Origin of the sequence: Desulfobulbus alkaliphilus (assembly GCF_016918545.1) — a bacterium.
Taxonomy (GTDB): Bacteria; Desulfobacterota; Desulfobulbia; order Desulfobulbales; family Desulfobulbaceae; genus Desulfobulbus; species Desulfobulbus alkaliphilus.
Genome location: NZ_JAFFQC010000013.1, coordinates 57,672 through 112,018, shown reverse-complemented (window position 1 = coordinate 112,018; position 54,347 = coordinate 57,672). Strand labels below are relative to the sequence as shown.

The 54,347-nt window shown below is 53.9% G+C and carries 49 protein-coding genes (1 of these 49 only partly in view); 21 read left to right on the top strand and 28 right to left on the bottom strand.

What is annotated here, in order from left to right; genetic code table 11:
• Window positions 1-310: UvrD-helicase domain-containing protein (locus JWG43_RS08940; protein ID WP_205242570.1), on the bottom strand; the 310-nt coding region annotated here is incomplete at its 3' end.
• Window positions 311-610: 300 nt separating this feature from the next.
• Between JWG43_RS08940 and JWG43_RS08935 the strand changes: the two genes are divergently transcribed.
• Entirely contained in the window at window positions 611-1,009 is a 399-nt protein-coding gene (locus tag JWG43_RS08935) for a pancreas/duodenum homeobox protein 1 (RefSeq protein WP_205242569.1), read from the top strand.
• Window positions 1,010-1,342: 333 nt separating this feature from the next.
• Here the strand turns inward: JWG43_RS08935 and JWG43_RS08930 are convergent, their stop codons facing one another.
• Window positions 1,343-2,347: a GGDEF domain-containing protein gene (locus JWG43_RS08930; RefSeq protein WP_205242568.1), complete on the bottom strand. Its 1,005-nt coding sequence runs from the start codon at window positions 2,345-2,347 to the stop codon at window positions 1,343-1,345.
• A gap of 516 nt (window positions 2,348-2,863) precedes the next feature.
• Here JWG43_RS08930 and JWG43_RS08925 point away from each other — a divergent pair.
• The 4 genes from JWG43_RS08925 to JWG43_RS08910 all read left to right on the top strand — a co-directional run bounded on the left by JWG43_RS08925 (window position 2,864) and on the right by JWG43_RS08910 (window position 5,291).
• The gene (locus JWG43_RS08925) at window positions 2,864-3,937 is read left to right on the top strand and encodes a glycoside hydrolase family 3 N-terminal domain-containing protein (RefSeq protein WP_205242567.1); all 1,074 of its coding nucleotides are present in this window, start codon (window positions 2,864-2,866) and stop codon (window positions 3,935-3,937) included.
• Window positions 3,907-4,332: an NINE protein gene (locus tag JWG43_RS08920; protein ID WP_205242566.1), complete on the top strand. Its 426-nt coding sequence runs from the start codon at window positions 3,907-3,909 to the stop codon at window positions 4,330-4,332. The genes JWG43_RS08925 and JWG43_RS08920 overlap by 31 nt, the downstream gene beginning before the upstream one ends.
• Before the next feature lie 177 nt (window positions 4,333-4,509).
• Window positions 4,510-4,773 carry an HP0495 family protein gene (locus JWG43_RS08915; RefSeq protein ID WP_205242565.1) on the top strand — a complete coding sequence of 88 codons (264 nt, stop codon included), beginning with the start codon at window positions 4,510-4,512 and terminating at the stop codon, window positions 4,771-4,773.
• Window positions 4,770-5,291, top strand: a complete 522-nt coding sequence (locus JWG43_RS08910) for a hypothetical protein (RefSeq protein ID WP_240193481.1) — start codon at window positions 4,770-4,772, stop codon at window positions 5,289-5,291. Before JWG43_RS08915 ends, JWG43_RS08910 begins: the two co-directional genes overlap by 4 nt.
• On the opposite strand, the gene JWG43_RS08905 is transcribed toward JWG43_RS08910, so the two are convergent.
• From JWG43_RS08905 to JWG43_RS08890, 4 genes are all read right to left on the bottom strand, one after another.
• Window positions 5,242-5,541, bottom strand: a complete 300-nt coding sequence (locus JWG43_RS08905) for a Smr/MutS family protein (protein ID WP_205242564.1) — start codon at window positions 5,539-5,541, stop codon at window positions 5,242-5,244. The two genes, JWG43_RS08910 and JWG43_RS08905, sit on opposite strands and share 50 nt — an antisense overlap.
• A gap of 211 nt (window positions 5,542-5,752) precedes the next feature.
• Entirely contained in the window at window positions 5,753-6,949 is a 1,197-nt protein-coding gene (gene lpxB, locus JWG43_RS08900; RefSeq protein WP_205242563.1) for a lipid-A-disaccharide synthase, read from the bottom strand.
• Between the two features lie 17 nt (window positions 6,950-6,966).
• Window positions 6,967-7,974 (bottom strand): Gfo/Idh/MocA family protein, encoded by a 1,008-nt coding sequence (locus tag JWG43_RS08895; protein ID WP_205242562.1) that lies wholly within the window; start codon window positions 7,972-7,974, stop codon window positions 6,967-6,969.
• A 201-nt stretch (window positions 7,975-8,175) separates the two neighbouring features.
• The gene (locus JWG43_RS08890) at window positions 8,176-9,297 is read right to left on the bottom strand and encodes a branched-chain amino acid ABC transporter substrate-binding protein (protein WP_205242561.1); all 1,122 of its coding nucleotides are present in this window, start codon (window positions 9,295-9,297) and stop codon (window positions 8,176-8,178) included.
• A 365-nt stretch (window positions 9,298-9,662) separates the two neighbouring features.
• Here JWG43_RS08890 and lpxK point away from each other — a divergent pair, with 365 nt between their 5' ends.
• The 4 genes from lpxK (at window position 9,663) to JWG43_RS08870 (ending at window position 14,068) form a co-directional block, all read left to right on the top strand.
• Window positions 9,663-10,784 carry a tetraacyldisaccharide 4'-kinase gene (lpxK, locus tag JWG43_RS08885; RefSeq protein ID WP_240193480.1) on the top strand — a complete coding sequence of 374 codons (1,122 nt, stop codon included), beginning with the start codon at window positions 9,663-9,665 and terminating at the stop codon, window positions 10,782-10,784.
• Between the two features lie 262 nt (window positions 10,785-11,046).
• A complete protein-coding gene (lpxC, locus tag JWG43_RS08880; protein WP_240193479.1) occupies window positions 11,047-12,039 on the top strand; it encodes a UDP-3-O-acyl-N-acetylglucosamine deacetylase in 993 nt (330 codons plus the stop codon).
• A gap of 357 nt (window positions 12,040-12,396) precedes the next feature.
• Complete coding sequence (gene proC, locus JWG43_RS08875; RefSeq protein ID WP_205242560.1) at window positions 12,397-13,218, top strand: pyrroline-5-carboxylate reductase; 822 nt, start codon at window positions 12,397-12,399, stop codon at window positions 13,216-13,218.
• Entirely contained in the window at window positions 13,208-14,068 is an 861-nt protein-coding gene (locus JWG43_RS08870) for an NAD(+)/NADH kinase (RefSeq protein ID WP_205242559.1), read from the top strand. Before proC ends, JWG43_RS08870 begins: the two co-directional genes overlap by 11 nt.
• Before the next feature lie 11 nt (window positions 14,069-14,079).
• On the opposite strand, the gene JWG43_RS08865 is transcribed toward JWG43_RS08870, so the two are convergent.
• Window positions 14,080-15,468 (bottom strand): sigma-54-dependent transcriptional regulator, encoded by a 1,389-nt coding sequence (locus JWG43_RS08865; RefSeq protein WP_205242558.1) that lies wholly within the window; start codon window positions 15,466-15,468, stop codon window positions 14,080-14,082.
• Between the two features lie 256 nt (window positions 15,469-15,724).
• Window positions 15,725-16,588: a PHP domain-containing protein gene (locus JWG43_RS08860; protein WP_205242557.1), complete on the bottom strand. Its 864-nt coding sequence runs from the start codon at window positions 16,586-16,588 to the stop codon at window positions 15,725-15,727.
• 669 nt (window positions 16,589-17,257) lie between these two features.
• On the opposite strand from JWG43_RS08860, the gene JWG43_RS08855 reads away from it, so the two are divergent.
• The 3 genes from JWG43_RS08855 (at window position 17,258) to JWG43_RS08845 (ending at window position 21,248) form a co-directional block, all read left to right on the top strand.
• The gene (locus tag JWG43_RS08855; RefSeq protein ID WP_205242556.1) at window positions 17,258-18,070 is read left to right on the top strand and encodes a CbbQ/NirQ/NorQ/GpvN family protein; all 813 of its coding nucleotides are present in this window, start codon (window positions 17,258-17,260) and stop codon (window positions 18,068-18,070) included.
• A gap of 44 nt (window positions 18,071-18,114) precedes the next feature.
• On the top strand, window positions 18,115-20,346 hold the full coding sequence (locus JWG43_RS20045; protein WP_205242555.1) for a VWA domain-containing protein: 2,232 nt from the start codon (window positions 18,115-18,117) through the stop codon (window positions 20,344-20,346).
• Between the two features lie 119 nt (window positions 20,347-20,465).
• The gene (locus JWG43_RS08845; RefSeq protein ID WP_205242554.1) at window positions 20,466-21,248 is read left to right on the top strand and encodes a tetratricopeptide repeat protein; all 783 of its coding nucleotides are present in this window, start codon (window positions 20,466-20,468) and stop codon (window positions 21,246-21,248) included.
• Between the two features lie 393 nt (window positions 21,249-21,641).
• Here the strand turns inward: JWG43_RS08845 and dusB are convergent, their stop codons facing one another.
• The 15 genes from dusB to JWG43_RS08770 all read right to left on the bottom strand — a co-directional run bounded on the left by dusB (window position 21,642) and on the right by JWG43_RS08770 (window position 38,175).
• Window positions 21,642-22,607: a tRNA dihydrouridine synthase DusB gene (dusB, locus tag JWG43_RS08840; protein WP_205242553.1), complete on the bottom strand. Its 966-nt coding sequence runs from the start codon at window positions 22,605-22,607 to the stop codon at window positions 21,642-21,644.
• A gap of 237 nt (window positions 22,608-22,844) precedes the next feature.
• Window positions 22,845-23,384, bottom strand: a complete 540-nt coding sequence (gene lptE, locus JWG43_RS08835; protein WP_205242552.1) for an LPS assembly lipoprotein LptE — start codon at window positions 23,382-23,384, stop codon at window positions 22,845-22,847.
• 275 nt (window positions 23,385-23,659) lie between these two features.
• Window positions 23,660-26,137, bottom strand: a complete 2,478-nt coding sequence (gene leuS, locus JWG43_RS08830) for a leucine--tRNA ligase (protein ID WP_205242551.1) — start codon at window positions 26,135-26,137, stop codon at window positions 23,660-23,662.
• A 47-nt stretch (window positions 26,138-26,184) separates the two neighbouring features.
• Entirely contained in the window at window positions 26,185-27,558 is a 1,374-nt protein-coding gene (gene dnaB, locus JWG43_RS08825; RefSeq protein ID WP_240193478.1) for a replicative DNA helicase, read from the bottom strand.
• A gap of 331 nt (window positions 27,559-27,889) precedes the next feature.
• Window positions 27,890-28,351 (bottom strand): 50S ribosomal protein L9, encoded by a 462-nt coding sequence (rplI, locus tag JWG43_RS08820; RefSeq protein ID WP_205242549.1) that lies wholly within the window; start codon window positions 28,349-28,351, stop codon window positions 27,890-27,892.
• 131 nt (window positions 28,352-28,482) lie between these two features.
• Window positions 28,483-29,445, bottom strand: a complete 963-nt coding sequence (locus JWG43_RS08815) for a DUF2232 domain-containing protein (RefSeq protein WP_205242548.1) — start codon at window positions 29,443-29,445, stop codon at window positions 28,483-28,485.
• 14 nt (window positions 29,446-29,459) lie between these two features.
• Window positions 29,460-29,699, bottom strand: coding sequence for a 30S ribosomal protein S18 (rpsR, locus tag JWG43_RS08810; protein WP_205242547.1), 240 nt, complete (start codon window positions 29,697-29,699; stop codon window positions 29,460-29,462).
• A 41-nt stretch (window positions 29,700-29,740) separates the two neighbouring features.
• Window positions 29,741-30,187, bottom strand: coding sequence for a 30S ribosomal protein S6 (gene rpsF, locus JWG43_RS08805; protein WP_205242546.1), 447 nt, complete (start codon window positions 30,185-30,187; stop codon window positions 29,741-29,743).
• 262 nt (window positions 30,188-30,449) lie between these two features.
• Window positions 30,450-30,872 carry a MazG nucleotide pyrophosphohydrolase domain-containing protein gene (locus JWG43_RS08800; protein WP_205242545.1) on the bottom strand — a complete coding sequence of 141 codons (423 nt, stop codon included), beginning with the start codon at window positions 30,870-30,872 and terminating at the stop codon, window positions 30,450-30,452.
• 5 nt (window positions 30,873-30,877) lie between these two features.
• Window positions 30,878-31,447: a response regulator gene (locus JWG43_RS08795; RefSeq protein WP_205242544.1), complete on the bottom strand. Its 570-nt coding sequence runs from the start codon at window positions 31,445-31,447 to the stop codon at window positions 30,878-30,880.
• Window positions 31,448-31,500: 53 nt separating this feature from the next.
• Entirely contained in the window at window positions 31,501-32,337 is an 837-nt protein-coding gene (locus JWG43_RS08790; protein ID WP_205242543.1) for a CheR family methyltransferase, read from the bottom strand.
• A 25-nt stretch (window positions 32,338-32,362) separates the two neighbouring features.
• Window positions 32,363-33,502: a protein-glutamate methylesterase/protein-glutamine glutaminase gene (locus JWG43_RS08785; RefSeq protein ID WP_205242542.1), complete on the bottom strand. Its 1,140-nt coding sequence runs from the start codon at window positions 33,500-33,502 to the stop codon at window positions 32,363-32,365.
• A 92-nt stretch (window positions 33,503-33,594) separates the two neighbouring features.
• Complete coding sequence (locus tag JWG43_RS08780; protein WP_205242541.1) at window positions 33,595-34,044, bottom strand: chemotaxis protein CheW; 450 nt, start codon at window positions 34,042-34,044, stop codon at window positions 33,595-33,597.
• A gap of 264 nt (window positions 34,045-34,308) precedes the next feature.
• Window positions 34,309-37,221 carry a hybrid sensor histidine kinase/response regulator gene (locus JWG43_RS08775; protein WP_205242540.1) on the bottom strand — a complete coding sequence of 971 codons (2,913 nt, stop codon included), beginning with the start codon at window positions 37,219-37,221 and terminating at the stop codon, window positions 34,309-34,311.
• A gap of 513 nt (window positions 37,222-37,734) precedes the next feature.
• Window positions 37,735-38,175, bottom strand: coding sequence for an FKBP-type peptidyl-prolyl cis-trans isomerase (locus tag JWG43_RS08770; RefSeq protein WP_205242539.1), 441 nt, complete (start codon window positions 38,173-38,175; stop codon window positions 37,735-37,737).
• Between the two features lie 352 nt (window positions 38,176-38,527).
• Here JWG43_RS08770 and hisI point away from each other — a divergent pair, with 352 nt between their 5' ends.
• The 3 genes from hisI (at window position 38,528) to yihA (ending at window position 40,549) form a co-directional block, all read left to right on the top strand.
• Entirely contained in the window at window positions 38,528-38,914 is a 387-nt protein-coding gene (gene hisI, locus JWG43_RS08765) for a phosphoribosyl-AMP cyclohydrolase (RefSeq protein ID WP_205242538.1), read from the top strand.
• A gap of 104 nt (window positions 38,915-39,018) precedes the next feature.
• Window positions 39,019-39,894 carry an ATP phosphoribosyltransferase gene (gene hisG / locus JWG43_RS08760; protein ID WP_205242537.1) on the top strand — a complete coding sequence of 292 codons (876 nt, stop codon included), beginning with the start codon at window positions 39,019-39,021 and terminating at the stop codon, window positions 39,892-39,894.
• A 52-nt stretch (window positions 39,895-39,946) separates the two neighbouring features.
• A complete protein-coding gene (gene yihA / locus JWG43_RS08755; RefSeq protein WP_205242536.1) occupies window positions 39,947-40,549 on the top strand; it encodes a ribosome biogenesis GTP-binding protein YihA/YsxC in 603 nt (200 codons plus the stop codon).
• 240 nt (window positions 40,550-40,789) lie between these two features.
• Here the strand turns inward: yihA and lepA are convergent, their stop codons facing one another.
• Window positions 40,790-42,583 (bottom strand): translation elongation factor 4, encoded by a 1,794-nt coding sequence (lepA, locus tag JWG43_RS08750; protein ID WP_205242535.1) that lies wholly within the window; start codon window positions 42,581-42,583, stop codon window positions 40,790-40,792.
• A gap of 430 nt (window positions 42,584-43,013) precedes the next feature.
• On the opposite strand from lepA, the gene JWG43_RS08745 reads away from it, so the two are divergent.
• The 3 genes from JWG43_RS08745 to greA all read left to right on the top strand — a co-directional run bounded on the left by JWG43_RS08745 (window position 43,014) and on the right by greA (window position 45,971).
• Window positions 43,014-44,003, top strand: a complete 990-nt coding sequence (locus JWG43_RS08745; protein WP_205242534.1) for a sigma-70 family RNA polymerase sigma factor — start codon at window positions 43,014-43,016, stop codon at window positions 44,001-44,003.
• 45 nt (window positions 44,004-44,048) lie between these two features.
• Window positions 44,049-45,236 (top strand): DegT/DnrJ/EryC1/StrS family aminotransferase, encoded by a 1,188-nt coding sequence (locus JWG43_RS08740; RefSeq protein WP_205242533.1) that lies wholly within the window; start codon window positions 44,049-44,051, stop codon window positions 45,234-45,236.
• Between the two features lie 249 nt (window positions 45,237-45,485).
• Window positions 45,486-45,971 carry a transcription elongation factor GreA gene (greA, locus tag JWG43_RS08735; RefSeq protein WP_205242532.1) on the top strand — a complete coding sequence of 162 codons (486 nt, stop codon included), beginning with the start codon at window positions 45,486-45,488 and terminating at the stop codon, window positions 45,969-45,971.
• A 283-nt stretch (window positions 45,972-46,254) separates the two neighbouring features.
• On the opposite strand, the gene JWG43_RS08730 is transcribed toward greA, so the two are convergent.
• Complete coding sequence (locus JWG43_RS08730; RefSeq protein WP_205242531.1) at window positions 46,255-46,860, bottom strand: TetR/AcrR family transcriptional regulator; 606 nt, start codon at window positions 46,858-46,860, stop codon at window positions 46,255-46,257.
• A gap of 674 nt (window positions 46,861-47,534) precedes the next feature.
• Between JWG43_RS08730 and purD the strand changes: the two genes are divergently transcribed.
• The 3 genes from purD to JWG43_RS08715 all read left to right on the top strand — a co-directional run bounded on the left by purD (window position 47,535) and on the right by JWG43_RS08715 (window position 50,382).
• Window positions 47,535-49,307, top strand: a complete 1,773-nt coding sequence (purD, locus tag JWG43_RS08725; RefSeq protein ID WP_205242530.1) for a phosphoribosylamine--glycine ligase — start codon at window positions 47,535-47,537, stop codon at window positions 49,305-49,307.
• Window positions 49,304-49,945: an L-threonylcarbamoyladenylate synthase gene (locus tag JWG43_RS08720; protein ID WP_205242529.1), complete on the top strand. Its 642-nt coding sequence runs from the start codon at window positions 49,304-49,306 to the stop codon at window positions 49,943-49,945. The genes purD and JWG43_RS08720 overlap by 4 nt, the downstream gene beginning before the upstream one ends.
• Window positions 49,946-50,058: 113 nt before the next feature.
• Window positions 50,059-50,382, top strand: a complete 324-nt coding sequence (locus JWG43_RS08715) for an Hpt domain-containing protein (protein ID WP_205242528.1) — start codon at window positions 50,059-50,061, stop codon at window positions 50,380-50,382.
• Window positions 50,383-50,776: 394 nt separating this feature from the next.
• Here JWG43_RS08715 and JWG43_RS08710 read toward each other — a convergent pair whose 3' ends face one another.
• From JWG43_RS08710 to hrpA, 3 genes are all read right to left on the bottom strand, one after another.
• Window positions 50,777-51,541 carry a rhodanese-like domain-containing protein gene (locus tag JWG43_RS08710; protein ID WP_205242527.1) on the bottom strand — a complete coding sequence of 255 codons (765 nt, stop codon included), beginning with the start codon at window positions 51,539-51,541 and terminating at the stop codon, window positions 50,777-50,779.
• Between the two features lie 3 nt (window positions 51,542-51,544).
• On the bottom strand, window positions 51,545-52,120 hold the full coding sequence (locus tag JWG43_RS20040; RefSeq protein WP_205242526.1) for a rhodanese-like domain-containing protein: 576 nt from the start codon (window positions 52,118-52,120) through the stop codon (window positions 51,545-51,547).
• Window positions 52,121-52,269: 149 nt separating this feature from the next.
• A protein-coding gene (gene hrpA, locus JWG43_RS08700) for an ATP-dependent RNA helicase HrpA (RefSeq protein ID WP_205242525.1) crosses the window boundary here: on the bottom strand, window positions 52,270-54,347 show its 3' portion. Its footprint extends 1,666 nt past the window's final position; only the last 2,078 of its 3,744 coding nucleotides appear in the window; its start codon lies off the right edge, out of view — the gene reads right to left on this strand; it ends in the stop codon at window positions 52,270-52,272.

Below are 54,347 nucleotides of genomic sequence, written 5' to 3'. Positions count from 1 at the left end.
TTGGAAATGTGTAATAGAGACAGCCCATCACCCGCCCGCAGGACCGGTCGGTCAGTTGGCTTGCACGGTGCAGCATTTCCTGCGCTGCCCGTCGGGTAAAGGTCAGCAGGAGGATGGATTCCGGTGCCACGCCCTGACCAATAAGATACGCCATCCGGTGGACCAGAGTCCGGGTTTTACCGCTGCCGGCTCCGGCGATCACCAGGATGGGGCCGTCACCGTGGGTCACCGCGGCGCTCTGGGCCGGGTTCAATGCCTCTTGAACATTCAAGGGCTGCTGGACAGGTGGAGGATGAACAGGGACTTGCATCCTGAAAATTCTACCATAGAGAAATCCGCGGTGCAATCAATGTTGACAGCGGGGACCAAGACTGGGTAAAGTCGCCCTTCACACAATACTTGATGCCAGACGGTGAGCGGCGATAATTTCATTCTGATCCGCATATATCCCGCGGGTCCATGTCCGACAAAGTGGCAGCAGGCGGGTTCTCTTATCTGTACTCCCTGCTGCGAATTCATTCCGCTTAGTCGAGCATGGAAATATCGCGCTTGTACAGGTATGGGAAAGACCATGGAAAATTCTTTTAACTGATAGTGCCAGGAAATTGTGATGAACACTCCGGAACAGATATTTACCGAAAAAACAATGCGGGATTTGTTTCCGCCCGAACGGACAGATGATTTTTTTGAGGCGCTCTTTGGTGATGCTTCTGAAGGTGCCTATGATATTTCCTTGAGTTTCGAGAGGTATGATGAGGCCGCCGGCCTGCTGACCCTGCACCTGAACCTGCACGAACGTCCGGGGCGCTGTCTCGCCTGCAATCTCACCTACGGACTGCCGGAGGTGTTTTCCCGCCACCCGTTGATCAACATCAAGGGGATCGTGGCGGAAGTGGAGAAGCTGCTGGGCGGCGAGGTGGTTTGCGAGAGTTGGCGGCTGGATCATACCATCCAGAAGGACCGGTCGATGCATTGCATCCCGCTGCGTATTCAGCTTCGTCCCCATTGATGACGCAGCCGTCTGGTCGTTTTTCAAGAGCGGTCAGCGCGGCATCGCCATCAGAATGTTCGTCACGGGAACCTGAAATAATGTTGCCGTCCTGGATCCGTGAGCGTTCGTCCGTGCGTCAGCTTTATTGTCTGTGGCCATTCGATTAAAGGACACTTTATCGGACGGTTACGGGCAATGGAGATGGCGTGCGGACGGATGCCCCGAAGGGCGGCTGGTGAAAGTTATCATCATGGATCCAAAACAAGCCTCCAGCCGTCACGGATTCAGGGTCGTGTCCAGGTTGTCTCAGGTAGATCATTAAAACTTGAAAAAAAGGGGCAGGAGCCCCTGTCAGTTCATGGCGACCTGCGCCTTGCCGTTGGCCTTGGCCTGGTAGAGGATGTCATCGGTCTGTTCCATCCAGGCGCTGATACTCATGCCGGGGCTCCATTCCGATAGACCGATGCTCATCGCAAGTTTTCCGGAAGCGGTGGTGATATCGAGTTGTTCCACGGCCCGGCAGAGCCGTTCCGCCAGGTGACAGGCATCGTGGATACTGGTGTCGGGCAGGACAATGAGGAATTCGTCACCGCCCATGCGCACCAGAAGGTCTGTGAGGCGGATTTCCTGCTGCAGGATCTCGGCAACCTGTCGCAACACTCGGTCGCCCATGAAATGGCCCATGCTATCGTTGACCTCTTTGAAATGATCCAGGTCCAGTGCTGCCAGGGTGAGAGGGTGGCCATGACGGCTGGCCTGTTCGACCATGGGGCCAATACGTTCTTCAAGGACAAAACGGTTGGGCAGGCCGGTCAAGCTGTCCCGGCGCGCTTGAGCAAAAATTTTCTCATATTCCAGGGCCCGCTTCAAGGGGTCGGCCAAGATGGTCAGCGATTCATCGATGAATGCCAACTCCTCCCAGGTCAGGGCTTTCCCCTTGCGCAGCAAGACGAGTAGACCGTAGCAGTCCTCGCTGTTGAACCCCCATTGGTGGATGTGAAATCCGTCAGTCTGGGAGGGGGTGGGTTTGCTCTCCATGGGGCACTCCAGAGCTTCCCGGGCGAGTTGAATAGCCTGCCTCCGTTTGGGACCATGATAGGAGCAGAACATGTGCATCCGCTGCCATTCCGGATTGTTGTAGCCGACAAGTTCGTGGTCAATAAACTCCATCAACCAGACCGAGTAGGCTTCTATCATGGAAGGCAGGTCAAGAATTCCGGCTAATTTCTGATGCAACGTATTAATTTTTTTCAGTTTTTCTGATTGTTGACGGTAATGGCTAAGCTCGGAAAGCAGGTTTTCCATAGCTGTCGCGATCTGCACGTCCACCTGTTCTTGATGTACTTTCATATCCATAGAGCCCACCTGACGAAATATCGTTGCCATGCAGTTGGTGTTGATGTTTTGGGTGTCGATTTTTTGGCAGTCTAGTCGGCCGTTGGTCACCTGAGGCCCCAATGCAACCACAGGGGCTCATTCGAGGTCAATTCTGCTTGGGGTTCAGTTTGGCTGCAGAAGCGGTGCGGTCGTTGCCTGATCCCTCTTAAGCTAAAAGTATGCCTGAAAGTACAAAAAATTTGACTCGGCCGGTTGCAATCTACCCTCTCTCGATCTTTTCCTGCGGTCATATATTGATTTATTACAGTAAAACAGGGGATTGGATCTAGTGTCACTGATGGCGGCAGCCCGAGGGGAACGAATACGGCCCGGTCGTAGGGCTGGCTGGTGACTGTGGTGGTTGGCGAGAAGATTCCAGGCTTGGTGTGAATTTCTGCTTGCTGTCATGATTTTGTCAACACATCCTGAGGGTGCGGAATTGCTGAGTCGGGTCAGGCCTGGCTGAATCGGCTTGTGGCAGGATGGGGAACGGGAATGGGAAACAGGTTGCCTACAGGACAGATGCTGCTGATCGGTTTTCGCGGGTGCCGGATCGCGCCGGATCACTGGCTCGTCGATGTCATCCGCAACCATGGGCTGGGGGGGGTGATTCTCTTTGATCGCAACGTGGACGGCAGCGTGCAGAACATTGTGTCTCCTTCTCAGCTGCGTCAGTTAACGGCCAGTCTGCAGGGCTACGCAGAGACAAGGCTGTTCATCGCTGTTGATCAGGAAGGCGGCAGGGTCTGTCGACTCAAGGAGAGGGATGGCTTTTCCCCCTCCATGAGCGCTGCGGAGCAAGCCAAATTGGCGGAAACCGAGAAAGGCCCGTTTCTTGACTATCAGCGGAACGCGGCGGCCATGCTGGCGACCCACGGTATCAATCTCAACTTCGCACCGGTGGTCGACCTTGATCTCAATCCACACAATCCGATCATCGGCAGGTATGGCCGCAGTTTTGGTGCCAAAGCTGAAAGAGTGAGCACGTATGCGTCTCTCTTCGTTACGGCCCATCACCAGCATGGTGTGGGCTGCTGTTTGAAACACTTCCCTGGCCACGGCAGTGCCGGCGGTGATTCACATCTTGGTTTTGTCGACAGCACCGACCACTGGCTGGCCACGGAACTGAATCCTTACCAGTGGCTGGTGGCAGGTGGCTACAGTGACGGAATAATGACAGCGCATCTGGTCAACCGTCACCTTGACCCATCCGCAATGCCGGCGACCCTGTCTTCTGCGATGGTGGAAGGGATTTTACGCCGCCAGATCGGTTTCAACGGTGTGGTGTTCAGTGATGACCTGCAGATGCGGGCAATCAGCAATGGCTGGGGCTATCGGGAGGCGGTTCAGCGCGCGGTGTTGGCCGGGGTCGATGTGCTGGTGGTGGGGAATAATCTTGCCCTCCAGCCGGATGCGGTTCAAGTGGCTGTGCAGGCCATCGACGAATTGCTTGACAGCGGCCGGATCAATGAAAAGCGTATCGCCGACTCACTGGCGCGTATCGCGCTGTTCAAGAAATATATGACCGGGCAGCAACCATGGCCGTCAAGCAATCCTCCCACAATATAGTGATTGGCTATCTTGCCTGGATTTTCGGTTTTTTGGGTGCGCATCGCTTTTATTACGGCAAGCCTGTGTCCGGAACCCTGTATTTCCTCACTCTCGGCCTGTTGTTTATCGGCTGGATTGTTGATTTCTTTCTTATTCCCGCGATGGATCGCGAGGCGGATATCCGCTATCTCCCCGGCCCGATCGATTACAATCTGGCCTGGCTGCTTTTGGTTTTTCTTGGCTTCTTCGGGGTGCACCGGTTGTACATGGGCAAGATATGGAGCGGCATCTTCTATCTGCTCACCTTTGGCGTCCTTGGCCTGGGGTATGTCTACGACATGTGGACCCTCAACGATCAGATTACCCTGATCAATGGAAGGGCTTCCGGTCTTTTTTCCTCGCCAATGCATTAAGGTGATCAGGTTCCGGGCCCGTTTGGGTACAGGGCTGGAGTTCGCAGGCGGCCATGGTGTTGCTCCTTGCATTCGATGTCAAGCCAGGGCACGGACTGCTGTTTTGACAGGGTTTTGTCTTTCCCGTTGAAGGTGACCATCGCTCACGTTATAACGGCGCAAAAAAGGAGGAACAATATGCATACACCTCAAGGGTGCAAGCCGGAAATACACTATCCCTGTCGCTGGCATTACCGGCTCATCGGCGAGGATCGGGCTGCCCTGTACCGGGCCATCTCCGCCCGGATAAACGCTGATTGCTGTACCATCTCGGAAGCCAATGTCAGCTCGGGTGGGCGCTACTGCAGCCTTAACCTGGAGGTCACTGTCCGCGATGAGGCGGAACGACTGCAGCTTTACCAGCTGCTGTCCGGTGACCCGGCGGTGAGGATGGTGCTATGAGCGATGCCAGGATGTCCCGGGATACGGGCAGAGTTGACAGGAAGCTGATTCCGGTGATGCGCGAGGCGGTGGTCACGGTGCAGATGGTTTTGTTCAAGGTGCTCAGGGAAGATATGCGCAAACGCTATGTTGATCGGGCCGAACCCTATCATACCCATCTGGCCGGTGCTGTGATCAACAACCTGTTCGGCACCCAGCCGCTTGACCATACCGTGAGGTCCTTTGCCGCCGAGAACAGAGAACTGGTGGAACGGGAGTTGCGAGAACTCGCCTTGCGAGTGGGTGACCTGGGCCCCATGCTCACCGATGCCCTGCGCATGAAAACCATCTGTGACAACCAGGAGGGCATCCATTCCATCCCGTCCCTGCTGATGGCCCGTGCCCTGGGGATCCTTCAGGAAGACCGTCCCTTGCCGCTGCCCTCGACCTTTATGCTTCAGGTGCGCAAGCTCGCGGCGGCCCACGGTCTCATCGAATCGATGCCGGTCGTTTCACCGGATGCAAGGTCACCAGAGTAGCGCCCCATGATCCGCTGCTTTCGTCGCCCAGCTTGAAGGAGGCGACGGTCTCGAGTTTTTCCAGGATGGCATGAACCGTCCGTCGCAGTGCGCCGGTCCCCTTACCATGGACAATGCGGACCTGGAGAATACCTTTGCTCCGGCAGGCTTCGAGGTAGTCGGGAACCAGATATTTGACATCCGCGGGGCGAAAAACATGAAGATCCAGGGTGCCGTCGATGGGTATTTCGATGGGGGGGATTTCATCCATATTCATTGCCTGGATCCGTGAGCGTTCGTCCGTGCGTCAGCTTTGTTGTTCGTGACCGTTCGATTAAAGTGCACTTTATCGGAAGGTTACGGGCAATAAAGATGGCGTGCGGACGGACGCCCCGAAAGGCGGCTGGTGAAGGTTATCTTCAAGGATTCTGCTGCAATTATAATGTGAGTACAGCAAAATATATTAAATAAGAGCCCAGCCGTCACGGATTCAGGCATTGGTGTGTCTGGGAAAGGAGTTCAAAGGCGATGGCTGCGGTCCGTTCCGAGGCCCCAGGGCTGCCCAGCCGCTGCCGCACTTCCGCCAGGCCGGCCAGGGTGGCGGTGCGTTTGCTTTCGTTGTCCATGAGCTGGCGCAGCTCCTCGGTGATCCGTTCAGGGGTGACCGCATCCTGGAGAAGTTCCGGGATAATACCGCGGCCGCCGATCAGGTTGACCAGGGAAAAGAAGCGCAGATGCCGGATCAGCAATTTGCCAAGGAGATAGGTATGGCGTGAGATGCGGTAGGCGGCCACTGTGGGGGTGCCCAGAATGGCCAATTCCAGAAGAACCGTACCCGAGGAGGCGACGGCGGCATCGCAGGCCGCCATCATGGCATGACGTTCACTGTCGACGATCCGCAGATCGAGACGATGGTTCCAGGCGGCCAGACCGTTTTCGTCGAGAATGCGTCGTTCGATGGTCGAAGCCCGCGGGATGAGAAAGGTGTACCTATCGGGATGATCAGCGGCCATCCGGCCGGCGGCGTCGAGAAAAGCAGGAAGCAGGGCCTTCACTTCCTTTGTGCGGCTGCCGGGAATAAGGCCGATCAGTTTTCTGGCCGGATCGATGTGGTGGCGGCTGAGAAATTCCCCGGGTTCCAGTTCCGGCTGGACTGAATCCAGCAGTGGATGACCGACAAAGTCGACCACATAACCACGCTGGGCGTAGAACTCCTTTTCAAAGGGCAGGATAACGGCGATTCGGTCGGTCAGCCGGCTGATTACCCGGGTTCGACCGCTGCGCCAGGCCCAGACCTGGGGGCTGATATAGTAGAGCACCGGTATGGCCAGTTTTTTGGCTGTGGCGGCCAGCCAGAGGTTAAAATCAGGGTAGTCGATGAGAATGAGCAGGTCCGGGCGGTGGGTGTGCATCCGCTCGATCAGCGTCCGTCGGGCCCGGAGGATATCCCCGAGATGACTGAGGACCTCGGTAACACCGACCACCGCCAGTCTGGAGGCGTCGGAGAAGATTGTCACTCCAGCCTCTGCCAGCTCCCTGCTGCCCATGCCGCAGAAGCGCAGGTTTGCATCCCTGGCCCGCATGGCCCGCACCAGGTTGGCTCCGTGGAGGTCGCCCGAGGCCTCTCCAGCCACGATCATGATTTCTCGGCCTGAAGAAGTCCTGAGCTGTTTTTTCATAAGAGCAGCGAGGCTATTCAGCCGGAAATCGAAGAGATCGAAGAGTTGAAGCTGTTTTCCTCTTCCAGCAGTGCCTTGAATTTTTCTCGATGTGTATTGATCTGGGTCACCACCTGCAGAGCCACATCCAGGGCTCGTCGCCCCTCCTCGCCGGCCACCGCCGGTCGGTTGCGGCCGCGGACGCATCGGATGAAGTCACGCAGCTCCAATTCGAGGGCGTCCTGGTCGGGAAAGGATGATTTTTCAATCTCCGGAATCGGATGGCTGCCTTCATCCCCTGGTTTGAGCCGGACAGTCATCACTTCTTTCTTTCCGAAGTCCACAGACAGGTAGCGTCCCGGCTGGAAGATGCGCATGCGGCGCATGCTCTCCAGTGAAATTCGGCTGACGGTGATGTTGGCGGTGCAACCGTTGGTAAAAATGATGCGGGCATTGGCGATGTCGGTCAAAGGGGTAATCACCGGCGCCCCGGCGGTCACAATGGTCTCGATGTCGGCTTTGACAATGGAGAGAATGATGTCGATGTCATGGATCATCAGATCGAGGACTACATCGACATCCGTGCCCCGTTCCTTGAAAACACCGAGACGGTGGGCTTCGATGAACAGAGGATAGGTAAGCTGCGGCTGCAGGGCCAGAACCGCGGGATTGAACCGTTCCAGGTGGCCGACCTGAAGGATGCGTTGGCCGCGGCGGGCCAGATCGATCAGGTCGTCCGCCTCTTCAAGGGTTGTGGTGATCGGTTTTTCCACCAGGACATCCACGGAGCGTTGCAGGCACTCCCGGGCTATCTGATGGTGAAAAAGCGTCGGCACGGCGATGGAGAGCGCATCCACCAGGGGCAACAGGTCCCGATAATCCGAGAAGGCCTGGGTGGTGCATTCCTCGGCAACCAGCTGTGCCCGCATCGGATCGGTGTCGGCCACACCCACCAGCTCGACATCCTCCATGGCTGCATATTTCTGGGCATGGAATCGGCCAAGGTAGCCGACGCCAATCACTCCCGTCTTGATTATATCATTCATTGTTGTCTATTCCGTATCCTTGCCTCGCAAGGCCTCACAGTGTTGCAGATACCAACCTGAATCCGTGACGGCTGGAACCTTGTTTCGGATATATTTATTTGTAATTATAATATAATTGCAGCTGAACCCTTGACAACACCTTTCACCAGCCGCCCTTCGGGGCATCCGTCCGTACGCCATCTTCATGCATTCAGGTCTCGGTTACTGGACCTGGACGTACTGCCCGTCCTGAACCTGATACATGGTAAAACCGATACCGATAGGTTCACCGGAGGGGTCAAACTTGATCTTGCCAAAAGGTGTAACCGTCTCTTCCTCATGCAGGATTTGGGCTATTGCCTCCGGATCGGTAGAGCCGGCTCTGGCGATGGCATTGGTCAGGGCAAGGGTTGCGGCAATGGCGTTATCAAAAAAGGCGCCGGGTTCGGCTTCTTCAGTTTCCATGAATTTTTCTCGGTATTTCTGGGCAACAGGGTTGCTGGACACATCGGCAGGCCCGGTGGCATAGACATTTTCCGCATTTGCTCCGGCAACTCTGATGAAAGAGGCGTCTTTGGCACTATCACTGGAAATGAATAAGGCGTCCATTCCTTTCTGCCGCATCAGGCCGACAATTTTCGCCGCTTCGGGGTGATAACCGCTATAAATGACAGCTTCGGCGCCGGAACGCCGGATTTTTGTCACCACCGCGGAATAGTCGACAACGCCGGGTGTGATTGCTTCAAACAGGACCACTTCGACCCGACCGGATTCTTCGAGGAATTGCCTGGCGTATTCCGCCAGCCCCCTGCCGTAGTCCCCTTTGTCATGGATGACAGCGATTGTATTGACCTCGAGAACATCAAGGGCGAAATCGACCTGCGTACGTGTCTCCGCGTCGTCCGAAGCAATGGTCCGGTAGAAATTCGGGTAGTCGCCGCTTTGGGTCAGAGCTGGAGTGGTGGCTGAAGGGGAAATCACCAGGATATTTGCTTCCCGATAGATGGGTAAGGCTGCCCGGGTGGCTCCTGAGCAGATATGACCGATAACGGCGTGAACACCCTCTGAGACCAGCTTGGTGGCAGCGTTAGTGGCAACTTCCGGTTTGCAGACATCATCCTCGACCAGAATGACGACCTGCGCGCCGTTGATGCCGCCTTTTTCGTTTATCTCTTTGACAACGAGCTGGGCAGCTTTTAATGTCGGCAGACCATAGGAGGCAAGATCACCGCTATGGGCTCCGGCAACACCGATTTTAATCGGATCGGCGGCCAGGGCTCCGGTGGTGGATCCCGCTGCCAGGGTCAGGGCGGCTAGAAGTGTGCAAATTGTTTTTGGTTTCATTGTGTTAAAGATCTTCGTTCTTGGATGGAAAAAAGTTCAACGTACCAGCATAACCCGTTCTTTCTTACTCTATCCATTATTTTTTGCACTAATAATTGCCGGGATTTCCCGCAGGGCAGAATGCTTTTTTTCACAGAAAAAAAGAGTTTATGTGTTTATATTTTCATGATATTTTCTATTGCTTAGCGTTCTGCCGGTTCAAGAGAATGCGTTTAATTTTACCTGGCTCGAGCTGAAAAGGAAAGTACCACACAAGAGGACATAAATCTGTTCGTGTCATGAACGGTTTCCGCTCCGGATTCCGGTCAATCGATCCACGTTCGTTCCTGGATCCGTGAGTGTCCAGCCGTCACGGATTCAGGACATTGTTTACAGATGCACGACTGCATGGCCTGGAACAAAGAGGGGTAGGAGTGAAGAGCGAGTTTTTTTATTACGCCTTGGGGCGTCCGCTGGCACCCTTATACGGTGCTGCCATGCGGATCAGGGAGAAAATGTATGGCCGGGGCATTTTCAAGTCGCACCATCTGGCGGCACCGGTGATCAGTGTCGGCAATCTGACCATGGGTGGCACCGGTAAAACCCCGATGGTTCAGCATCTGGCGCGGCTGCTGCAGGATCATGGCTTTCGGCCGGCGGTCATCAGTCGCGGGTATGGCGGCAGAGCGCAGGGTCGAGTCAACCTGGTTTCAGATGGACGGCAACTGTTGCTCAATGCCGAGCTGGCGGGTGACGAGCCGAGGTTTTTAGCCGAAACCCTGCCGGGTGTTCCTGTGCTGACAGGGCTCGTCCGCAGGCTGCCGGCCCAGAAAGCCCTGGAAATGGGCGCCGATGTTGTCCTGCTTGACGATGGATTTCAGCATCTGCAGGTCGTACGCGATGTCAACCTTGTCCTTTTCAACGCGGATCGGCTTGCCGGTAACTCACGGGTCTTTCCCGGCGGTGAACTGCGGGAACCGGTTGCCGCCTTGCGGCGAGCCACCGGTTTTCTGCTCACCGGGGTCAACGAGGAGAACCGGGAACGAGCAGGAAAGTTTGCTGAACTTCTCCGGACCAGGTTTGCCGAGATCCCCGTTGCCCTGGCAGAATATGCACCGCATACGTTGGTCAAGGTGGCGCCCGACGGCAGCATCGAGCCCACGGCCGCCGATGGGCTGATCGATCGGCGGTGCTTTGCCTTCTGCGGCATCGCGCGGCCTGAACGGTTTCGCCGGACGCTGGAGCGGCAGGGATTGCGGCTGGTTGGTTTTCACCCGTTTGCCGATCACCAGCGATACTCGCCCGCCATCCTGAGGGCCTTGTTGAACAGGGCATGTCAGGCTGAGGCCGAGGTGCTGATCACCACCGAAAAAGACCTGGTGAAACTGAGCGGTCGGGTGGAGGAAATAACGATGCCGCTTTTCGGCCTGCGTATGCAGGTGGCGACAGAACAGCATTTTGATCGAAGTTTTCTGGCGTCAGTTAAGGCCTGGCAAGCCCGCCGGTGACAAAAAACTGCCTCTGGTGTGTGTCAGAATTTCAACATTTTCAGCGGCTTTCCTTTTTTGTGGTTTTTTTGACACAGTTGCTCTGCGGATATGCCGGGACAGGTGCAACCGGACTCTGGTGCAATATTTTGAATTAGTTTAATTTTTTTAATCATTTTCCCCGGCGGGAAATAACTTGAATTTCTGGATTGTTTTTTGCACAGAGATCTGCAACTTTTACGACATTTTTTTGATCTTGTTCCCTTTTCAGACAGGACAACATATGCTGGCATCCCAGATTGAACCGCATCAATATACGTTAAAACGCCCTGTCAGTTGTTGCGGCGTTGGTCTGCATACAGGCAGAACAGTCAACCTGACCATCAAACCAGCTCCGGTCAACACCGGTATCCGCTTTCTTCGTTCAGATCTGGCCGACAGACCCGTGATTCCTGCCCGGGTAGACAGGGTGATTGATACTACCCTTGCCACCACCATAAGTGACGGTCGCCATCGTGTCTCCACCACCGAGCATCTGATGGCCGCTTTACGCGGATCCGGTATTGACAACGCCGAAGTGGACCTGGACTCCCATGAGGTACCCATCATGGACGGCAGCGCAGGTCCCTTCATACACATCCTGAAGACCGGAGGACGGCAGCGGCAGCGCACCCTGCGCCGGATTCTGCGTGTGATCAGGCCGATCAATTATACCGTCGGTGATAAATCCATCCGGATCGAACCGCATGACGGATTCCGGGTAACCGGCCGCATCCATTTCGATGATGCACTGATCAGAGAGCAGCACTACTCGGTGGAGGTGACCCGGGAGCGTTTCAGCAAGGAAATCGCTTCTGCGCGGACCTTTGGTTTTGTCGAGCAGGTGGAATATCTCTGGCAGAATGGATTGGCCCTGGGCGGCACCCTCGACAATGTGATCGCCATCCACTGGGATCGTCGTTCCATTCTCAATGAAAACGGTTTGCGTTTTGATGACGAATTCATCCGCCATAAGGTGCTGGATGTTATCGGTGATATGGCTCTGCTGGGCTCTCCGATCCTCGGGCACGTGATAGCAGACCGTTCCGGGCATGGACTGCATCTTGGCCTCATGCGCACCATTGCCGACAATCCTGACTGCTGGGAATATGTCACCTTCCAGAAAAGGGGGGATTCACTTTTCCGCCAGGTTGTGCAAACTACCCAATCGGCCGGATATAGGCTTGCACCATTCTTTGCCCCCGCACCTGATTCACTGGTGTCCCAGGCGGCCTGAATAATACCTGAATCCGTGACGGCTGCAATTTGTTGTTGATATATCTTGCTGTACTTAGATTATAATTTTGTACAATCCTTGACAATACCGGTCAACAGCCGCCCTCCGGGGCATCCGTCCGCACCTCAGTCACAGGCACTGTCCAGGGCACTATCGTTTATGCGTTGATGCAGCTTTTTCACTCCCTGTTTTTTTGTTTTTTTCGTATACTCTGCAGCCGTCGGAACATTTCCGACGGTTTTTTTTATGGTCTCAGCTCTGGGTAGAGGACTTCTGCTGAAACCATCCATCAGCCAGGCGCGGTTGCATCTTACTATTGCTTCTCTGGACCAATCCACCATCCCAACCAGGAGAGATATGGCCTTATTTGACAAAACAATCGGATTTATCGGCGGCGGCCAGATGGCCGAGGCCCTGATTCGCGGTCTTCTCGAAGCCGGTCTGGTGGCTGCGGACAGGCTGCTGGTCATTGAGCCGGATTCAAGGCGCATGGATGACCTGCAGACCCGGTACGGGATTGTCGGTATGCAAGAGCCCGCAGCCTTCGCTAGCGCCTGCTCTGTTATTGTTCTGGCCGTCAAACCGCAGCTGGCCGAGGTGGTTTTGCGGCAGTACCGATCCCTGCTCAGCGGTGAGCACCTGGTCCTTTCCGTTATGGCTGGGGTTCGGTTGCAAACCCTGGCTGAAGGTCTGGAGCACCCGGTCCGGCTGATTCGGGTCATGCCTAATACTCCAGCCCTGGTCCTGGCCGGTGCGTCGGCCTTCAGTACGGATCTTCGGTCCACACAGGAAGATCGGGACATTGCGGCTGCGATGTTCTCGGCTGTGGGCATCTGTGTCGAAGTGGAAGAGTATCATCTCGACGCGGTCACCGGCCTGAGTGGCAGTGGTCCCGGATATTTGCTTACCATTGTCGAGGCCATGATCGATGGAGGTGTCCTTGTCGGCTTGCCCAGGCCCGTTGCCGAACAGCTGGTCCTGCAAACGGTTGCTGGCACTGCCAGGCTGGCCATGGCAACAGGTGAGCACCCTGCGGTCCTCAAAGGGAAGGTGACGTCTCCTGGCGGAACGACCATCGCCGGGTTGCGGGTCCTGGAAAAGGGGGCCCTGCGAGGTCAGGTCATGGAGGCTGTTGCCGCGGCAACCAAACGCTCACGGGAGTTAGGGAATGAAGGTTGACCATGCAGGGATCATTACCCGGCCCGGAAGTCCCGAGGTCGAGCAGAAGGGCAGGGAGTTGGCGGACTGGCTGATTGAACGACGGATCAAGGCGGAGCTGAACCGGATCGATCCGGCGATGGATATGCTGATTGTGCTCGGTGGCGATGGGACCCTGCTCCATGTCGCTGATGAGGCCTGCGCCCATCGGCTGCCGGTTCTCGGTGTCAACCTCGGCAATCTCGGCTTTTTGACCGAAGTCGCTGCTAATGAGATGTACCCGGCTCTGGAAGCAGTGCTGGCGGAAGATGTCCGCATGGAAAAACGTATCATGCTTGCCGCAGCCTATGTAAACGGGATTACAGGTAAAAAGAGCCGTGCGGTCCGCGCTCTCAACGAGGTGGTCATCGTCAAAAAAAGCACCGAGGCGATGATCCGTCTGCGTTGCTGGGCGGGAAGGGAGTATGTGACCACCTACCGGGCCGATGGCCTGATCATGTCAACTCCCACCGGATCCACCGCCTATAACCTTTCTGCGGGCGGTCCGGTTGTTCATGCCGAACTCGATACCGTTGTGGTCACTCCTATCTGTCCTTTCATGCTGGAATCAAGATCCGTGCTGCTCGGATCGCAGCATCAGCTCACCACGCAGCTGCTCGCCCCCGCCGGGGAGGTGAAGGTCATTGTTGACGGAGAGCTCCAGTGGACCATCACGGAAAACGATTACCTGCTGGTTAATAAGGCGCCCCAGCCCCTCTTGATCATCAGTTCTCCCTGGAAAAGTTATTTCAATATCCTCCGCAGAAAACTCAACTGGGGTGGGGCCTCGGTGGATATTCCCCTTCCGGAACAAGTCTGTAAATACTGCTGAACAGGCCGGCCTCACCGTTTGCGGCGCTGCAGCTTGTATTTCTTCATCTTGTACTGCAGCAGACTCTTGGTTATGCCCAGTTGTTCCGCGGCTCTTGCCTGGATATGTCCATTGTCTTCCAGTGCTTTTCGCACCAGCTTTTCCTCTATGCCATTGAGGACCTCGGCCAGGCTCAGGTTTTCGGGGATGAACTGGTGCAATTCCAGAGCGACGCTCCACTCGTTGGCACTGACCAGATCAGTTGTATCGGGCTGCACGTCTTCCGGTTCAATGCGGTCACCTTCGCAGAGGATAGCGGCACGCTCAATGGTGTTTTCCAGTTCACGGACATTACCCTCCCAGGGCAGGCTGATCAGAAGGCGAAGCGCTTCCGGTGAGATGTCGAGCTTTTTTCCCAGATTTCTGCTGTTTTTTTCAATGAAATGAGTGACCAGTATCGGGATGTCGTCCACCCGCTCGCGTAACGGTGCGAGATGGATATGAATGACATTGAGCCGGTAGTACAAATCTTCACGAAAATGCCCTTTGTCGACCTCATCCTTAAGGTCCTTGTTGGTGGCGGCTAAAATACGGACATCAACCTGTTGGGTGACGGTTCCGCCAACACGCTCGAAACTCTTCTCCTGTAAAACCCGGAGCAGTTTTGCCTGGAGCTGGGGCGGCATTTCGCCGATCTCATCGAGAAAGAGGGTGCCAGTGTCGGCGAGTTCAAAACGGCCCTTGCGCATGGCGACAGCGTCGGTAAAGGCACCTTTTTCATGGCCGAACAACTCGCTTTCCAGCAGGTGTTCGGAAAGGGCGGCACAGTTGACGGAGATGAATGGGGCGTCTTTTCGAGGACTGAGGTTGTGGATAGCCCGGGCCACCAGTTCCTTACCGGTTCCCGATTCACCGGTGATCAGCACCGAGGAGGGGGCTGGAGCCACTTTTTCGATCAACTGATACACCGCCCGCATGGAGGCGCTTTTGCCGATCATGCCCCCGAAACCCGACCGCGGTGTGGCCTCGTCCCGTAACCGGCGGATTTCCCGGATCAGACCGTAGTGTTCGATGGCTTTCTGGGTACTGGCTAGTAGTTGCTGATTGGAGAAGGGTTTGGCCAGATAAGTGAAAGCGCCGAGTCGCATGGCCTCCACCGCTTTTTCCACTTCGGCGTAGGCCGTGATCAGGATGACCGGAAGCTCTTTGTTGAATTCTTTTATTTTTTTGAGAAATTCTATCCCATCCATTCCCGGCATTTTCATGTCGGAAAGAACGAGGTCCAGATCGGCGCTGTAGACGATGGGCAGGCCGGCAAGGCCGCTGTCGGCGGTGAAGACCTCGTAGCCTTCATCCTTCAGCAGTTCCGCCAGGACGATCTGGTAATTGGGTTCGTCATCGACAATGAGAATGGTATGCATAACACTCCTCCTTGGCGGGTGTTGATGTTGTTGGTGACCATCGAGAAGCGAGATCCTGGAACGGTACGTGTTAGTCCGCAGGTCCGTTTTGGTGTTCGTAGCCCTATGATTAAAGACCCTGTATCAAACGGTTGCGGGCAATGAAAATGGCGTGCGGACGGCTGCCCCGAAGGGCGGCTGGTGCTAGTTATTGTCAAGGGTTTATCTGTAATTGTATAATAATTACAATGATATATAAAAAATAAGCGTCCAGCCGTCACTGATTCAGGTCAAGGTTTTTGCCGCCTTTGCAGGCAAGGATATCTTCTATGATTGAAAAAGGCGGACAAAAAGCAGTGGTTGTTCCTGCAAGACGATTCAAAGGTCGGGTATCGCCGTGATAATCACTGCCACCGGTGGCGATCAGGCCGCACTCTCTAGCCACCGCCTTCAGCGTCTTACGCATTTTTTTTGAGTGAGTTGGATAATACACCTCCAGACCATCGAGTCCCCGCAGGGTCAATTCCCGAATCAGAGAGGGCTGGACCCTCATTTCCGGATCCAGTTGGCCGGGATGAGCCAGCACGGCAATACCGCCGGCACGGTGGATCATGGCAATGGTTTCAGCGGCCGAATAACTGAAGCGTCTTACCCAGGCGGGTTTGTTTCGACCAAGATAGAGGCGGAAGGCAGCGTCAAAGCTCTCTACTACGCCTTTAGCGATCAAAAGCCTGGCAAAGTGGGGTCGTCCGGTTTGACCGCAGCGTGAAAGGGTACGGACTTCAGACGCGGAAATGTTGATACCAAGATTCTGTAGCTTACCCAGAATCGCTCTGTTTCGATTGATTCGTCCCTCTTGCAGAGGCAGAAGCCATTGCAGCAGTTCCCGGTGGCCTGGATCAATGCCGTACCCGAGAATATGCAGGGTATGCTGCCGCAGAGTTGTGGAGATCTCAAGTCCGGTGAGAACCGTCAGGCCGACCTGTTGTCCCAGTTGTTGGATTTCCGCCACTCCTTCAACCGTATCGTGGTCAGTGAGGGCCAGTCCGCGCAATTTGTTGTGCAGAGCCATATCGACCAACTCCGCCGGAGTGAGCGTACCGTCGGAATAGATGGAGTGGGTATGCAGATCGACACACATGAAAATATCCTGGATCCGTGAGCATTCGTCCGTGCATCAGCTTCGTTGTTTGTGGCCGTTCGATGAAAGGAGATTTTATCGGACGGGTATGGGCAATGAAGGTGGCGGGCGGACGAACGCCCCGTAGGGCGGCTGGTGAAGGAGAATTGTCAAAAATATCAACCTATTTTTAACCTGATTGCTGTAAATGAAACCAAAAACAAGCGTCCAGCCGTCACGAATTCAAGAGCATATTAGCATAGGAAATACGAGACGCATCCGGTGTCATGTTCAGCAGCTAGACCTATTCGCTGGTAAAGGTTCCATGGTTCCAGTTACCAGGATAGGCAACCTCTCGCTTGCATTCGGTAAAAGTTTATGATGAAGAAATGTACTCATGGCCTTTCGTTTGTGCAATAAGCAAATGAAATTGACTCGATAGCAATTACCTGGCAATCACGAGTCGCGCACCTGCAATGTTTGTCGCCCTTCTGTGATCGCTTGAGCCATTCTGGATCCGTCCCGAAGGGTGGCTGGTGAAAGTTATCATCAAGGATGATGCTACAAGTATACTATAATTTCAGCAAGATATATCCTAAAAGGAGCCGTCACGGATTCAGGGCTAAGACTTGTCAAGACAGCACCCCGGTCTTACAGTTAAATTTATGTCTTTTATAAATGGAGAATCATATGCCAGGAAAACTCTTACGCATCGATGAGCACCTGATAGAACAGGAACCCTATTATCTCGCCACCGGAGACGAGGTTGCCATTGCCAAGGCCGCATATGACCAGGGTATGCCTCTGCTGCTCAAGGGACCGACCGGTTGTGGCAAGACCCGGTTTATGCAATATCTGGCCTGGCGTCTGCAACGGCCTCTGGTTACGGTGTCCTGTCACGACGATCTGTCGACCAGTGATCTGGTTGGCCGGTACCTGATTCGCTCAGGTGAGGCAGTGTGGACTGACGGCCCTCTCACCATGGCCGTCAGGGCAGGGGCTATCTGTTATCTTGACGAAATTGTCGAAGCACGCAAAGATACCACGGTGATCATCCATCCCCTGGCTGACGATCGGCGGGAATTGCCCATTGAAAAGAGAGGTGAACTGCTCACCGCCCCTTCGGAATTTATGTTGGCGGTCTCCTATAACCCTGGGTATCAGAGCGTTCTCAAGGACCTCAAGGCCTCCACCCGGCAACGCTTTGTTGCTTTGTCCTTTACCTATCCGGAACTTGAAAAGGAGGTTGAGATCGTCTGCAGAGAGGGAAATCTGGAGCATGAAGTGGCCCGGCTTCTGGTTAAACTGGCTGGTATGACGCGAGGACTCAAGGATTCCGGACTGGCCGAAGGTGCCTCCACCCGTCTGTTGATCCAGGCCGGCAAACTGATCGGCTGCGGCATTCCGGTCCAGGTCGCTTGTCGAGCGGCTATCTGCGAGGCGCTGACCGATGACCGTGAACTTCTTGGCGCCCTTGATGAAATGGTCAGCTCTCTTTTTTAATGCCCATGGATCACGAGGAGCTAAAAACTCGATTTTATCAGCTCGTGGCACCGAGTTTGCCCAACGAGTGGGATGTGGAGGAAGCTCTCGCCAGCCTTAGCGCCGGCCAGGACGATCAAGTCGATGACATTCTCGCCCAGGTTCCCGCAATCTGGCCGGTGTCGCATTCCCTTTGCTTCGCCTATCTGGCCGCTGTCGGCCCCGCGCTCCGTCATCTCGACACCGGAGAATTGTCCCTGTGGGTCCATACGCTGCTTGACCGATACGAAACCGGGGGGTTGCGCGGAGCACAGCTGTTCATGGCTGACGTTGAACAACATTTTTTCCGCCAAATGCGTGGTCAGGGCGGATTACGTGCCGTTGATGTCTTTTCCCGATTGCAGCCTTATGTCAACGGTCTGGCCGGTCGTGAGATGCCCCTCGTTGCCGCCTCCCTTGCCGCCACCGATACGGAATGTATCTTTGTGCCCGATGTGCTCGACCTGTTTGTCGATAATGAGCAAAATTTTCTCCTCTACAAGTTGACGGTTTCCTTTCAGTGGGCTTCCACGGTCATGGGCACTTTGACTGCTCCTCCCACTGTACCGGCGGGCGATGCACTGACACACCCTTTGGAACAGTTTTTTTCCAGTTTTTCCTGCCCGTCTCGTGCCCGGAGTCTGTATCATTTTTTTGAAACCGGGCGGATGCTGACCTTCCTCGCCGACGAACTGCCGGGATTGATGCGTGAAGCGGCAGCTCTGCTGCCCAGGTTGCCGCTGGCGGAAGATGCGGCAGAGGCCGTGAGCCTGCTGGATCTCCTGCAAAGGGGGTTGCTGCGGGACAACTGGCCCATTCGAGGAACCGACCGGGTTGTTGATCGGGCTGTGGACCTGGTCCGCCACTCTCAGAGCCGGGATGCGGATAATCAGGACAGCATTGAGGCGGTCAAAGAGTTGATACCGCAGCTTGAGGACGAGAATGACTGGACCGGAACCACCCCGCTTGTTTTCCAGGGAACCCTCCGCTTGCAGGACGCCTGGCTCGCCCTGATCAGGCAGCGGCAGGAACGGGAAAACAGGTTCATCAAAGCGTTGACCGCCCATATTGAGCATCATAGAGCAATGGTGCCGGCAGATGCGGAAGAGCCAGAGGGCGGGCAAAACCAGAGCAGTCAGCAGGGACAGGATCTTGCCCTGATTGTCGACACCGACAAGCAAGCGCAGCGCCAGGCGCCACCTGCACCTTCGCTGCGGATTGATAATGAAGATATTCTCCTCAATGAGGAATTGGCCCAACTGGCTGCTGAGATCCGTCGCGACCTCGGCACCATGCCGGAGGAGTACATCTCCAGTGCTGTTGGCCGGGCAGGACATGGGTTTGCTCTCCGTCAGGCCACAGAGGCCGATGCAGGCCAGGAAAGCATGGGTCCGGCGGTCTATGATGAATGGGATTACCGTCGCAAGGGGTTTCGGAAAAATTGGTGCGTGGTTAAGGAAAAGGAAATTCCGCAGGTGCAGAATACATTCATTGAGCAGACTCTGCACCAGTACCGGGGACAGATCCGCAGATTGCGGCACCAGTTTGAAATGATGCGAACCAGTGAACGGTTTGTCCGTAGACAACGGGAAGGGAGCGACATCGATTTTGACGCTCTGGTGGAATCGCTTGCTGATATGCGGGCCGGACGACCTTCATCGGACCGCCTTTTTATTCGTTTGGCACGAGATCAGCGGGATATCGCCGTCTATTTTCTGGTTGATATGTCCAACTCCACGTCCGGCTGGGTTGGGCAGGCCATCAAGGAGGCTCTGGTCCTGATCTGCGAGGCCATGGAACCTCTCAACGATCGGTATGGCATTTATGGATTTTCAGGCATGCGAAGACTGCGCTGTGAAGTCTATCCTGTCAAGCGTCTTGATGAGAGATATTCTCCGCAGGTCCGCCAGCGGATTGGTGCCATGGGGCCAAGGGAGTACACCCGTATGGCTCCCGCCATCCGTCACATGACCTCGGTGTTTGCCGATGTCGAGGCAAAGATACGGTTGTTGATCGTCCTGTCTGACGGCAAGCCGGAGGATTATGATGAGTACAAGGGAGAATATGCCATTGAGGACACCAGACATGCTCTGTTGGAAGCGAAAGCCAGAGGCGTCCATCCCTTCTGCATTACCATCGATCGCACGGCCCATGAGTACATGGCCCATATGTATGGGGCGGTCAATTATATCTTTGTTGATGAAATCAGCCGCCTGCCGGCCCGGATGCCGGAAATTTACCGGACCTTGACCACTTGAATCATAACCAATCCCTGGGGCCTGGATCCGTGAGCGTTTGTTTGTGCGTCACGGACTCAGGTGGCGGTATACCTGGGTGATCTACCATGCTGCCCCTGAATCTTTCTGCGAAGAGTCCCATGCAAAGGTTGAAACGTCTGTTGATCTTTTTCTGCTTCCTGGCGACCTGTGCCATCGGTCATGGTCAGGAGATCGACGAGACCGCACTGCGTTTGACGGTTGAGGGGTATAGGTATTACTATGGGGTCGGAGGAAAACCGCTCAATCACGCCCGGGCTCTTCGCCTGTATCGTCAAGCCGCGGAACGGGGTGATGCCGAGGCGCAATTCATCGTCGGCGGCATGCTGTATCGGGGACAAGGAGGTGATCCGGATCGGAGGAACGCTTTCAAATGGTTGCTGAAGGCTGCGGAGCAGGGCAGGACGTCACCGGAAGCCCTCAATATTATCGGTGGTTCGTATCTCAGGGGAACGTATGTACCGCAAAATTATATTGAGGCCAAAAAATGGTTGGGTCTGGCCGCGGAACAGGGGCATGTGGGCGCGAAAAACGATCTTGCCTACATCCTCTACAACGGGCTGGGAGGGGAACGGGACTACCAGAAGGCCCTTGAACTTTATGAACAGGCAGCCTTGCGAGGTGATGTCCTGGCCCAGGCCAATGCCGGTCTGATGCATGCAACCGGTACAGGTACCGCCACCGACAGGGCTCGCGGCTATGCCTGGTATTCACTGGCGGCAAGCCGGGGCAACACCATTGCAGCCATGTATCGTAACAATCTCATGCTCACGATGAGCTGGGATGAGTTGAATCAGGCCCAGGCAATTGCCGTTGACCTGTACCGGAGGATTGAGCAGCTGGAAAGTGATCCGGGTGAGAGACCGGCAATGGGTCAACCATGAATGACACTCAGGCATATCCTGCGCAACCCCGGGTTGTCCGTAGGTACTCTCCTGAATCCGTGACGGCTGGAGTCTTGTTTGGAGTACATTTTACTGTAAACAGGTTGTCAATGCGGCGATTTCCTTTGCAACAAGTCGTCACCCGCCGCCCTTCGGGGCGTTCGTCCGCACGCCATCTTCATTGCCCGTAACCGTCCGATAAAGTTTACTTTAATCGAACGGCCACGGACAACAAAGTTGACGCACGGACAAACGCTCACGGATCCAGGACTCTGCCAGGTTCCCAACCTGGATCCGTGCACGTTCAGACGTCACGGATTCAGGTTTATGATTGGAGAAAATTTTTCCTGATACGCCTGCACCCACCGCTCTGCGGAGCCTGCTTGCAAACGCTCACCGCTCCAGGTCTTGATAACGGTGCAGCAGGGTGACGATTTCATCCGGGCTTGCCGCCTGGTGGATGGCTGCGCGGATCCTGGCTGCTCCGGTCAGACCGTTCAGGAATCTGGAGGTATGATTCTTGATCCGGAAGAGAAGCGCTTCTCTGTTCAAATAGCGGCCGGACAGGGCCAGGTAGCGCATGATAACGGGTAATCGTCCGGTCAGGGTTGCCGGCTGCCCCTGTGGCGAAAAAACCCAGGGGTTGCCGAGGGCTCCCCGCCCCACCATAACCGCGTCACAGCCTGTGGCCGCCATCATGTCCAGCCCCTGTCCATAGGTGAGAACATCACCGTTGCCGATAACCGGAATAGTGACCGCCTCTTTCACAGCGCGAATGACCTGCCAGTCAGCTTGACCGCCAAACCCCTGTGCCCAGGTACGGGCATGGATGGTGATCGCAGCGGCTCCTGCATTTTCGGCCATCCGCGCGAATTGTGGGGCATTTATAGTGTCTTCACTCCAGCCGCTGCGGAATTTCACGGTCACCGGCAACCTGGTGTTGGCGCGCACCGCGCTGATGATTGCCGCTGCCCGTCGCGGATCTTTCATCAAGGCCGCGCCGCTGCCTTTTTTGACAACTTTTCGTACCGGGCATCCCATGTTGAGATCAATGAGGTCAATGGGCCGTGAGGAAATCAGGCTTGCGGCCTGACCCATGTGGTCCGGGTCGGCCCCAAAAAGCTGGATCGCCAGCGGGCGTTCTTCGTGGACTGAATGGAGGAGGGCCAGGGTATTCCTCTGGCCGTAGACGAGGCCATGGCAACTGATCATTTCAGAGCAACAGAGAGCAGCGCCGTGTTCCCGGCAGAGTAGACGAAAGGGAAGGTCCGTGTAACCGGCCAGAGGGGCGAGCATCAGGGGGGTGGGCAGAACAAGCGGTCCGATGGTCAGCGGTTGGAATTGGAGGGGTGTCGTCATAATTTGAGAAAAAAAGGGCGCTGCAGAGGGGTCTGCAGTGCCCGTTAAGATGCGAGCCGTTCGCCAGTATCTAGCGGATGATCAGGTGTCGCGCAGGCACATGTACTGCTGGGTGAAATGCACTCCTCGGTGTATGAACTCCTTGCCTGCTGTTCAATTTGAAGGCACGCCTGGATCCAGATGAAAAGACCTTGTTGCTGGATGGAGATTCTACCCGCGATGCAGCAGGAAGAACGGTCAGGGGGTGGTTGCCTGCGAAGGTTGTTTTCTCAACCGGTTCAGGGTGCCGATATATATTTCTTCCGCCATGTCTTCAATGATTCTCTCAAGGGCTGCGTCTTCAGCAGCGGTGCTGATGACGCGTGCACTGAAATCTTCTGTATACAGTTTTCTCGGCACTTCCCAGAGGATGTCTCCGGTTTGCAGGTCCTTGAGAACATAACGGACATACAGGCTCACCTTGATGTCGGTGGCGGTGGAGACATTTGCCCAGGAGACGCTGGGGAGGTCGATGGATGTGATTTCACCTGCCAGAATCATGTCAGCTCCCTGTCGCTCCCTGGTCAGCTGTAAGGCTTCGGATTTCTGGAACCACCGGGCCAGGGACTGGTAGACATCGTTGTCGAGTCCCAGCTTACTGGTCCGGTTTTCCCAGTTCGGCACGTAAATAGTCCGAGCCGGGCCGGAGTAAATATGGGGGAAATAATAGCCGCATCCTCCGAGAAAAAGGGCGACAAGCACAACGACACCTAATCCGATTTTTTCAGTTTTCAGCATGGTGTTCCTACATAGGTTGTTCCCTGGCGGTAACCGTGCACCGGGTGTCAGTAAAAGACCCCAAGGCCCCGAAAGGCGGCTGGTGAAAGGTGTTGTCAAGGATTCCGCTACAAATATAAGATGATTACGGCAAAATATAACCAAAACAAGCGTCGGGCCGTCACGGATTCAGGACGAAGAGGCCTGTGTATCCCGTGATCGGGTCTTTCGACCCAATCCAGCCTCAATGACCGGGCCAGGCAGTCTTTGGCTTGTCCCGGTGCCGTGAATAAAATTTAGACAACGATATTAACAAGTTTCCCCTGAACCACAATGATTTTTTTCGGCTTTTTATTTTCCAGCAGCTGGCTGATTTTCTGGTCAGCCAGCGCTGCCTGCTGCAGGGCCTGGTCATCGGTGCCCGCGGGTACGGAAAGTCTGGCGCGCACCTTGCCGTTGACCTGAACAACAATGAGAATCTCTTCTTCCCGAGCTGCTTCACGGTCGTAGTCGGGCCAGACTGCACTGCCGAGGAGGTGGCGGTGGCCTGATGCCTCCCACAGTTCCTCACAGAAATGGGGGACCATGGGAAACAACAGGGTAAGAATGGTTTCCAGAGCTTTTTTCAGTGCCGCCGGATGCATGTCTTCCTGTTCGCCGGTAAGCGTAACGGTGAGGTTGACCAGTTCCATGATTGCGGAGATGGCGGTATTAAAATGAAAATTGGACTCAATGCTTTCCGTGACCCGCTGAATGGTCTGGTGGGTTTTGCGATGCAGTTTTCGCGAGGCATCGTTGAGATCGGCTCTGTCGATGGGTTCGACGTTTTGAAAGCAGTCGAGATGCCGATGCACCAGCCTGTAGACCCGGTTGAGAAAACGTGAAGCCCCTTCAACCCCTTGGGCATTCCATTCCAGATCACGTTCCGGAGGAGCGGCAAATAAGGAAAAAAGGCGGACCGTATCGGCACCGTAGCGCTCAATGAGATCGTTGGGATCCACCACATTGCCCTTTGATTTTGACATCTTGGCCCCATCTTTAATGACCATGCCCTGGGTCAGCAGATTGGTGAAAGGTTCATCAATGGTGAGATAGCCGAGATCGCGGAGCATCTTAGTGAAAAAGCGGGCATACAGAAGATGGAGGATGGCGTGCTCAACCCCACCGATATACTGGTCCACCGGCAGCCAGTATCGGGCGGCCTCTTCGTCAATGGGGTGGTCGGTCAGGCTGGGGTTAGTGTAGCGAACAAAATACCAGGAAGACTCGACAAAGGTGTCCATGGTGTCGGTTTCACGCCGGGCCATTTCTCCACAGCGCGGACAGCTGACCATAAAGAATTTTTCCTGCTGATGGAGCGGGCGGTGGTCGCCATCGGGCCGGTCCGTGCCGGGAAGCAGAACCGGAAGCTGGTTTTTCGGTACAGGCACAATACCACAGGTCCCGCAGTGAATAACTGGTATGGGTGCGCCCCAGTATCGCTGCCTGGAGATGCCCCAGTCCCGGAGCCGGTAGGTGATGTGGGGGCCCCCGAAATTTTTTTCTTCGGCAAAGGCGATAATCGCCGCTTGTGCCGCAGTGGAGTCCATTCCCGAAAATTGCCTTGAATCCGCCAGGATACCCGGGCCTTCCCAGGCCATGCTCATGGTGGCCGGATCGAGCTGTTCGTCCTGAGGTTGAACGACAACCCGCACCGGCAGGCCGTAAGCGCGGGCGAATTCGAAATCTCGCTGATCGTGGGCCGGTACGGCCATAACCGCACCGGTGCCGTATTCCATCAGGACAAAGTTGGCGGCATAGATCGGTATACGTTCACCGGTAAAAGGGTTGATACAGTGGCGGCCGGTGAACACGCCGATTTTTTCTGTTTCCTGGTCAGGGGTTGCCCGCTGTTTGGCCAGCACGGTTTCCCGAATAAAATCATTGACCTCCTGTTCCTGCGATGTGTCGGCGGTTAAGGACTTGAGGAGCGGATGCTCGACAGCCAGGGACATGAACGTCACCCCGAAAATCGTGTCCGGCCGGGTAGTGAAGATGGTGATACTTTCGGTACTGTTCTCCACCTTGAAGTCGCAGGCCAGACCGGTGCTTTTCCCGATCCAATTGCGCTGCATGGTGACCACTTTTTCCGGCCAGCCTGTCAGGATGTCAAGGTCGGCCAGCAGTTCCTCGGCATAGGCGGTTATTTTAAAGAACCAGCCGTGCATGGTTTTGGGTTGGACAAGCTGGTCACAGCGCCAGCAGACACCATCCACCACCTGCTCTCGGGCCAGGACGGTACGGCAATCGTCACACCAGTTGACGACTGTTTCCTTGCGGTAGATCAGGCCTTTTTCCAGCATTTCGAGAAAAAGCTGCTGTTCCCAACGATAATAATCGGGCCGGCAGGTGGCCAGTTCCCGGTCCCAGTCATAACTCAGCCCCATGGCCTTGAGCTGGTTGCGCATATAATCGATGTTTTCATCGGTCCAGGAGGCGGGGTGAATGCCCCGTTGCATAGCAGCGTTCTCAGCGGGCAGGCCAAAAGCATCCCAGCCCATGGGATGGAGAACATTGAACCCCTGCATGCGTTTATAGCGAGCAACGACATCCCCTATGGAATAATTACGGACATGGCCCATATGGATTCTGCCGGAAGGATACGGAAACATTTCCAGAACGTAGTATTTCTTTCCGCCCGTGCGATGTGTTGCTCTGTCAGTTTTTTCCTGAGCCCAGCGTTGCTGCCATTTCTGCTCAATCGCTTTGTATTCGTACTTGTCGTTGGTTCCCATGACGATAGGTGCTGTTGGTGGAAGATGATGAACCTGCCAGGAGGTGTTCAGTTGAAATCCATATCCGCGGTCAAGCCCTGTTCAGGGAGATATTCAACAGCGGGAGTGCGACTGGTATGATTTTCAAAGGTGGTGTACTCGCCTAGGAACGTCAGCTTAATCATGCCGGTGGGCCCGTTGCGCTGTTTGCCGACAATGAGTTCCGCCAGACCACGGTTGGGGTTTTCCTCGCCTCTGTTGTAGACTTCGTCGCGATAAATAAACATGATGACATCAGCATCCTGTTCAATAGCGCCGGATTCGCGCAGGTCGGCGAGTTGGGGGCGTTTGTCGGTTCGGTTTTCCAGGCTGCGGTTGAGCTGGGAAAGGGCCAGAACCGGGACATCGAGTTCCTTGGCCATAGCTTTGAGCGAACGGGAAATGTCGGAAATTTCCTGCGTCCGGTTTTCGGAGTCGGCTTTTCCCTGCATGAGCTGCAGGTAGTCGACCACAATGAAGCCAAGATCGAATTCGGATTTGAGTCGTCTGGCTTTGGCCCGCATTTCCAGCACTGTCAGGCCGGCGGTATCATCTATATAAATGGGCGCATCGGTCAACATACCTGTGGCCCGGGTCAGTTTCGGCCAGTCATTGTCGTGGAGTTTTCCGGTGCGGATCCGCTGCGAATCGATCCGGCCAACGGAGCAGAGCATCCGCAAGGCCAGGGCTTCCATGGACATCTCCAGGCTGAAAACCGCCACCGGGACTTTATTGATCAGCGCGGCATGCTGCACCAGATTCATGGCCAAGGCGGTCTTGCCCATGGATGGGCGGGCGGCGAGAATGATAAGTTCAGCTGGTTGCAACCCGGCGGTCAGCCGGTCGAGGTCATCATATCCGGTGGCTACACCGGTGATATGTTCCGGTCTGTTGAAGAGCGTGGTGATCCGGTCAAAGGCCTTGGGCACAATGGCGGACATGGGCTGAAATCCTTGCCTTTTGTTTGAATGGGCGATTTCAAAAATACTTTTCTCCGCTTCATCAACCAGCGATTCGATATCATCCTGGGTGTCGTAACAACGGGCGGCTACTTCGGAAGTGGTCTTGATCAGTCGACGAAGTATCGATTTTTTTCTAATAATAATGGCATGATGGACCAGTGTCCCGGTGAAAGGGATGATGTCGGTCAGGGAGGCCAAATACGCTGCACCGCCTATTTCCTCAAGTTTGTTGCGATCATTGAGCAGACCGGTGACAGTGATCAGATCATGCGGTTCGCGTTTTTCGAACAATGTCAGCATAGCCGCATAGATCGTCTTGTGGGCATCCCGGTAAAAATCACCCGGTGTCAGCAGTTCAACGATTTTCAGGAGGGCCTTTTCCTGAAGAAGTATGGTGCCAAGCACTGCCTGTTCCGCTTCGATATTCTGTGGCGGAAGCATTTTGATCGCTGGTGGCGGATGCGATGAAGAGGGGTGCATAGCTAGGAGTTGGTATGTACCTGATTACGGGTTTTGTGCCTGTCTGTTGTCTCAGGTTCTGTAATCGCGCACATTGGTATTGGTGGTGGGGGACCTGCTGTTTGCATGGCTTTCACTATACCTGCGCTGTTCCTGAATGACACGCGCAAAATACCGCTGCCTTTCCTGTGAACAGAAAAGGCAGCGGTATTTTGCACAGCCCTCTGGCGGAAAAAGACCCCAGGGGCGGACGAAGCGCGGCAAGATGTTTTTGGAGCAGATTGACAACCGGCTCCCGGCTGCCATCCTGCTGCTACTGGATCGGTGTCATATCTTCCGGGACAACCTGAACCAATATGGTGGCGGTGGTTTGATAACCGGTTTTGACGGCTACTTTGTATTCACCAATGGCCTTGATGGCGTCGGTCAGAACTATGGTCTTTCTGTCGACATCGGTACCAGCCTCCTGCAATGCGGCGGCGATGTCGGCGGATGTGACCGAGCCGAACAATCTGTTTTCATCCCCAACGCGTTTGGCAATGGTGACGACCTTGTCATGCAGTTTCGCTGCCAGTTTTTCGGCTTGTTTTTTCTGTTCCGCCAACCTGGAGGCTATGAGCTGTTTCTCCCGTTCGAGATTGGCGAGAGATGCCTTGCTGACCTGGACGGCTTTTTGTTTCGGGATGAGAAAATTTCGCGCGTATCCCGGCCTGACTTTGACAACATCGCCTTCCTGGCCAAGGGTTTCGATTGTTTCTTTTAATATGATGTCCATTGAAATATCCTTCTTTGTGTCTCTGGTGATTCTGTCAATTGCAGCCGATGAACGTATGCGAACGTGTTTCAGTATTCTGGGGCGGAATGTGCGATTTCGTCACTGTGTCCGTACCTGTCGCGTCCTGGTGTTCATGGTTCTTCCCTGGGGCGCCTGAAATTAAACCAGACGTCTGCAACGCCTACAAAGGCGAGGAGGAGTATCCCGTATGTTTGGATAACAAGGATAAAATAAAGAAGGATCCGCACATATACAGGAACCTTCCATCGTTCCATGAGGGCGATACATACCGCCAGGCCCTGAAAAAAATATAAAAGACCAGCGAGCATCAACACCCAGCTGCCGGCGAATTGCAGCAATCCACGACCCAGCAACATGACGGCACCGGCGATAATCGCCACCCAGAGGAGTTGATCAGGCAGTTTCCAGGTTGAATACTTTCCCCATGGCGGTGGAACATCACCCAGGCGGTGCGCCATGATGTTGCTGAAGGCCAGATTGATCCACACCGTCACCACCACGATGGAAGCAAGGACTCCCGGCAGAATTCTCGGGATGATCTCTCTGATGTCGTCGGTGAGCTGCTGCACTTGATGCAGTGTCTCGCCGGGCACTTCCGCCTCTCTCGATTCGTAGAGCTCAACGGTCTGGCGAAATCCCTGATCCAGGGAATCGAGCAGCTGCCGGTAGGGACTGATACCGGTGGCTGCACCGTAGACAGCCCAGAACAGTATCCATGTCAAGGCAAGAACAACAACTCCCTTGCCCCCACTTGTTGCTGCCGATTCTCCTGCATTTGCGCTTCTGAACAACGTGTATCCCAAGGGGATCAGGGTGAGCGAAAAGAGAAAAACCTCCAGCCGGCCGATCAGTAATGCACCCAATCCGGCAATCAGCAGGCTGACCCTCAACCGGGCGAACCCTGACTTGAATCCATTGGTAAACAACAGGTAGAAAACAGGGACGGCAAGCAGTCCGTTCGTCCAGCCAAAGAAGACTGGGCTCAAAGCCGGAACGAAAAAAAAAGCACTGAAAAGAAGCAACTGGCCGGGAGGGTACTCAGCGTGGTTCCATCCGGCCCCGGTAGGTAGCATGTTTTGTTTGAATGTTAAAACTGGGTCGGACCCATGTATGGCAGCAGCGCCAGTTGGCGTGAACGTTTGACAGCTTCTGTCAATTGTCGCTGATGCTTTGAACAGGTACCAAAAATCCGCCGGGGGATAATTTTGCCCCGCTCGGTCACCAAGCCTCTAAGGGTCCTCGGATCCTTGTAGTCAATACCCATTTCTTTATCGGTACAGAACCGACAGACCCGTCGCCTTGAGAAAACTTTTTTCGGTGGTGCCATGGTGTTACTCCTTATGTATGTCCAGTGATTCGTTCGTTGGCTTATTTGTCATCCGAATCGTCGTCCGTATCGTCATCCGTATCATCGTCCGAATCGTGCTCCAGATCATCAGTTTCCTCACCCGCGGCCCGGGCCGCTTCAAGGGCGGCAGCTTTTTCAGCTATCCTCTGTTTTTCGGCTTCGATGGATTCGGCCGTCATTGAATCGCCAAGTTTGATGGTCAGGAAGCGGAGAGCCCGGTCGTCGATTCTGAAGATACGCTCGATCTCCTTGACCACATCTCCGGTGGAAGCGTAGTTCATGTACACATAGTATCCTTGAACTTCCTTGTTGATCTCGTAGGCCAGACGTTTGATGCCCCAGCGGTCAAGGCTGATGATGACGCCACCGGCATCGGTGACGATGGCATTGGTGCGGTTAATGATTTCAGTGAATTGCTCTTCTCCTAAATTAGGGCGAAGAATGTAGGTAGTCTCGTAATGACGCATGTATCCTCCTCGTGGTCAAAGTGGCCCTCGCTTCTGTCCTGGTGGTGAGAGCGAGAAGGTAATTATCGGTGTTCATTCGCAAACGGTTGTGTTTCTCCGACTCTTAGTGGCACTGTCAGTTCTATCTTCAGGATATCAATTGGATATCTACTGTTCAATTTGCCAGCCCGCTTCGATTCAGAGCAAGATACCTCGTTTGAGAATTAACATTAATCAAACTTTTCTTTTTAGTCGAAAAAAAGGAAAATTGTCAAGGGAAAAGCTATTTGAGGGGGGCGCGGGTGTAGGGCTTTTTTTCTTGTGCTTTGATTTTTTCCCACTGGGATCGCAGTGTCTTTTCGTCGGTCACAGTGGCATCGGCAAAGACGTGGGGGTGGCGGCGGATCATTTTTGCGATGACCTCATCAAGGGCATCATCCGCGGAAAAAAGGTGCTGCTCCTCAAAGCAGGCGGCCAGCATAATGAGAATAAAGAAGACATCACCAATCTCTTCACGAATGTGTTCCGGATGGCCGATGTCAATAGCTTCTGCCAGTTCCCGGCATTCCTCCAGCAGATATTTCTTCAGGGAAATCGGCGTCTGTTGGCGATCCCAGGGACAGCCATGATCACCACGCAGGTCGGAGACAAGCTGCTGTAATCGTGTCAACGCATCGATATTTTTGTTCTTTTGTTCTGTTGTCAAAACAATCACCTGGGTTCAAGTATTTTCAGCGCCCTTTCAATACGCGCCTCTGCATTCTGGCTGAAATCGGTGAGAATTTCTTCCATTTCATCTATTTTTATCAATAGGTTACTGTTAATCATCTCCAATTCCTGAATAGTCTGGGCAGCAGAGTTTTCAGTGACCTGTATTGCTTCTCTGAGATCGTCAGCGCTTTTCTGCAATGATTTGATTTCCCGGATCTTATCCAAGCGGAGGAATAGTTCGTCGAAATGAATCGGTTTTTCAAGATAATCCACAGCCCCTTTTTTCATGGCGTCCACAGCCGTGTCGATGGAAGAGTGAGCCGTAATGACAATCACCTCGATATCAAGACTGATTTCTTTGGCTCTTTTGAGCAATGCAATACCATCAATACCTCCGGGCATGACCAGGTCGGTGATCAGGATGTCAAAAGGCATGGCATCAAGAAGCCGGGCCGCTTCGCTGCCGTCAGGGGCCAGGGTAACCTGGTAGCCTTCCTGACGTAAACGCTTTGCAAATAATTTCCGGATAATCGGGTCGTCATCGGTAACCAGAATCCTCATTGTCTTCATAAGTGTACCATTGGGATGAGTCAATTGATGCAAACGGTATAGTATTTTTTCTATTATTTCAGCTGATAAAAGATGGAACGAAGGTGTCTTTTAGGTATAAAACGGGGACAGATTCCCGTCAAGGATTCGGTGGACCCGATGAGCAGATAGCCGTCCGGTTCGAGGATATCGGCAATTTTGTTGAACAGTTTTTTTCTGTCTTCCTGGGAAAAATAAATGGCGACATTTCTGCACAGAACAATGTCGAATTTTCCCAGACCGGTAAAAGGCAGCATCAGGTTGAGTTTCCGGAAATTGACCATGGAGCGGATCTGGTCATTGATTTTCCAGCTCTGGCCGGTTAACGAGAAGTATTTTTGCAATTTATCACGGGCCAGGCCGCGTTCTATTTCGAATTTGTTGTACTTGCCGCTACTGGCCTGCGCAATGGCCGTATCCGAAATATCAGTGCCGAGCAGCTTGACATTGTACCTGGACAGATCTCCGAGGAGTTCCTTGAGGACAATAGCGACCGAATAAAGTTCCTGACCCGTGGAACTGGCGGCACTCCATACCTTGAGCGGGGTTTTCATGGACGGTACTTTGGGGGTCCGGGCATCAATCAGTTCTGGTAAAATCTTGTGCTGCAACAGTTGGAATGGGTTGGTATCACGAAAAAAGAGGGTTTCGTTGGTAGAGATAGCGTCAATAATTTTTCTTTCAATGGTTCTGCTGGCATCTGCCTTGGCTTTTGTGTAGAAATCCTGATAACTACGGCAGCCCTCTGCTTCAGCAATGGCATTCAACCTGGTTTCCAGGAGGTATTTTTTGCTCTCATCAAGGAATATCCCTGAAATTTCATGAATATACCTTGTGATGAGTCTGGTTTCGTCAGGAGAAATTTTCAACATGGAATCCGTCGGTTGATGGAAAAAGCTATTTAACCGTTTTGACAACTTCGCCGGCGATTTTGCTCAAAGTGACCACTACATCGGTCAAGCCGAGTTCAGCTGGTGTCTTTGGCATCCCGTAAACAACGCAGCTTGATTCATCCTGGCCGATGATCACAGCGCCTTTTTCCTTGAGAACCTGCAAACCTTTGGTACCGTCCGAGCCCATTCCGGTCATGATTACCGCCGTGGCTCGACCGACATAGTAATCAGCAACAGAACGAAACAGATAGTCAGCCGATGGTCTGCAGGAATTTTCTGGAGGATCATCGGTGATTCTGATCAGCCGGTTGGTTCCGTCGGTTGAGGCGACCAGTTTCATCTGCTTGCCCCCCGGGGCGATATATACGACATCTGCCAGTATGGGCTCCCCGTCCCTGGCCTCCTTGACCGTCAAAGCGCATTTTACGTTCAGGCTGTTCGCCAGTGATCTGGTAAAAACAGGCGGCATGTGCTGGACAATGAGGATGGGCACACCCAGATTTCCCGGCAGCATGGGCATCATTTTCGCCAGGGCGTTTGGTCCGCCGGTGGAAATGCCGATGGCGATAATCTCTGACTTGCCCTGTCGCCGCATGTCCTTGGCAAATGGCCGCGGCCGGGCGGATCCACCTGCTCCATGCTGCCGGGCTGCTGGCAGCGAGGTCGAAGGGGTGGGGTGGGGCGTTGGCGTTCTGGCTTTGTGTACGGCCTGCATGGCGCCCACGGCTGTTCGGCCGGACTGGAAAGCTTTGATCAGGGGGGCCAGCAACAGACGGAGCTGTTGTTTGCTGTCGGCAATATTGGTACTGCTGGGTTTGAGAATAAAGTCATAGGCGCCCAGTTCCAAGGCCCGCATGGTCATGTCTCCTCCCTCGCTGGTGAGGGTGGAGACCATGATGGCCGACACCTGAGGCGCGTGCTGCTGGAGGTATTGGAGTACTTCAATGCCATTCATCACCGGCATTTCGATATCCAGGGTCAGCAGATCCGGCTTGAGTGTCTCGATTTTGGCAACAGCGATTTTGCCATTATGGGCGACACCCACCACTTCAATCCCCGGCATTTCCGCAAGGATGTCGCTGACCGCTTTTCGGTAGACGATGGTGTCATCCACCACCAGAACTCGTATCTTCTTTCCCAGCATCAGTTGATTCTTTTCATGTGAGCAGTTGAAGAGTGAAAACAGTGAGGGCAGTTGAGTTTTAAACGTTCATCCGTTCCCCGACTCGGAACATCCTAATCGATGCGCAGGACTTCCTTGACATCAAGAATGCCGATCAATTTGTTTTCTGTTTTATACACACCGGTGAAGAATGCCCCCTGAATACCGTTCATGTTGGCAGGGGCTGGTTCGATTTTACCTGGGTCGGCCATAACCACGTCACTGATTTTGGAGACCATGAGGCCGACATGCTCGCCTGGAGCGTTGATGATGATATTGCGGGATTCACCGCTGAGTTCCGCGGCGCCGAGGCCAAGTTTCTGGCCCAGATCAATGATGGTGACGATCTGACCCCGGAGGTTGAGGATGCCCAGCATATAGTCCGGAGCCTGCGGCACTTTGGTCATTTCCATCAGTTTGTTGATTTCCTGAACTTTAAGGATATCCATGCCGCAAAGGGCGTTGCCGACATAAAACGTAGCGAGTTCAATGATATTTTTGGTCAGATTTTTCGGTTCAGCCATTATGCAACCCCGTTAAGCAGAATAATTCTTGATAGAGGCCAAAATCAGTCAGACCCTGAAGGAAGACACCAGCTCTTTGTACTGATGCGCCATGGGGTGATGAAGTTGTGGCGGAAGATACTGGTTTGGCAAGGGCCAGGGAGAGTCCGTCCGTCCGCACGCCATCTTGATTGCCCGTAACCGTCGGATAAAGTGTCCATTAATCGAACAGTCACAGACGATAAAGCTGACGCACGGACGAACGCTCACGGGTCCAGGTCATTTTCATGCAGCTACAGCAGATTTTGTATGTCGGTGCACACTTTCCATCAGGCGCTCCTTGTCAAGTTTGATATGATATTCATCGACCCCGACAGCCTTGCCCCGGGCGATATCTTCCTCGCCTGCCAGGGTTGTGAGTGCGATGACCGGAAGATGGTGGAAGCGTTTGTCATTCTTAATTCTTTCCGTCAATTCAAATCCATCCATGTTGGGCATCTCGATATCCGTGACCACCAGGTTGATGGTTTCTCCCTGTTCTTCAAGAATCCGCCAGGCGACCCTGCCATCCTCACCCTCGAGGATATTGAATCCGGCCTCCTCCATATAACCTTTCACCTGATTGCGGAAAAAGTTGGAATCTTCGACAATGAGGATGGTGGGGGCGATGTCATCACCGGTATCGATACCGCTATAGGCCGCGTGGTCTTCAAACCATTGCGGGTTGGAAACCTTAACAATCTCGAAGATGTTGACCAGCATGGTTGTTTTTGCGGCGATGATGGTCGAGCCCATGATACCGGTCTGTTTCAGGGTGACGTCGTCGATTTCGGCTGAGATTTCAATGGCATCAATGGGGCCGGTGGCCAGCAGGCCAATATCCTTGCCGGCAAGGTGAAAGACAATGACCAGCAGGTCATCACGATCGGCAAGAGGCAAAACCGAGGCAACCTCATCGATGCTGATCAGCGGCAGACTGCCGCCCCGGTACTGCATGACCCGGCGTCCGCCGATCTCCTCGATGTCGGTTCGTTTGATTTTTTCTACCCGTTCGACCTGATTGAGAGGCACCCCGAACTGTTCGGAGGGAGAACTAGAAAAGGTAAGCAGGGCCTGCTTGTCACGGGCCTTGGTGAGCGCCTCTTTGGCGGCCTCGGCCAGTTCGCCGGCTCGTTCCGAACCGTCCAGCGAGGTCAGGCCGGCCATGCGGGCAATATTGCTGACATCCAGAATCAAGGCAATGCGTCCGTCACCCATGATCGTTGCGCCGGCGTAGCCCTGGCATTGCTGCAGGTGGCGACCCAGAGGTTTGATAACAATCTCCTCCGAGTCATGCAGCCGGTCGACGATAATGCCATATTTCATGGCGCCGGTGGAAACAACGACTATGTTGAGAGCGCTGGAGGGACTCTGGCGTCGCTCCTGTTCCTTTCGCGGTTGTTTTTGGTCACTCTCTTCCCTTGCTTCCAGCGAGTTGGTCTTTTCTTGTGCCGAGGGGTCTCTGAAAAGAGGTGTTGATTTTGAGCGCCGGTCGGCGATGTTACGGCGGCGATCCGGATAGGTTTCTTCGTTGACAGGATCGAAATAGGTCGGCTCGATATCAAAGACGTCCGCCATTCGGATAAGGGGCAGCAGGTTGCCGCGTAAACGAACCACTTCCGCATCACCAACCCGTTCCACCCGTTCCTTGACCTTGGCGGCGGGAATACGCAGAAGTTCCTCCAGGTTCACCTGGGGGATGGCATATCGCTCACCCCCGGTCATGACAATCTGACAGGGAATGATCGCCAGGGTCAGGGGCAGCTTGATGCTGATGGTTGAGCCTTTTCCGACCTCGGAATCGATTTCAATGGAGCCCCCCAGTTGATCGAGATTGGTTTTAACCACATCCATACCCACGCCCCGTCCGGAAACGTCGGTCACTTTTTTGGCGGTGGAAAACCCGGGAAGAAGTATCAGGTTGATCCGTTCCTTTTCGGACATGACCTTAGCCTGATCCGAGCTGATCAGCCCTTTTTTCACCGCGGCCTCCGCCAGCATGTCGCCGTCCAGCCCCTTGCCATCGTCGCTGATTTCGATAACAACCTGACCGGCGGCATGATAGGCCTTGAGCACGATGAGTCCACAGGCATCCTTGCCTTTCCTGGTCCGGTCCTGAGGGGACTCGATGCCGTGATCAACAGAGTTGCGCACCAAATGGGTCAAGGGGTCATTAATGGCCTCAATGATGGTTTTATCCAGTTCGACATCCTTACCGACAATGGTCAGGTCGATCTGTTTTCCCAGTTTTTTGGAAAGATCGCGCACGACCCGGGGGAATTTATTGAACACATTGCCAATAGGCTGCATGCGGGTGAGCATGATGGCTTCCTGCAGTTCGGAGGTCACCAGATCAATGCGCTGGCCAACGGCCTCGGCATTGCGGACATCTCCGGATGTAATGGTCTGCAGGAGTTGATTACGGGACAGGACCAGCTCGCCAGCCAGGTTCATCAGTTGATCCAGCAGACTGACGGTGACCCGGATAGTGGTGTCGGTTTTCTGTGATGAAGAGGAACGGCGGGTCTTGGGTGTGCCACCTGTTTCTGATGGTAGTGCGTTGACAAGGTCATCATCTTCACTGTAGGAATCTTCCGATTCTTCAGCTAAATGTTCCTCCTCTCTCACGGCAGATTCGACCCTGATTTCAGGTTCTACTGGATTTGCAGATTCTGCTGTTGCATCAACTGAGATCTTTGCAGTTTCAAATGGATCGTCCGGAGCCGGGATATCGGTGTTTGTGGCTCGCATGGAGGCTGAAGCAGGAGCTTCGCCTCCTTCAAAGATACTGTTGAGAGCGATGGTGTGGCTGGAGATATCAATAGTGTTGCTGGTGCTGATATTTTCGATCAACCGTTGCAGCTCATCGGCGGCGAGAAGCAATACATTGATGATTTCGGGGGTGGGGACGAGCTTGCCGGCTCGAATGAGGCCCAGGACATTTTCTGATGCGTGGGCGAGATCCTGAATAACACTCAGGCCCATGAATCCCGCGCCACCTTTTATGGAGTGGGCGGCGCGAAATACTTTGTTCACCAGTTCGACATCGATATCCGTACCTGCTTCTTCAATGGCGAGAAGGTCGTTTTCGATACCCGCCAGATGTTCAAGTGATTCCTCTACAAATCCCTGTACTATTTCATCATCTTCAAAAGACATGGATGGTTCTCCTCAGGTAGGTTGGTGGTGAGCACTGGCAGAAGCCCAGCCGGATTATTACCAATCCTGCTGAGCGGGCAACGCCGAGACCTTGCCATTCAAGTTTTATAAATATTGTACGTGGCTCAAAGCGAATGTACAGATTTTTTTCGATGAGCGTTGCGTTGTTATCCGGTCGGCAAAACGAGCTGAAAACGATCAGAATCATTCCCGCTTTCACCTGGAGGCGGGAAGGTCACCTCCTAGAAAGTTTCCGCGGGATAGATCAAGTGGGGGAGGGCTGCTCCCATCTCTCTGCGCCTGCAGTTGCGAGCATGCAGGAATGTGGGGTGTCTGTGCTTGTTTATGGGGAAATCTGGGTGACGGGATGGGTGAGGCAGCCGTGCACGCGTGCATCAGTCCTCCATTCAAGGATGAAGCACTGATGCACCATGACCGTTTGCAGGATCAGCAGTTTTATTGCTGTTCCTGGTATAGGTGTACGTAATCGTTTACTGACAGTTGGGTTGGCGGTTATCGGGCGATAGCATGAAGTTTGACGGTGTAGGAGATGGTTTTTCCAGCAAGGGGATGGTTGTAATCAAGAGTGACGTTGGTTTTGTCAACAGCGAGGACCGTGACAGGAACCTGCCGTTGGACGCCGTCTATTTCAATGGTTCTTGCGAGGATCATGCCGGGTTTGGGTTCAATCCGGTCACCGAAACTGGTCAGGGAGACCTCGTGGACCAGGGATTCATGGTGGGGACCGTAGGCGTCCTCCGGGAGTATGTGTACTGTTTTGCTCTGGCCGGGCTTCATGCCCATCAGTGAAGCTTCGACTGCTTTCAGGATGCACCCCTGGCCGATGGTCAGGGTGATCGGCTGTTCTTCGGGGACGCTCTCCACCATCTCTCCCGAAGGAAGGGTGGCAGTATAACTGATGGAGACGGTATCAAGAAGTTGAACGGGGTTCATGAAAATATATCCTTTTATATTTCTTGCAAGATTCTTGCTTCTGTGTCGAGCAAGAATACTCATTTCGGGCTTGTTTGGCAAGAGTGGGGAGTATTCGTGGAGCTTGACAAAGCTGTGGCAACGGCATAAAAGAGTAATTTTTTGGAACGGGTCGAGAACGACTGCTTCGGGAAGATAATCGCTGGTGCGCATCCGGCGAACGGTGTAAGCCCTTGTAGAGGTGCATTGCGCCCATAGCCTGTTTTTTCTCCCCTGCGTTTTGCCCCGTCCCGGTTTTTTTGCCTCCCGGCTGTTCTCGTTTTGTGGTCGTGGGGGCTTTTTTCTTGATCAATGAAGCATGAAGAAACTTCCCATGATTGAACTTGCATTCCATAAAAATCCGGACGGTCTGCTGCCCGTCATTGCCCAGGACGCGGTGAGCGGTGCAGTGCTTATGCTCGCCTATATTAACCGGCTCGCCTGGAAGAAGACCCTGGAAACGGGCCAGGCCCATTACTGGAGTCGATCCAGGAATTCTCTGTGGTTGAAAGGGGAAACCTCGGGTCATGTGCAGCTGATCCGGGAAATCCTTGTCGACTGCGATGAGGATACGGTGGTATTCAAAGTGGAGCAACTTGGCGGCGCGGCCTGCCACACCGGCTACAACAGCTGTTTTTTTCGCAAGGTGAGTGGCGGTGAACTTGTTCTTGTCGAGGGAGAGCGGGTGTTTGATCCGGAAGTGGTGTACCATCGCAAGTAGATTCAGGTATATATTACTGTAATAAGGATACATTTGCCGGCGCCACAAAGAATCAGGGGAAAAACATCCTTTTCTGGATGGGTCCTAATAACTGGGTGTTTACTATGGATACAATATTGAAGTTGGGTGTTCCCAAGGGAAGCCTGGAGAATGCCACTATTGCACTGTTCCAGAAATCAGGCTGGCGAATCAAGCTGTCCTCACGGAATTATTTTCCCGAGGTTGACGATCCGGAGCTGTCCTGCTCTATTTGTCGGCCGCAGGAGATGTCGCGCTATATCGAATCCGGCATGCTTGATGCCGGGATAACAGGCAAGGACTGGACTCTGGAAAACAATTCAGACGTTGAGGTGGTAGCCGACCTGGTCTATTCCAAAGTCAGCAACAGGCCGACCCGCTGGGTGATCGCTGTGCCTGGAGATTCGGACATCACCCGAATCGAGCAACTGGAAGGGAAAAAAATCGCCACTGAACTGGTTAATGTCACCCGACGGTTTTTTTCTCAGCGGGGCATCAAGGTTGATATCAGTTTTTCCTGGGGCGCGACCGAGGCCAAAGCGGTCTCCGGTCTTGCTGATGCCATTGTTGAGGTGACGGAAACCGAAGCAACCATTCGTGCCCACGGGTTGCGGGTGATTCACGAGTTGATGCAGTCCAACACCCAGCTCATTGCCAGCAAGGAAGCCCTGGCCGACCCCTGGAAACGGGATAAAATCGAGACAATAGCCATGCTGTTGCAAGGCGCTTTGCGGGCTGACCGGATTGTTGGCCTGAAAATGAACGTGCCCAGGGAGAAGCTGGACCTGGTGATAGATATGCTGCCCAGCCTCAATGCGCCAACCGTGGCTCAACTGTACAAGCAGGAGTGGTTTTCAGTGGAAACAGTTATCTCTGAACACCAAGTGCGTGATCTGGTTCCTAAGCTGAAAAAGAGCGGCGCGGAAGGGATCATTGAATATACCTTGAACAAAGTCATCTGACCGGCGCAATGCAGAACCGGCGCGTGCAGAGCAGGAGAAGAGAGGATCGAGCGTGAATTTCAGAAAGGTGCAGTTTCTCCTCTCCGCCTACAACATAGGTCAGCTTCCGTCCCCTGACCATCCGGATATCGCCTTTGCCGGTCGATCCAATGTCGGCAAGTCGAGTCTCATCAACCGACTGGTGGATCGGACCAGTCTGGTCAAAACCAGTTCCAAGCCGGGCAAAACCCAAAGCCTGAATTATTTTCTCGTTGATGAGCGCCTCTACCTGGTGGATCTGCCCGGTTATGGTTTTGCCCGGGTATCCAGGCAGATCAGGCAGAGCTGGCAGGGGTTGATCAGCGAATATGTTGCCACCAGGGCGACCCTGGCCTGCGTGGTGGTCATCATCGACCTGCGGCACGAACTCAAAGCCTTGGATCGGGAGTTGATAGACTGGCTCCGGCACCTTGGCACAACTTTTCTTCCCGTGTACACCAAAGCGGATAAACTGACCCGCAACGCACAGCGAAAAAATGCGGCGGCATTGGATGCCGGCCTGACGATCAGCGCCGAGGAGCGGATCCTTTTTTCTGCCACGACCGGTCAGGGGTGCGACGAGTTACGGCAACGCCTGACCACTCTGGTGGGCGATCAAGCGACCCTTGATCCTTGAACGTTCGTTCCTGTGTCAGCTTTGTCGTTGGTGACCATTCGTTGAAAGGACACTTCATCGGATGGGTAGGGGCAAGGGAAATGGTGTGCAAACGGGCGGCCCGACGGGCGTTGGCTGACGGCGAATTATCAAAAAGACGGTCACGTTCATAACGTGATTGCAGCAAAATACATCAAAAACAAGCGTCCAGCCGTCACGGATTCAGGAAAGAGGAAGCGGGAAAGGGAGGGGAAACATCAGCTATTGATCCGATTTGAGCACCGCAAGAAAGGCTCTCTGGGGGATTTCGACGTTGCCCACGGTCTTCATCCGTTTTTTTCCTGCTTTCTGTTTTTCCAGCAGTTTTCTTTTTCTCGAAACATCACCACCATAACATTTAGCGGTTACATCCTTGCGCAGGGCGGAGATATTTTCCCGAGCAATAATGTTGCCGCCGATGGCCGCTTGAATAGCGATTTTAAACATCTGTCTGGGGATCTCCTCTTTGAGGCGTTCACAAGCCTTGAGGCCCCGTTCTCTTGCCCTGGCCCGGTGGGTGAGCTGGGACAGGGCATCAACCTGTTCGCCGTTGACGAGAATGTCAAGTTTGACCAGGTCACTGGCTCGGTAATCAATCAACTCGTAATCGAAGGAACCGTATCCCTGAGTCACTGATTTGAGTTTATCGTAAAAATCATAAATGACTTCGGCCAGGGGTAACTCACAGGTAAATTCGATCCGGCCGGGCATGGGGTAGTGGTATTTGGTGTTTTCACCGCGGCGGTCTATGCACAGCGTCATGACGCTGCCCATGTATCGTTCGGGGATGAGGATGGTGGCTTTTATATAGGGCTCTTCGATCCGGGTAATAGTACCGGGATCCGGAAAGTATGAAGGGTTGTCGATCTCGACCACGGTTTTGTCCTGCAGGTAAAACATGTACTTGACCGTGGGGACGGTAAGAATGAGTGAAATGCCGAATTCGCGTTCCAACCGTTCCTGCACTACCTCCAGGTGCAGCAGGCCAAGAAAGCCGCAGCGGAAACCGAATCCCAGGGCCGCCGAGGAATCCTTCTGGAAAATGAGGGCCGCATCGTTGAGTTTCAGCTTTTCCAGGGCGCTGGTAAGGTCTTCATAATCATCGGTGGCAATGGGATATAATGAGGAGAAAACCACCTGCTGTACTTCCTTGAATCCCGGCAGCGGTGCGGCGCAGGGATGTTCTTTATGGGTGATGGTGTCACCGGGCCGCGTATCGGAAACGGTTTTCACACCAGCGATGATATAGCCGATTTCACCCGCGGCGAGTTGCTGCCGAGCTTCCCGGCGAAGGCGGAAGATCCCCACCTCCTCCACCCGATACTCGGCGCCGTTGGACATGAAAAGAATCTGATCGCCATTTTTCACCGTACCGTTGATGATCCGAACCGAGATAACCGTGCCACGATAGGGATCGTAGTTGGCGTCAAAGATCAAGGCCTCCAGGGGAGTACGTGGGTCTCCCTGAGGTGGTGGCAACAGACGGACAACGGCATTGAGCAATTCTTTGACACCTTCGCCGGTTTTGGCCGAGCAGAACTGGACAGCGGCCGCGTCAAGACCAAGGTCCTCCTCCACCTGCAACGCAACCTTTTCCGGTTCCGCGGCGGGCAGATCGATTTTGTTGATGACCGGAATGATTTCCAGTTCGTTCTCCATGGCCAGGTACAGGTTGGCCAAGGTCTGGGCCTCGACGCCCTGGGCGGCATCGATCAGCAGCAGAGCACCTTCACAGGAGGCCAGTGCGCGGGAAACCTCATAGCTGAAATCGACATGGCCCGGGGTGTCCACCAGGTTGAACATATAGGTCTCGCCGTCATCGGCCTGGAAAGGAAGGCAGATCGTTTGTGACTTGATGGTGATACCACGTTCACGTTCGATATCCATGGTGTCAAGCAGTTGATCCTTGAACTCCCGGGTGGTGACCATGTTACAGAGTTGAATCATCCGGTCGGCTAAGGTGGATTTTCCGTGATCTATGTGAGCTATGATGCTGAAATTTCTTATATTTTTCATGCGATAATTTTTCGGACGGAGAGAAGCCCGGATCCGTGAGCGTTCATCCGTGTGTCATCTTTGTTGTCCGTATCCGTCCGATGAAAGTACACTTAATCGGACGGGTACGGGAAATGAAGATGGCGTGCGGACGGACGCCCCGAAGGGGGGCTGATGAAGGTTATTATCAAAGGATTCCGCTGCAATTATACGCTGATTATAGCTAGATATTTCCAACACAAGAATCCAACCGGCACGGATTCAGGAGAAGGTTACAAAGGACAGAAAGGTCGTATTTGTAGCACAGATTACTGAAAAAAAAAACTCTTCCACCGTGTCTTGTCAAATTAGGGTGGTATTTTTTTTAAATTGGAGTAATCTTTATCAGCCAACCCTGCATGCGAGTTTTCTCCTTGCAGGGTTATGTTTTCCAACGATATACCAGAGATTCATGAGAGATCAGAGCGAAATCGACAACCTGAATGATAGCGACGATGCCCCGCAGCATTCCTTGATGCTGGTTGGTAACGATGAGAATCTACCGGTCTTGAGTAATCCGGCTCTGCATCGGTACTTACAGGAAATCAGCCAGTATCAACTCCTGAGCCGGGAAGAAACCGAAGACCTGGCCGCCCGGTTCCAGGAAACAGGTGACCCTGATGCCGCTTATCAGCTTGTTTCATCCAACCTGCGTCTGGTGGTCAAGGTGGCCATGGATTTTCAGAAGTATTGGATGCAGAACTTCATGGATCTCATTCAGGAAGGAAATGTCGGCCTTGTCCAGGCAACCAAGAAGTTTGATCCCTACCGGGGAGTCAAGTTTTCCTATTATGCGGCGTACTGGATTCGGGCCTATATCCTCAAATTCATCATGGATAACTGGCGTCTGGTAAAAATCGGCACTACCCAGGCCCAGCGCAAACTTTTTTTCAGCCTCAATAAAGAGAAAAAACTTCTTGAATCCCAGGGGTTCAAGCCGGAAATCAAATTATTGGCGGAACGGTTGAATGTCAAGGAGAGCGAGGTCATTGAAATGGGACAGCGCATGGATAACTGGGATGTATCCCTGGAATCCCCGGTGCGCAACGACTCAGAAGATGAACAGAAAAGTTTTCTCCCCCATGAGGGACCGGGAATTGAAGAGATCGTCGCCAGTCAGGAAATGCGTGAACGATTGGCCGAGGTGCTTGCTGAACTCAGCAGCCGATTGAACGATAAGGAGCAGGTCATTCTTGCCACCCGCCTGCTCAGTGATGAACCTAAAACCCTCCAGACTATTGCCGATGAATTCAGTATTTCTCGGGAAAGAGTACGCCAGATAGAGGCAAATCTGTTGAAAAAGCTCCGCAAGCAGTTCGAAAAAGACATGCCTGATATTCAGGATTTCCTCAGCAGTGACAGCGTGATTCTGGCCGCTGGGCCTACGGATCAGAAATCCTGAACGCCTCACCCCTCATATTCTTCCACCTGATCCTCTTGCATTGCAATGAATGTCCCACTGCTTGATTTACAGCCACAGTTGCTCTCGTTACGTCCGCGGATCCTGGCCGCGGTGACCAGAGTCATTGATTCAACCGGATATATCCTTGGTCGTGAAGTTGTTGAACTCGAGGAAAAGATTTCCAGCTATAGCGGAGCCAGCCATGGAATCGGTGTTTCCTCGGGTACCGACGCCCTGCTTGCCTCGCTGATGTCGCTGGAAATCGGTTCCGGCGATCTGGTGCTGACAACACCTTATACGTTTTTTGCCACCATGGGCGCGGTTCTGCGCACCGGCGCCAAGCCGATTTTTGTCGATGTCGAACCAGGGAGCTTGAACATCAATCCCGAAGAAATGGCAGAGGCGCTGGCAAAGGACCGGAAAACCGGTGGCCGGATCAAGGCGATTATTCCGGTGCATCTGTTTGGTCAATGCGCTGATATGCAGCGTATCAACACCTTGGCTGAAGAGTATGGAATTCCAGTGATAGAAGATGCTGCTCAGGCAATCGGCGCTGAATTTCCCTGTGTAGAGAACGGGACTGTCACCTGGCGCCGGGCTGGCGGCATGGGGCTGTGTGGTTGTTTTTCTTTTTTTCCCAGTAAAAATCTGGGAGGGATTGGTGACGGCGGAATGATCACCACCTCTGATGCAGCTTTTGCCAATCTTCTCAGGTCGAATCGTAATCATGGGGCAGAGCCCAAATATTTCCATTCCCGTGTGGGAGGCAATTTTCGCCTGGATGCCATTCAGGCTGCGGTCCTTGCTGTAAAGCTTGAATATCTGGAACAGTGGCATGCCGCCCGTCGGAATAACGCCGAGCAGTACCGTCGACTTTTTCAGGAGGCGGGCTTGATTGATGATCCGGTTGTTCTGCCCACGGAAAGCTACGCCAAGGTCGCGGGTGCCGAGCAGCATAATCACCACATTTACAATCAATTCGTCATTCTTGTTCCTCAACGGGATGCGCTCAGGGAGTATTTATTGAAGCATGCCATTGGCTGCGAAATCTATTACCCGCTTTGTCTGCATCAGCAGGACTGTCTGCATGATCGGGACTATCATCAGCAGTCATATCCGGTTGCACAACAGGCAGCGGGCACATCTCTGGCTTTGCCCATCTATCCCGAGCTTGACCAGGAACAGTTGGCCTGTGTTGTCGAAACCATACGGTGTTTTTATCATGGATCCTGAGTTGAAGCACTGACAACCAATTTCAGCTACCGGGGACAGCAGATGTTCGTTTTCCCTCGGTGAAGAGTATTTGTATCTGAAGGCATCCGATCCGCGGATGCCTGTTTTTTTAGTTGCTGTGGTGTGGATCGGACTGTTGACCGCTTTCCATTCAGGAGCGTGGTCAGCCAGACAGTTGCAGACCCAGTGATTGATTGCCCAGCAACTCTGATTTCATCATTTAATATTGTCTAACGAGGAGGAGTATTCATGGTTCAACGTATCCCGATGTCTCTGACAGGAAATCGGCAGCTTCGCGACGAGTTGGAACGACTTGAACGCGTGGAGCGGCACGAGATCGTCAAGGCCATCGAGGTGGCGAGGGCACATGGCGATCTCAGTGAGAATGCTGAATATCATGCTGCGAAGGAGCGGCAGAGTTTAATCGAGGGCAGGATTTTGGAACTTAAGGATAAACTCGGGAGGGCCGAGATCATTGATTGCTCCAAGGTGCCCATTGAAAAGGTGGTTTTCGGGACCGTTGTTACCCTGATGGATCTGCAGACTGAGGTGGAAGTGACCTATCAGCTGCTTGGGCCTGAGGAATCAGATGTCAAAAAAGGTTCCATTTCGGTCCTTTCACCTCTGGGCAATGCCTTGCTGGGCAAGGAGGTTGGGGATGAGGTCGTCACCAGGACACCAGGCGGAATGCGCGAATTCGAAGTGATTCTCATCTCGGCCTCGAATATTCGTTAGTATACCCTGGAACCGGACGCGATATGCAAAGCCCGTAACCGTCCGATTAAGTGAAGGTTCATCGGATGATAACGAAGAACAAAGCTGATCTATGCTGAATCCGTGAGCGTTTGTCCGCACGCCATTTTCATTACCCGTAACCATCCAATAAAAGTGTTCTTTAATCGGACGGTCACCGACAACAAAGCTGACAGAAGAACGAAGGCTCAGGGATTCAGGGATATGACAGGCTGGAGCGTAATCAGCTGCATTCAGCGGAATTGCGTGGAAGCTAAAGAGCGGTTCAGGATGAGGAGGGTTCAGAGAGAGGGATGAGCAGTCCGGTCAGGAAAACAGTGGCTATTTGACGACTCAACTCTTCCGGGGTTTGAGGGCATTCGCTTCCCAGGTGCCAGATTCTTGAGATTTCATCCATGGCACCAAAGAGGAGACGTTTGGCGATTTCCGGTTTGATGTCCCGACGAAAAAGCCCCCTGTCCTGTCCTGTTTGGATGATGGCGGCAATGATATCGAGATATTCACTGAATTTGTTTTTTCGGTATTCGCGGATAAGTTTGCTGGTCTGGCGCAGTTCAATGTGGATGACCTCGGCAAGATATCTGTTTTTCTTCATTTCCTCCAAATGGTTGGTGATGAAGATTTCCAGCCTTTTTTTCGGGTTGCCCTCCTCCTTCAGCAGGAGGGTGACCTGTTCGATCAATTTGCCGATTTCCTGTTCAAAGACTGAAAGGAGAATGTCAAATTTATTATTGAAATACAAATAAATCGTCCCGTCGGCCACCTTGGCCTCTTTGGCAATGTCAGAAACTCTGGCATTGAAAAAACCTTTTTTGGCAAACACCTTGGTGGCAGCACGTATTATCTTACGATGCTTATCTGGAGATTTCATTTAATATGTTCAAACAAGAGTTTAATTAAAAAAATGAATGAGTGTTCATTCCGAAAAAAATACCAGCTTGACTGGTCAGGTGTCAAGAAAAATGCCTGAAGCCCGCGGTGAAATCCTCGGTTTGCCGCTACATTCTTTTTTCAGGATTGAAGGCGCCGGGTCATTATTTTCTGGACGGCAGGAGAAATTTTTTATTAGAGAGAGTTGAGTACTTGTCCCGTTCTCGCCTCCTCTTTGCGACCAGGTAATCAGGGCGGCATGCTGTTGGAGGGGCAGTTCGTTGCCGGTACCCATCGTTATCGTTTATCGGTGCGAATGGTATGGGTTTGTACTTGGCGCCTTGAACCGTTTGCCAATATCCTGAATCCGTGACGGCTGGGCGCTTGTTTTGGATATATCGTGCTGTAATCATTTTATAATTGCAGCGGAATCCTTGACAATAACGTTCACCAGCCGCCCTTTGCTGCATCCGTCCGCACGCCATATTCATTGCCTGTACCCGTCCGACAAAGCCTACTTTACTCGAACGGTCACCGACAATATAGCTGACGCACGGACGAACGCTGACGGATCCAGGAATATATCACCTGTTGTCTCATTGAGTGCAGGTGAATGATTTTGTGAAAACCTCAGAAGCGGCTCAATACTCAATTCAAGGATTGGAGAATACTGCAATGAAGATTCTGGTTATTGGGGGCGGCGGTCGTGAGCACGCCCTGGTATGGAAACTGAAACAGTCCGAGAAGGTGACAACGATTTTTTGTGCTCCCGGTAATGCCGGAATCAAAGAGATGGCGACTTGCGTCGACATTGCTTCCGACGATATAGATGGACTGTTGTCTTTCGCCCTCAAGGAGCAGATCGATCTGACCGTTGTCGGTCCGGAAGATCCGCTGACCAGGGGAATTGTCGATGCTTTTGAGGAAAAAGATTTGCGGATTTTCGGGCCGGACAGGAAAGGTGCGATACTTGAAGGCAGCAAGGCCTTTACCAAAGATTTTCTCAAGAACCATCATATTCCCAGTGCCCACTATCGGATTTTCACCAAGAGGGGAGAGGCCAAGAAATATATCAAAAAGATAGGTGTGCCCTGTGTGGTCAAAGCCGATGGTCTTGCCGCCGGTAAAGGTGTCCTTATTTGTCAGAGTCTGGAAGAGGCTGAACAGGCCGTCGATATGATCATGAAAGACAAGGTCTTCGGAGCGGCTGGCAACCAGGTAGTGGTTGAAGAATTCCTCACCGGAGAAGAAGCGTCCTTCATTGCCTTTACAGATGGGACAACCATTCTGCCTCTCCCGTCTTCCCAGGATCATAAAGCTGTGTACGAGGGCGACCAGGGGCCGAACACCGGTGGGATGGGAGCCTATTCACCGGCACCGGTCATGACCGAGGAATTGACCCGGAGGGTTATGGAAGAGGTCATGCTGCCGACGATACACGGCATGGCTGCTGAAGGCCGGCCGTATAAAGGGATGTTGTACGCCGGCCTGATGATCGACGGCGACAGGATCAATGTTCTCGAATTCAACTGCCGTTTTGGAGATCCTGAATGCCAGCCGCTGCTGTTGCGGATGGAAAATGATTTGGTTGAGGTACTCAACGCCTGCATCGACGGCACGCTGGATACAGTGCGCCTGGTTATCGACCCCCGTCCGACAGTCTGCGTGGTGCTGGCCTCCGGCGGATATCCGGGAAAATACGCGGTCGGCAAAACAATCTCCGGGCTGAAGCAGGCATCCCGGGTGGAAGGGGTGGAGGTCTTTCATGCTGGCACGGCATTGAAACGAGGGCGGGTCGTCACCAGCGGCGGGAGGGTCATCGGAGTCACGGCCATTGGTGCCACTATTCAGGAAGCCATCGAGCGTGCCTATCTGGCAGCCGACGAAATCAAGTGGCAGGGCTGTTATTATCGGCGCGATATCGGTCACAGGGCCCTGGCGAGGATCAAGAACATCTCGGTACCGGTGGTCGGTATTGTCATGGGCAGTGATTCCGATCTGCCGGCAATGCGTGCTGCCGCCGATTTTCTTGCTGCCATGGGCATCGGATACGAAATGCGGATCGTTTCGGCGCATCGAACCCCGGAGCAGGCGACGGACTATGCCAGAACCGCTCGTGATCGTGGCCTCAAACTGATTATAGCCGGAGCAGGCATGGCGGCTCACTTGGCCGGGGTGGTCGCTGCGCACACCAATCTGCCGGTCATCGGTGTCCCCTTGGATGCTTCCTCGCTGAACGGACTTGATGCCTTGCTTTCCACTGTCCAGATGCCCCCGGGTATTCCTGTGGCCACCATGGGCATCGGTAAAGCCGGTGCGAAAAATGCAGCGGTGCTTGCCGCCCGTATTCTGGCTCTTGGCGATCCGAGTATGGAGGAGAAACTGGAGCAATATGTCCAGGAAATGGCTGAGCAGGTGGTTGCAAAAAATAAAGATCTGATGCAGTGAGCCGGATCGCTGCGGTTAATGGAGCATCGCTTCGCCGGGCAGCCGATATAATACGCAACGGCGGGCTGGTGGCCTTTCCCACCGAGACCTATTATGGCCTGGCGGTTGATCCTTGGCAAAGCCATGCCCTTGAGCGATTGTTTCAGGTCAAGCGGCGAAGAAAAGAGTTGCCGATCCTGGTTCTTGTGAGCGGAACTGATCAGCTCCCTCTGCTGGCTCAAGAAATCCCGCTGATCTTCAAGTGGTTGATCGAGCGGTTCTGGCCCGGGCCTTTGACGCTGGTCTTCCCTGCTCGACCCGCTTTGTCGCCGTTGCTTACCGGCATGACAGGAACCGTGGGGCTTCGTCAATCCCCTGATGAAACGGCTCATCTGCTCATCAGGACTTTTGGTGGTCCGATAACAGCAACCAGCGCCAATATATCAGGCTCTACCGCTGCGGTGACCGCAGAAGATGTCGCGCAGATGTTTGTCGATGAAATCGATCTCATCCTTGATGGAGGAACAACTCCGGGGGGAAAGGCCTCGACACTTGTCGGCAGCGAAGGGACATCTCTGCGTTGTCTGCGCGAGGGGGCAATTCCCTTTGCGGATGTGCAGGCCTGCCTTGCTGCTGCGGATCCGGTTGTGGATTGGTAAGTGTCCAGCAACAGCTGCTTCCTCCCGGCTCTCTGTTGCGTTGTGCTCGATTCGGAGGAGAGTATCTTGTATGCGGATGTATGCGGGAGGACCTGTTTGTACGGAGAGAAGATATGGTGGATTTACAATGGAACAGGGATTTTGCCTTGGAGCAGGTGGCCGATGATGAAGAACTCCTTGATGAACTGCTGGCGCTTTTCAAGGAGTCCTCGGCTGCGGATCTCGAGCTGTTGCGCCAGGCCGTGGCCGCTGATGATCCCGACAGTGTTTTGAGAGCAGCCCATAGCCTCAAAGGGGCCTCCGCCAGTCTCGGCCTGGAGGGGATCCGGCAATTGGCGCAGGCCATGGAAAACGACGGTCGCAACGGGTCGGTCACGGTCGCCTCGGCCAGGCTGTCTGATCTTGCTCTGTTGCTGGCCCAGCTCGATACCCTGTAGTTGGTTGTGGTCTGTGGTCCGGGGCGAGCGTCGCGTTCCCTGGATCCTGAATCCGTGACGGCTGGACGCTTTTTCGGATATATCTCTTTGTAATTACAGTATAGTTACACTACATCCTTGATGATAACCTTCACCAGCCGCCCTTCGGGGCGTCCGTCCGCACGCCATCTTCATTGCCCGTAACCGTCCGATAAAGTGTCCTTTAATCAAACATCAAACGGTCACGGACAATAAAGCTGACGCACGGATGAACGCTCACGGATCCAGGTGGATAGCTCATGACGGTCCCGTTCTCAAGTCTTGTCGCGTACAGAGAAGATCAGGGGTTGGTTCGATGATATGAAAAAGGCCGTCCGTGAAGCGGACGGCCTTTGTTTTTCCCGAGCTGGTTGTCTCAGATGACCTGCTCTTCAGGCCTGATGATCTCGCAGTCACATTCGGCATCCTGAATGTCCAGGAGCAGGAACTTGACATCAAAGCCGTTGTTGACCAGTTCGCTGTAGGCCATGTCGGCCCGGGCGCCGGTGGCACAGTGGACATAGAGTGTTTTATCCCTGGGCAGTTCGTCCATCCGCGAAGGGATTTCATCAAGAGGCATGTTGATCGTGTGTCTGAAGGTGCCCAGTTCAGCCACCTCCTCTCTGGTCCGAGCGTCGATGATGATGGCACTGGTGTCTTCACCGGACGCTGCTCGACGGAAGTCCGCCACCGAGACCTCGCCTCGGCCCAATTGACGGACCCAGGTGATTTCCGTGGCGAAAATCGGGCCTGACTCGATGGCGCCATCGTTTTTGAGCCAGCCCTGATACCCACCCCTGACCAGGGAGACGTTCCTGAACCCCTCGGCCCGGAGTATAAAGATAGCCTCTTCTTCTTGATATTCATCTTCCCCGTACAGTACGATCGGGGCATTACGGGCCAGGTCACCCAGGGCATTTTCAAGGGTGGCGAAGGGAACACTGTAGGCCCCCTGTATTCTTCCCTCGATGACCTGGTTCCTGGGTCTCATGTCGACAAGAACCACATTGCCGTGGAGAATAAACTCTTCGGATGAATAGGTGGGCAGGAAGGCCTCCAGCCAGACAGGCTCGCCTTCCAGATAAACGCGTACATCGGTATATCCCAGTTTCTTCGCCAGACCGGCGGAGGCAGGTGACATACCTCACGTGACCCCCCCGCAGTAGAAGACAAGAGGTATGTCTTTGTCTTCAGGCAGGACTTCCCCCTGCTTTTCATTCAGCAGAGGGACCGGGAGGGAGTGAGCCCCGGGCAGATGGGATTGCGCATAGCGGGCCGGGGGCCTGGAGTCCGCCAGAAACAGTGGCTCACCACTGAAGATCAATTCTTCAAGCTCGGCTGTTTTAATCTCGGAAACGCCTTCAGGCAATCTGGCAAGTCTAGGACTGACCGCGGTGGCGTATAGATCCGCACCCCGTGTTTCATAGGTTAAAACGGCGGCATACCCCTGGGCTACGGTGTTGATGCCTTGGGTGTCCGCGTCATATTTGACCATCATCCTTCTGGCATCTTCACCTCTGCCAACCATGATGGATATGGTTCTTGCCCGCTCCGATATTCCGACAATTTCACCTTCATAGGTGCCATGCCCGGCCTCCGCAACCGCCTCCGGCGGGCCGGTATCTCTGGCTGTTTCAGTCTTTTGAGGTCCCGCGCACCCGGTGGCCAGCATCGCAGCCACCAGACAAAGCAGGAATAGATACGGTAATGATCTGTTCACGGCAGTCCTCCTTGGCATTCAATAGTGAAAAGGGTTTTGTGGACTCTAACGTTATCCAACAATTTTTTATAATATAAAACATTGTCCACGTCCATGATAGAGGAAAATGGGAATAGGAGTTATTTTTCAGTAACGCCCCTGAAAGGCCACTATTCAACCTTTTGGCACGTCTCCATGACTTGACGCCATTTTTGCTCCAGTCGCTGTTCCGAAACCGGCTGAGAAGTGCCCAGCTCCGGGGCAAAGAGAGAAACCCGGAATTCTTCCACCAGTTGCCGGTATTCCTCCAGCAGGACCTGGCAGGGCGGAGAGGGATGGTCAAACTGGAGAAAATGCCGCAAACGATCAAGCGGTATCTGCAGGCGCTTGGCTTTGGCGTTGTCCTTGAGGGGGGAGTGGTCAGCCCGTTCGATACGCCGGGCCAGGGCTTGGAGGTGGCGGGACTTATGGGGTAGGGACTCGGCCGGCAGGGTTTGGAGAAAGGACGCCGGCAGGATCTGCTCCAAGGCGGCCAGATATTCATCGTGGCGGGACTTTTGATAACTTTTATTTTTTTTCTTTTTGGTGGCCCAGTCGGCTATGGTGCGGGCAACCATCCGACGTTGGCGCAGGGTTTCGTTGATTGTGTCGAGGAGGGCGGTGGCTGTGCGCGGAATCCCCTGCGCCCTGGCCCGAGCGATGTTTTCCAGAAATTGCGCCTGTGAGGGCAGGGCGCCATCGGCGGCTCCGAAGAGTGCGTCCATGAGAAAGGCCTGGAGGTCGGCGCGCAATTTCGCGGCCGGAACCCCAGCGCCCAGGCTGAGCCAGGAAGAGGAATGGCGACTGAGAACCGTTTTGCACAATGAACGGATCGCCGCAACTTCTCCGCTACAGGCCTGTGTATAGAGATGGTGCAACCCGAGACGGTTCAGGCGTCTGCTTTCCGCTTCATTGTCGATATACCGCAGTTCCAGCCTATTGCGCAGCGGGTCGATCTCAAGGGCGGGAAAAAACAAACCCGTTACGCGTCCGTCGGCATCGGTGCACAGGATTTTTTTCTCGATGGCGTCGAGATCTTCCGCTGATATGGTTCGAGGAGCTGGCAGCGTGGCGCAATCAGTGGCATGGGTCTCGGTTGCCAGCGATTGCTCATGGTTGAGCAGGTCGGTGAAGGAACGGCTGGTGCAGAGGACAGTCCCCTCTTCGTCCACCAGGAGAAAGCGCATCCGCAGGTGGGGCGGCAGGGCATCGGCCTGCCAGTCGGTCCGTTGCACCTGGACCTGGTAGGCACGCAGGAGCACCCGTTCCAGTTCCTGGTACAACGAGCCCTTGTACAGCGAGAGACCGTCGAGGATACGATCGACCGCATCGGGCAGGGGCACGAGACGGCGGCGAAGCTGTTTGGGCAGTCGTTTACAGAGCAGCAGCAGTTTTTCCGGCAGAAGACCTGGAACCAGCCACTCGAAAACAAGCGGATTGATATGGGGCAACAGGTGTCGGGGAATATGGACCGATACGCCGTCTGCCTCGTCACCTGGAGCAAAGAGATAACTCAGCGCAAGTTCGATGTCGCCGCAGCGGACGGCGTGGGGGAAGCGATAGGATTCTTCGCTTTCAGGGACCGCCAGGCAGATGTCTTGTTCGCCCATGTGGAGGAACTGGTCGTTTTTTCTGCGCCGCAGCAGTCGGTTGAGGGTAAAGCGGTCATACACTTTACCGAGGCGGGCATCGTAAAAAGCGTACAAGGTCTCGTCATCCACCAGAATGTTCCGGCGGCGGAACCGTTCTTCCATTTCTTCATAGGTGGCGATCAGGGCCGCATTGTGCATGAGAAAGGGGTATTGTCCACCCAGCTGGTTGCCGATCAGGGCGGACCGGATAAAGATCTCCCGGGCCTCCTGGAGGGTGTTTTCATTGATTCGTCCATAGTCCACTTTGCGACCGGCAACAATGGACAGGCCGAACAGGCTGACCCGTTCCAGGGCCAGAACCTTGCCGCTCTTTTTTTCCCAATGCGGATTCGACCAGGAGCGTTTGCAGAGGTCACCGCCCAACCGTTCCAGCCAGGTAACATCAACCGTCGCTACCGTACGGGCAAACAGCTGGGTGGTGGCCACAAATTCGGCGGCCACGGCCCATTGAGGCCCTTTTCCGTAGAGTCCGGAGCCAGGGAAGAGGACGACTTCCTTGTTGCCGGCGGAAAGATAGAGGTTTTTTTCTTTTTTTGTGCAGATATTGCGGAGAAAAC

Excerpts from the sequence above, each read along its gene's own strand:
- dnaB (WP_240193478.1), bottom strand. The coding sequence starts at position 27,558 with ATGCTTCCGCCACAGAATATCGAAGCGGAACAGGCAGTGCTTGGCACC.
- JWG43_RS08895 (WP_205242562.1), bottom strand. The coding sequence starts at position 7,974 with ATGAATGATATAATCAAGACGGGAGTGATTGGCGTCGGCTACCTTGGC.
- JWG43_RS08790 (WP_205242543.1), bottom strand. The coding sequence starts at position 32,337 with ATGTTGAAAATTTCTCCTGACGAAACCAGACTCATCACAAGGTATATT.
- JWG43_RS08745 (WP_205242534.1), top strand. The coding sequence starts at position 43,014 with ATGAGAGATCAGAGCGAAATCGACAACCTGAATGATAGCGACGATGCC.
- greA (WP_205242532.1), top strand. The coding sequence starts at position 45,486 with ATGGTTCAACGTATCCCGATGTCTCTGACAGGAAATCGGCAGCTTCGC.
- JWG43_RS08710 (WP_205242527.1), bottom strand. The coding sequence starts at position 51,541 with ATGTCACCTGCCTCCGCCGGTCTGGCGAAGAAACTGGGATATACCGAT.
- JWG43_RS08730 (WP_205242531.1), bottom strand. The coding sequence starts at position 46,860 with ATGAAATCTCCAGATAAGCATCGTAAGATAATACGTGCTGCCACCAAG.
- JWG43_RS08925 (WP_205242567.1), top strand. The coding sequence starts at position 2,864 with ATGGGAAACAGGTTGCCTACAGGACAGATGCTGCTGATCGGTTTTCGC.
- rplI (WP_205242549.1), bottom strand. The coding sequence starts at position 28,351 with ATGGACATCATATTAAAAGAAACAATCGAAACCCTTGGCCAGGAAGGC.
- purD (WP_205242530.1), top strand. The coding sequence starts at position 47,535 with ATGAAGATTCTGGTTATTGGGGGCGGCGGTCGTGAGCACGCCCTGGTA.
- proC (WP_205242560.1), top strand. The coding sequence starts at position 12,397 with ATGGCCTTATTTGACAAAACAATCGGATTTATCGGCGGCGGCCAGATG.
- lptE (WP_205242552.1), bottom strand. The coding sequence starts at position 23,384 with ATGCTGAAAACTGAAAAAATCGGATTAGGTGTCGTTGTGCTTGTCGCC.
- rpsR (WP_205242547.1), bottom strand. The coding sequence starts at position 29,699 with ATGGCACCACCGAAAAAAGTTTTCTCAAGGCGACGGGTCTGTCGGTTC.
- JWG43_RS08785 (WP_205242542.1), bottom strand. The coding sequence starts at position 33,502 with ATGCTGGGAAAGAAGATACGAGTTCTGGTGGTGGATGACACCATCGTC.
- JWG43_RS08890 (WP_205242561.1), bottom strand. The coding sequence starts at position 9,297 with ATGAAACCAAAAACAATTTGCACACTTCTAGCCGCCCTGACCCTGGCA.
- JWG43_RS08855 (WP_205242556.1), top strand. The coding sequence starts at position 17,258 with ATGCCAGGAAAACTCTTACGCATCGATGAGCACCTGATAGAACAGGAA.
- lepA (WP_205242535.1), bottom strand. The coding sequence starts at position 42,583 with ATGAAAAATATAAGAAATTTCAGCATCATAGCTCACATAGATCACGGA.
- JWG43_RS08915 (WP_205242565.1), top strand. The coding sequence starts at position 4,510 with ATGCATACACCTCAAGGGTGCAAGCCGGAAATACACTATCCCTGTCGC.
- JWG43_RS08845 (WP_205242554.1), top strand. The coding sequence starts at position 20,466 with ATGCAAAGGTTGAAACGTCTGTTGATCTTTTTCTGCTTCCTGGCGACC.
- lpxC (WP_240193479.1), top strand. The coding sequence starts at position 11,047 with ATGCTGGCATCCCAGATTGAACCGCATCAATATACGTTAAAACGCCCT.
- lpxB (WP_205242563.1), bottom strand. The coding sequence starts at position 6,949 with ATGAAAAAACAGCTCAGGACTTCTTCAGGCCGAGAAATCATGATCGTG.
- JWG43_RS08870 (WP_205242559.1), top strand. The coding sequence starts at position 13,208 with ATGAAGGTTGACCATGCAGGGATCATTACCCGGCCCGGAAGTCCCGAG.
- JWG43_RS08860 (WP_205242557.1), bottom strand. The coding sequence starts at position 16,588 with ATGTGTGTCGATCTGCATACCCACTCCATCTATTCCGACGGTACGCTC.
- JWG43_RS08770 (WP_205242539.1), bottom strand. The coding sequence starts at position 38,175 with ATGAACCCCGTTCAACTTCTTGATACCGTCTCCATCAGTTATACTGCC.
- rpsF (WP_205242546.1), bottom strand. The coding sequence starts at position 30,187 with ATGCGTCATTACGAGACTACCTACATTCTTCGCCCTAATTTAGGAGAA.
- JWG43_RS08935 (WP_205242569.1), top strand. The coding sequence starts at position 611 with ATGAACACTCCGGAACAGATATTTACCGAAAAAACAATGCGGGATTTG.
- JWG43_RS08795 (WP_205242544.1), bottom strand. The coding sequence starts at position 31,447 with ATGAAGACAATGAGGATTCTGGTTACCGATGACGACCCGATTATCCGG.
- leuS (WP_205242551.1), bottom strand. The coding sequence starts at position 26,137 with ATGGGAACCAACGACAAGTACGAATACAAAGCGATTGAGCAGAAATGG.
- JWG43_RS08920 (WP_205242566.1), top strand. The coding sequence starts at position 3,907 with ATGGCCGTCAAGCAATCCTCCCACAATATAGTGATTGGCTATCTTGCC.
- JWG43_RS08815 (WP_205242548.1), bottom strand. The coding sequence starts at position 29,445 with ATGCTACCTACCGGGGCCGGATGGAACCACGCTGAGTACCCTCCCGGC.
- JWG43_RS08930 (WP_205242568.1), bottom strand. The coding sequence starts at position 2,347 with ATGGATATGAAAGTACATCAAGAACAGGTGGACGTGCAGATCGCGACA.
- hisG (WP_205242537.1), top strand. The coding sequence starts at position 39,019 with ATGGATACAATATTGAAGTTGGGTGTTCCCAAGGGAAGCCTGGAGAAT.
- hisI (WP_205242538.1), top strand. The coding sequence starts at position 38,528 with ATGATTGAACTTGCATTCCATAAAAATCCGGACGGTCTGCTGCCCGTC.
- JWG43_RS08775 (WP_205242540.1), bottom strand. The coding sequence starts at position 37,221 with ATGTCTTTTGAAGATGATGAAATAGTACAGGGATTTGTAGAGGAATCA.
- JWG43_RS08865 (WP_205242558.1), bottom strand. The coding sequence starts at position 15,468 with ATGCATACCATTCTCATTGTCGATGACGAACCCAATTACCAGATCGTC.
- JWG43_RS08910 (WP_240193481.1), top strand. The coding sequence starts at position 4,770 with ATGAGCGATGCCAGGATGTCCCGGGATACGGGCAGAGTTGACAGGAAG.
- JWG43_RS08715 (WP_205242528.1), top strand. The coding sequence starts at position 50,059 with ATGGTGGATTTACAATGGAACAGGGATTTTGCCTTGGAGCAGGTGGCC.
- JWG43_RS08740 (WP_205242533.1), top strand. The coding sequence starts at position 44,049 with ATGAATGTCCCACTGCTTGATTTACAGCCACAGTTGCTCTCGTTACGT.
- JWG43_RS08780 (WP_205242541.1), bottom strand. The coding sequence starts at position 34,044 with ATGGCTGAACCGAAAAATCTGACCAAAAATATCATTGAACTCGCTACG.
- dusB (WP_205242553.1), bottom strand. The coding sequence starts at position 22,607 with ATGACGACACCCCTCCAATTCCAACCGCTGACCATCGGACCGCTTGTT.
- JWG43_RS08905 (WP_205242564.1), bottom strand. The coding sequence starts at position 5,541 with ATGGATGAAATCCCCCCCATCGAAATACCCATCGACGGCACCCTGGAT.